This is a genomic window from Paenibacillus sp. J22P143 (assembly GCF_059692035.1).
Window position 1 is genome coordinate 748,820 of sequence record NZ_JCAUAQ010000002.1, and the last position, 57,671, is coordinate 806,490.

Sequence of the window (57,671 nt, forward strand, 5' to 3'; positions counted from 1 at the left end):
CACGGCTGAGATGGAGCTTTGGAAGTAGACGGGCTCCGATAAGCGCACTGTACGTGCCATTGGATCGTAGTGGTCTGTCAACGTGCCTGGTACTGCTTCGACAGGCACCTCATAAAGACCGTTGGCATCTAACATCCTTCTTGCTGCTTCGGCACCTGTCATATGAGAGTACACCGGTACGCTAGACCACTTCTTGAAAGTCCCGCGCACTCGGAATGAAGCCCACATGGAAAGGGCGAACGCAATGATAATTAGAATATCCATCGGATAATGAAACATAGGGCACTCCTCCGTAATTCAATTATGAGAACGGATTTTTACCTAGAAGAACAATAAGTGCTTCAATGCATGCTGCGGTCGGTTGTGTTAGGATGTGATACAGCTTTTTCAGCTGTTTAGGCTTTAATTGCTGAACGAGCGGGCTCAGCTCCTTGGCTTCCTTCATTAACTGTTCAAGATGAAGTTGAAGGGATGTGAGCTTATCTGTCACTGTATCGTCGGAGGACACTTTACTCCATTGTTGTAAATTTATTTTGATTTCCTCTAAGGTATATTTCTCGCTCTTCATTGATTCAATACGCTTTAGTCGATGCAAGGTTTCATCGCTGTAAAGTCGGTAGTTTGTTTCCGATCTTTTCTCTGGTTCAATTAAGCTCAGCTTGGTGTAGTAATCAATGGTACGAGGGCTGACATCAGCAAGCTTAGCGAGCTCTCCGATTTTGTAAAGCTTCTCATTCCCCATGCTAAATTCACCTCTACTCCAATGGTTTGAATTTCTTTCTTCTATATAATCATGATAACTGATTGCAAACCGTACAGTCAAACGTGATACTTCGAAAAGCTGACATCGGAAAATGATGTAAATCGTGTGAATTAAGATCTCTTATGTAGCTAAACACGAATTATGCTTGTTTCATGTTAGGTTATTTTTCGCTTTTTTCATTTTTTTGATGAAATTCCTATTGTCAAACCCAATTAACCTGTATATAATGACATTAAGAGTTTCATTACATGTTACTTAATCTAACATTAAAGGAAGTGGTCGTATGGTTAAGAAGTTGTTGTTAGCTTTCGGTCTTATGTCATTATTGTTCCCTACACTCGCATTTGCAGCGGATGAGGCAACGGTACCACAATTACAGAGTGCAATTGATGCAGTGTGGGTTATGTTAGCAGCAATCTTAGTCATTTTCATGCAAGCTGGTTTTGCACTTCTAGAAGCGGGGTCAACTAGAATGAAAAATGCCGGTCACGTAGCCGGTAAAACGATTTTAACTTTCGGATTATGTGCCATTGCATTCTGGGCTGTAGGTTTTGGTTTCGCCTTCGGTGATGGAAATGCATTCTTCGGAGAAACAGGGTTCTTCGTAACAGGTTTAGAAGATCAAGCTGCTGCGGCATTCGGATCTCTCTCCTTCTCGGATGTTCCAATCGGCATTAAATTCTTGTTCCAATTAGCTTTCGCTGGTGTCTCCCTTGCAATCGCTTGGGGTGGATTCGCAGAAAGAGCGAAACTTCCAGTTTACTTCATCTTCGGAATTTTGTTTACAGTAGTTATTTATCCAATCGTAGCGCACTGGGTTTGGGGCGGCGGCTGGTTGAGCAAATTGGGTATGCAAGATTTCGCAGGTTCGACGGTTGTTCACTTACAAGGTGCGACTGCAGCATTAGTTGCAACGATCTTGCTTAAACCGCGTATTGGCAAATATAATAAAGATAAAACGCCTAACTTGATTCCAGGTCACAACCAAGTATTGTCTGTTCTCGGTGTTATCATCCTTTGGATCGGTTGGTTCGGTTTCAACCCAGGTAGCACGCTTAGCGCAATGAACGATGGTTTCTTCGGTTACATCGCATTGACAACGAATATGGCTGCTGCGGCAGGTGCTGTAGCTGCATTGATTATCTCTTGGATGTACTTTGGTAAAGCGGATATTCCTAGCATGTTGAATGGTGTTCTGGCTGCGCTTGTTGCTATCACTGCAGCATGTGCTTTCGTAGACGCTTGGGCTGCAATCGTTATTGGTGCAGTAGCGGGTATCGTAACATTCTTCACAGCACAATGGTTCGAAAAAGCTGGAATCGACGATCCGATCTATGCTTTTTCCGTTCACGGTATCGCTGGTATCTGGGGTACACTTTCCACTGGTTTATTCGCAACGCCTGAGCTTTCAGCTAAAGTAGGTGTCGGTGGTGCGGGTTTATTCTACGGCGGTGGCTTCCACCAACTAGGTGTTCAAGCGCTAGGTCTTGCTGGAGCTCTTGCATTCGTACTTGTTCTTTCCTTCATTATCCTAGGCATTCTTAAAGCTACAATTGGTCTTCGTGTTACAGAAGAAGAAGAGATCATTGGTCTGGATCTGTCTGAGCATGGTTCATACGGATATCCTGAGCAAATGAAAAAAGCAGCTCAAAACGGCGTGTCCGTTTAACTACACATATACTTTCTACTAGAGCAAAGGGGATGCAACATGAACCATCTCTCAATGGAACGGATCCTGGAACGCATTTATCAATCGGAGCAATTCGAAGAAATGCGAATCACCAGAGATCAGGTGCATGAGATGTTTCGGGAGCATCTCCTTTTTTCCAATACTTCTGAAATAGGGCAGCAAATCAACCAAGTGCATGATGCGTTGATTCAGAGAACCGCCCAGCTAGCTGAGCAGTTACTTGAGGATGAAGGTTATGGGAAGCCGCCTGTCGCCTACGCTTTTATTCTGTTAGGCAGTGGTGGTAGGGGGGAACAAACACTCTGGAGTGATCAGGACAATGCACTTATTTATGAGGATAGCGAAACACAAACGCAAGAGGAAATAGATGCCTATTTTGATAAGCTTACCTCGTATATTCTTCGCGGTTTGGATATATTAGGTTACCCTCCCTGTGAAGGGAATGTCATTTCGAGCAATCCGCAATGGCGAAAGTCGCTGCATGGATACACGGAGATGATGAATGGTTGGTTTAAGGAACCGGATTGGGAAAATGTACGTTATTTGCTCATTTTGGCGGATTTGCGTTGTATTTATGGTTCCGAGGCATTGGTAAAGCAACTGAAAGAAGCATTTCTAACTTATGTCCAGGAGCATCCAGGTATCTTGAAATATTTGCTATCGAATACGTTGCATCACAAAATTTCGTTAGGTGTATTTAGTCATTTAATTACAGAGAGATATGGCGAAGATGCGGGTGGGTTTGATATCAAATATGGTGCTTATATTCCGATTGTAAACGGGATTAGGCTGCTTGCTATTCAAGCAGGGATTCTAGCCACTTCTACATTAGAACGAATTAAGCAGCTAAAGACCAACGCGGTCGTTTCAGAGCAGCTGGCAAATGATTGGGAAATCGCTTTTTCTATCGCACTACAGCTTAGGGGTATGACTCCTTTTCAGTTAGATGAAGAGAAATATACGACAAGAGGTAAACTTACGAGGGCTCAGCTAAACAAGGAAACACGTGTGCAATTAAAGCGATGTCTACGGACGGGTATTGAATTGCAGAAATATGTCAGTAAATCCATTGGATCACACATAGAGAGAGAAAAAGGTTAGATAATCGGAATCGGAAATCACGTTTCATTTGTAGGGAGTGGTGACTGAAGTGAAAGATATGCGTCCAGCAGGTCGTATGTGGCATTTGTATAAGATGGGTGGATTAACGCCGGCCCTAACCTCGATGTTTGATGCACAAAGTGCGCAGCAAATGGCTTTTATTCGGTCGATGTTGAAAGAGCAACGGAAAGATTCTTTGTTTGAAATCCCCCTGCATTCGATGGAAATCGTGGTGTTTGATCTTGAGACGACAGGCTTCTCTCCCTATAACGGTGATGAAATTATTTCGTTCGGCGCTGTCTCTGTTATTGGCGGTGAGGTGCAGACGCAAGATACCTTTTATAAAATGGTGAATCCAAAGCGTAAGATACCAGATGAGATTGTGAAGCTAACCGGAATTACGAATGAAATGGCGTGTGATGCGCCTGATTTGATTGGTGTATTAAGTGATTTCTTGGAATTCGTTCAGCAGAAAATCCTAGTCGCACATGCGATTGGCCATGATAAAAACTTTTTGAACTCGGCCTTGTGGCGTACGTCAAAGGTTAGCTTATCTCATCGTGTTCTAGATATTATGATGATTGTGAAATGGCTCATGCCCAAACGGAAAAACTTAAGCTTGGACTCCCTTCTTCATGCTTATGACATTCCTGTTACCGTGCGTCACCATGCGCTTGAGGATGCTCTCATGACCGCACAGCTTTGGTCCCGATTCATGGAAGAAATAAGAGCTAGAGATGTGGATACACTAGGTGATTTATATGCTTTATTAAGCCATCATTGACCGATGACAAACGAAAGTTTGTGATATGCGGTAGTGGTGGTTTTTTTTAGGCGATAAACCTGGAGATCGGGATTTCCTGCGCGTTGTAAGGATAAGATCCAGTAAGTTGGAATCATATGCCAGTGCGTATGGAGATCCTCAGCTGAAGGGATAGGGGGCGCTGTAGGGTGCGAATGAAATAGGCCTACAATAGGACGACTGAGATCATTTAGATACGGAAGTATGTCAATGGGATTGATGACAAATTGCCGTGTTGGATGTTTGGCGTGATTACGTAGAAGTATAAACGTGTGTACATGAAGTTCATCTGTCTGCAAGGAAGTGGCTTCTCCTAGCAGGATGCCACATGCTTCGTTGGGGAGAGAACGGATGCTGTGCGTTACAATTTCATCATATAACTTTTTAGTTAAATGTATGCTCACCAATGCTCTCACCCTCACCTTGCATCGAATGAGGTTAGTATATCATGTTTGTTCTTTCAATTCTGCCTTCGGCTTAATAAAGAAATATACGAGGGCGAGCATGAGAATGGCTAATGAGGCGACTGTGATGAAGAGTGTCTTATGTGAGATGCTCATAAGCCAACCGAATAGGGGCGGGCCAAAGGCGACGCCAATAAAGCGTAAGCTATTATATAGCGAAGTAATCATACCGCGCTGCTCTCGCTCGACCGACCCGGTTATGAGCGTGTTTAGGCATGGGAGGAGGAGTCCTGTCCCAATCCCGCTGAGTGATAATAAGCCGATGAAGACATACAGGTTCCCATTAAGGAACGTAGCCAATGCGAGAGATACGACCATGATGATGAGACCGATATTCATGAGCCATCGCATGAGCTTGCCATTTTGTTTTATTTTAGCCCCCGTGGTATATGAGGTAATCACGAGGCAGAGCAAAGGGATGGCGAGGATAAGTCCTTTGCGAACGCCTTCGATGTAGTAGGGCTTCTCTTCCAAAATTTGCGAGAGGTAGAAGAGTACTCCGAATAAGATAAATAGCGTGATCGAGCCAGCGACAAAAGCGGGCAGCAGCCAGTGGCCTTTGCTCCTCAGGATGGTTTTGATTTGTTTCAAATATTGTCTAAGGGGTTCGGCTTCATTCTCTTTGGCAGGTTCTTTGATCATAAAAATAACGGCAAGTAGAGCAAGCAAGCAAAAAAGTGGAAAAGCAAAAAAAGGCGCGAACCAAATCATTAAAGCAAGTAGAGAACCTAAAATAGGGCTAACAACCTTACCGATTCCGTTGGAGGCTTCGATGAGGCCGAGAGCTTTGCTGGCTTTGGGACCTTTGTAGATATCTCCTACTAGGGCCATGGCAATAGGGGCTGTACCTGCCGCTCCGAGGCCTTGAATAGCACGGGCAGTGATAAGTGTAGGGTACGAGTTCCAGACGGCGCCAAGCCCTGCAAGAATCCCTGCAGAACCGTATACAATGAGTGAAGGGATAATGACAGTCTTGCGTGTGAAGCGATCAGATAAGTAACCGGATACCGGGATGATGATGCCTGCAGTAAGCGAAAATAGGGTAATGATGAGTGAACTTTGGAAACGGGATATGCTCATTTTCTCTTGCAAATCAGGCAGGATAGGGACAAGCATGGAATTACCAAGAACAAGCACCAAAGGGATGGATGCAAGTGCGAGATATTGCCAAACGCTTCCTTTTTCGCTGGCGTCTGTCTTTTTTTTCTCTGACGTTTCTTCATGTTCATAAAAATTCATTTTATCAACTGGTACTTTACCTTTATGATTAATGGCAGCTTGCTTCATGAGAACATTTCCTTTCATCGCAAAGAGTAGGATTACTTTTCCCTAATTGGATGAAAGCATACTTATCGTTTGTTATGTTGGAATTTTCGTTGAATTGGAGATAATATAGAGGGAGTGGAGGTTGATACTGTGAAGAAGAATCTCATCGCAATCGCTTTCGTCTTATTATTGGCGGGCTTTGCGGTTTATCAAAATGTGCAGAATGAAAACAAACAAACCCTCATGCCAAGCGAGCAAGCGGCAAAGGTTAATTTCTTAGCTCCTTCTTTTACATTGCAAGGCTTAGATGGGAAGGATTATTCCGTCGGCGGGCCGCGTGAAAAGCCGATGTTTGTGAATTTTTGGGCATCCTGGTGCGGTCCTTGTGAAGAAGAAGCACCTGATCTGGTGAATTTGTATAAGAAATATGAGGGGAAATTCGATCTTTATGCGGTGAATGTGACGCCTGGGGATAAAATGGACAATATAAAAAAATTCGTAGACACTTATCAGTATCCTTTCCCGGTGCTGCTCGATAAACAAGGGACGAATGCGGATACCTATAACGTTATTGCTATTCCGACAAGCTTTCTTATTGATAAAAATGGCGTGATTCGGGAAATCATTCATGTGCTTTCTCCGAAGGAGCTCGACAAGAAGATGGCGAGTCTTTTGAAAGAAGAATAAGAAACTACGATTAAAAAAGCTGCAAGAGAGCAATCATGCTCTTGCAGCTTTTTGTATACGTTTAATGATTTACTAATCCTAATCGTTCTTGTTGCTCTTTGTTTGCGGGCTCTACTCGTTTCCGACTAATGAGGGCATAACGTAAGCTGTCTACGAGAGCATACCAGCTTGCTTCGATAATATTACTGGATACACCGAGTGTGTTCCACGTGGTATTAAAGTCTGTGGACTCCATCAAGACACGAACCTTACCGGCTGTTGCATCCTTTTCGTCCAATACACGTACCTTATAGTCAGAAAGATGAACATTCTTAATATCCGGATAGTATTGAATCAGTGCTTTCCGTAAGGCGTTATCAAGCGCGTTGACGGGACCATTGCCTTCGGCCGCGGTATAGATCGTTTCGCCATGTACTTTCACTTTGACGATTGCTTCGGAAACAACTGCGTGATTAGCCGTTTTCTCTACGAGCATTTTGAAGGATTCTAAGGTGAAAATTTCTTCAAGACCTTCGAACGCCTCACGTAATAGAAGTTCAAGCGTGGCATCAGCACCTTCGAATTGATATCCCTGATGCTCCATATCCTTAATCTTCTCAATCACTTCTTTGGTCTTCTGGTGTTCTTTATTGAAATCTAAGTTAAGTTCTTGTGCTTTGACAAGTACGTTGCTTTGACCTGCAAGCTCGGAAACAAGCACGCGTTGTTTGTTTCCTACGAGCTCAGGCTTCGTATGCTCATACGTGCTTGCATCCTTAAGGATAGCTGAGACATGAATGCCGCCTTTGTGAGCAAATGCAGCATTCCCAACATAAGGTTGGTTAACTGGCATATGCATGTTGGCAATTTCGCTAATATATCTCGAAACGGATGTGAGTGATTTCAATTGATCTGTGGAGATCACATCATAGTTAAGCTTCAATTGTAAATTAGGGATAATCGAGCTTAGGTTAGCATTTCCACAGCGTTCACCGTAGCCGTTAATCGTCCCTTGGACTTGTCTAGCACCAGCTTGTACGGCAGCGAGCGAGTTAGCTACGCCTAATTCACAATCGTTATGGGCGTGAATACCTACCGGTGTAGAGACATGCTGCGTAACTGTCGTTACGATCGCTGTGATCTCATTAGGTAAAGATCCGCCATTCGTATCACAAAGCGTAATCCAATCAGCTCCAGCATCTTGCGCCTTTTTGATTGTTTGCAGCGCATAGTCGGGATTATTTTTGTAACCATCGAAGAAATGCTCAGCATCATAAATGACTTCCATCCCGCTGCTTTTCAGAAAGAGAACGGAGTCATAAATCATATTCAAATTTTCTTCAAGTGTCGTTTGAATGGCCGTAGTTACATGAAAGTCCCATGACTTACCGAAAATCGTAGCGACTGGAGCGCCTGATTCTACAAGTCTATTAAGGTTAATGTCGTCCGCGGCAATTGAATCTTTCCGTCTTGTGCTTCCGAAAGCGGTAATTTTGGCATTCGTGAAAGTCATCGTGCGAGCCCGCTCAAAGAATTCAATGTCTTTGCTGTTGCTGCCCGGCCATCCGCCTTCAATATAATGAACCCCGAGCTCATCGAGCTTACGGGCGATTTTGATTTTATCCTCGACGGATAGGGAGATACCTTCTCCTTGAGTTCCGTCTCGCAGGGTGGTATCGAAGATTTTGACTGATGTTGGCATGGGTTCCTCCTTCAAAAGCTAGCAAAGTGACTTCGGTGTAAGTGATGTGGTAGTTTCGCTTGCTTTAAAGCGCTAATGTATAATTTACGATTATAACATAAATGTACTGCTAAAGACATCATATTATAAAATTGCGTTAGCTTGAATGATTATTTTTTTGACATCTGAAGTTGGTTATGTTTCACTCGAGTAGAAGGCTCTGAAATTTGATTCACTAACACTGGGAGGGAAAGCATATGGTGTCCGTAGAGCATCATTATCCCAAGCAAGGCAGAGTCATTTTACATATTGATATGAATGCTTTCTACTGTTCTGTTCATGAAGCGGTAGAGCCTGACTTATATAAGGGAAAGCCTCTTGCTGTTGCAGGGAGTGTGGAGCTGCGTAAGGGGATCGTCGTTACTTCATCATATGCAGCGCGCGCATTAGGAATCAAGACAGGCATGCAAGTTAGGCAAGCTTTAAAAATATGTCCGGAACTCATCTTAATCAGACCTGACTTCGATCTCTATCGTAATTTCTCCAGGAGGTTCATGCAGATAGTCTATGGATATTCACCGATGGTAGAATCTATGTCTATCGATGAATGTTTTGTAGATATCACAGGATCTAAACAGTTTGGAACACCGCTTGAAATTGCAAATAGTATTCAAAAAAGAATTATGCAAGAGTTGCAATTGCCATGCTCCATTGGAGTTGCGCCCAATAAGCTGTTGGCTAAGATGGGTTCAGATATGAAGAAACCGAATGGGATTACGGTTTTGCGGCTGCGTGATGTGCCGTCTGTATTTTGGGACAAGCCTTGTAATTATTTATATGGTATTGGTAAAAAAACAGCGGAGAAGCTTTCTAGGCTTGGTATCCATACGTTAGGACAGTTGGCAGTGGGGGACGACACGCTGTTAAGCAAGCGCTTCGGCGTGATGGGCGCACACTTGAAGCGCGCTGCTAATGGGATTGACCCCTCTGTGGTGAATCCAGAACAAGAGCAGAGTAAGTCGATCGGACATACGACGACATTGCCGCGTGATTATACGGATCGCGTCGAAATCCATCGTGTCCTTCTGAATCTAGCGGATCAGGTAGCAAGAAGGCTGCGTAAGCAAGAGCTTTTGACTGCAACGATTCAAATTACGATCCGCGATCCGGAGATGAGGACGATTACCAGATCGCTTACCTTGCCAACGCCAACTGAGCATATGGATGATATATATCGGACCTCCTGCCAGCTATACGATCATCAATGGGAGGACGGAAATCCGGTTCGACTCTTAGGAATTACGTTGCAGAATTTGATCGCCAAGGAAGAATCCTATGTGCAGCTCGATTTATTTGATTACGAGAAGCAGCCGCGCAGGGAGAACCTGAATAGAGTCATGGATGGATTACGTGATAAATTCGGAGAAGGTGTGATTCTTACTGCGGGGATGATGAGTGATGATCCATCTTCCTTAATTCGAAATCACAAAGTAAGAGGAACGTCCTTGCAGATGGATCATTTGCGAAATAATCCTCTTCATAGGGATGAGGGAGAGTGAGGAAATATGGCTCATTGCTTGGGCTTCGCTGGATATTCGAATAGTGGGAAAACAACATTGGTTGCTAAGCTTATTATTGAAATGAAACATCGCGGTCATCGGATTGCGGTAATGAAACATGATGCGCATGGGCATTATAAAGAAGAGAAAGGAGCCGACTCAACAATGTTCGCTGAGTCTGGCGCTGATGTTGTGGTTACACTTTCACCTGATGCCATACACGTTTATGAGAAGAAGGAATCACCGAGCCTGGAAGAGCTTTTACTAGCGTATGCCCATCTTGACTATATTTTTATTGAGGGCTTCAAGAGGGAAAAGCATCCAAAGATTGCCGTTTATCGTACAATGGAACAAAGAGAGATGATTAAAGGGTTGGTGCCAAGTCCGATTGCGGTAGCTACTGATTTAGTTATTTTAGAAGATGACTTTGCTTATCCACGCTACAATTTGAATGATATCCATGGAATTGCAGACTTTATTGAGCAGTATTTTGGAGATTGTCAATTTTAAGGTTTGAACTTTGTCCGTATTTATATTATATTTTACAATGAGGATAATTTGAGGAGGAGTAGAAAACATGGCTAAGTATACATTTGTTGATAAAGATACTTGCATCGCTTGCGGCGCTTGCGGAGCTACAGCTCCAGATATCTATGATTACGATGATGAAGGTTTGGCAGAAGTGATTTTTGATGGAGATGGAAACAAAGGGGTTACTGAAATTCCTGAAGATCTATTTGATGATCTACAAGATGCTCAAGATGGCTGCCCGACTGACTCCATTAAAGTTGCGGATTCACCTTTTAGCTAATCATAATTAAAGAATCATTTTGTGAAAAAATCACGAAATGTCGAAAGAGCTCGTTTCCTGAAAAGGAACGGGCTCTTTTTTTGATGAAAAACTGTGAATTTTGTAACAATTTATTGCCAATTCTTACATAGCATCTTACAATGAATCTAGTAAAATCGGGGAGGACTATATGGGTAGGAAGAAATGGATTAAGACTTTAGTCGTAGGACTCTTAATAACTTTGTTATCGACATATTTCTACACGGCGCAATCGAACGGTTTATTTTATTTTGTGGAGAGCCCTCTACAAGATAACTTGCGTGGCGCAAAATTGGTTGATGAGCGTCAGCCAGATGATCGAATCAAGATTGTTAAAATCGATGATAAATCACTTTCTGCCATCGGCAAGTTTCCATGGGATCGAAGTACATACGCGCAAGTCATAGAGAAGTTGGAACAATCTGGTGTAGCAGCAATTGGGATTGACGTTGTGCTCGCAGAGCCTTCGAAGAACCCTGCTGACGATAAAGCATTAGCTGATGTGTTAGCGAAGTACTCCAATATTATATTGCCTATACAAATCAATTACCCCTCCAAACAAAAGTCAGCAGGAGAATTAGTTCCTGAGAAAGTTGATTACCCTTCCTTGACCCTAACGACCAAAAGAGAACAGATGGCCCATATCAATGTGTTTGTTGATGAGGATGGCAAAGCCCGCAAGTTGCCAGTCGGTTTGCCAGATGAGAAAGGTACCTACATACCGGCATTCAGTGTTGCTCTTGCGAATTTAGTTTTGGATGATCATGAGAAGGTAAAGCGTGATGCTGAAACTGGCGAGTGGTTGCGTGGTAATGAGAAATTGCCAATCAACGAAAGAAACCAAGTGACAACAGAGTTCTTCACGGAGCCAAGACAAAAGGTAGATGCGGCAACTGGTTATGAAATGCTGTCTTTCGTTGATGTTCTGAATAGCACCAAGCCGTTGCCGCTTGAAGGTAGTATCGTGCTAGTGGGTCCCTTCGAAACGGCCATGCAGGATGAATACCCGACACCGATTTCCTCAGTCAAGATGTTTGGGATTGAAATTCATGCCAATATGATTCAAACCCTGTTAGAGAGTGTTTTTTACAAGGATGCTTCGAGCTCGGCTGGGATCGCTATTATTCTACTTATTTCATTGCTTGCTATTATCTTGTTTGAAAAGTTCAATGGGAAGACTGCTTTATTCATTTTTCTAGGCATGTTCGTAATCTATGGCATGGTATGGTTAGGTTTTTATACCATTGGTTCCTTGTTCCTACCGCTTGTATATCCACAATTTGCACTAGTTACCATCTATGTATGGTCATTAGTTAGCCATTACTTAGAAGAACGAAAAGAACGGAATCGGGTTACTGGTATTTTCGGTAGATTCGTTTCCAAAACCGTTGTGGATGAGCTGCTTCAGTCAGGTGAAGATGTCAAACTTGGCGGAAGCCGTAAAGACATTTCATTGATATTCGTTGATATTCGCGGGTTTACCCCAATGTCGGAACGACTAGAGCCAGAACAAGTTATTCAGGTACTTAATGAGTATCTGGATGTGTGTACAAAAGCAATCTTCAAGTTCAATGGAACATTGGATAAATTCATTGGTGATGGCGTTATGGCGATGTTCGGCGCACCTATTGAATATGATAATCACCCAGAAATGGCCGTACGCGCTGCGATCGAGATGAAATCTCAAGCAGATCTTCTCGAGCAGAAGTTGATTAAGAATTTTGGTATCGGTGTGAAATTTGGACTGGGGATTAATAGTGGACCTGCGGTTGTAGGTAATATTGGATCTGAAGATCTAAGGCTGGATTACACGGCGATTGGCGATACCGTTAACTTGTCAGCGCGACTTGAATCTAATGCCAAACCTGGACAGATTTTGATTAGTGAACAGACGTATGAGCGTGTCAAAGGACTATTTGAGATTGAATCTATTGGTGAGATCAAAGTAAAAGGGAAAGAAAAACCGGTTGCTGTGTATGAAGTCATCGGGCATATAAAATAGAGTTGTTGGGAGGCGTGCAGAGTGGAAATGACAAAGAAATCATTTATTTCAGTATTGTTAAGCTTTAGCTTGGTGTTTAGTTTAGTATCTGTGTTGTTAGTTAAGCCGGTCTATGCGAAAACGGTCCGCGTTGCCCTTATTTCGGCATTATCAGGGGACGTTACAATTAAAAAAGGCGGCGGCTCCAAGACCTACGATGCTTACGAGAAAATGAGTTTAAATCAGGGGGATACCATTTATACGGGGGAAAGCTCCTCAGTAACTCTGAACTTAGCGAGCGGCGATGCGGATGTCACATTAGGCGACAATGCGGAGATCAATGTATCAGATCTCAACTCTTCAGATGGAAATAAGAAATCCAAGCTTAAGGTTTGGGCAGGTTCGATGTGGGTCAAAGTGAAATCGTTGGCCGGCGCGGATGATGAATTTGAGGTTGAAACGCCAACTGCAGTCATGGGCGTACGCGGCACACAGTTCTTCGTCTCGGTTGACCCAGTTACTGGTAAAACCAAAATGGCTGTAGGTTCTGGGAGGGTATCCGCATCTACAGTAACGTCCAATTCGGATGAGACGCAAACCACGACGATTACCTACTTAAACCCGACGCAAGAAATTACGTTAGATAATCGTGATGAAACAACGGACTTGGATTTGAAAGTAGAGTTCCTTGATCTAGAAGAATTTATCAAACAAGCTTCTCCTGAAATTATTAAAGAATTACTACTGAACAAAGATGAGATCGATAAGGAAAACGAAGCGTTTATTGCTAAAAAGAAAAAGGAAATTGAAGAGGGCCTTATTGTTGATGATCAAACTTCCTTAAGTATCAAAAATCTATCTGATTTAGATAAAGTCAAGCAAAATCTAGCGAATTTGATCGGTAATATTGCTAAAGAAGCATTAGCTGAGAATAAATTAGATCAGAAGGAACTAAACAAAATTATTGAGGAAACGAACAAAAAGATCACGCAAGAGGAAAAAAAGCTGGATTTATCTAAAGTCAAACCGCTTGATAAAACGGCAGGTGTTGATCCGGAGTTAGAGAAAAAGAAACAAGAAGAGTTGCGAAAACTTGAAGAAGCGAAGTTAAAAGCAAAGCTTGAAAACGATAAAAAAGTAGAAGATGCTAAGCAAAAGCTGGCTGCTGCCTTGAAAAAGCTAGAAGAAGAAAAGAAAAAGCTTGAGGAAGCACAGAAAGCTGCTGAAGCGAAGGCGAAGGCTGAGGCGGAAGCGAAGTTGAAGGAAACTTTAACTGAGCAAGAGAAGAAGAAATTTGAAGAAGATGCGAAGCCGAAGGCAAACTCGTCTACTGGAAATAAAGACAAGCCTAGTACGGAACCAGGCCCAGGACCAGGACCAGGACCAGGTCCAAGCCCAGATCCAGATCCAGATCCGGTGGTTCTAACGCCTACAGTTACTTTGACTACAGATTTGATTAATATTGAAGATCTACTCACACCACAAACGGTGAATCCACCGGGAGGTGCTGATTCAGCTCCTTATTATCTAAATATCAATTTTAATAACTTTACAGCAGGAATAAAAGATATTTATGCAGTAGAGGTTCATTTACTATATGGTTCTCAAACACATTATATTGCCTATCCTCCATCACTTTTAAAAAATAAAAATATTTTCCACACAACAACAGAAGGTGGATCGAGTGCAGATTATATTAAGGCGTATGAGCTAGGGGATGGAAGTGAAGGTGATAATGAACTCGTTTATGCTGTAACTAATTTTGGTACTGCACCAAACATCGCAGTTGCTGAGACAACAAAGCTAGTTAGCATTCCGATGGTAACCTCTGGAGTGGATCAAATCCGTGTTGGTAAAATTGTGATCGTTAGGAAGAATGGTCAAACCGTCGAGAAAATTATTATCAACCCAGATGATATTGAGGCAGTGGATGTTGAGGGACCTGTGTATACAGAAAATCCAGAATATCCAGAAGTGTAAAGTTAACTAGAAAAAAAGGAGAAACCAATGAAACCCTTACGACAAATATTTGTTTCAAGTATAATTGTTGCTACCTTACTAGGCGGCTCATCGACTTGGGCTGCTGGTTTAGATGCTGAGGCGTTGAAATCCAGCACCGGTCAGATTCTATCTGATGTGTCGACCTTGGCGGGTATCGGCGATTTTGAAGATCGAGACGGGGATGCTTTACAAGCGGCCTTTCGAGCACCTGGAAGTGTACTGCAGCTTGCCGATGGAAGTCTTCTAATTGCGGATACACGGAATCATGTGATTCGTAAAGTGAAGGATGGTCAAGTGACTATATTTGCAGGGCCTGAAATCGCCATATTGAAGAATAGCCAAGGTTTCCCGACAGGTGGACTCCTAGATGGGAAAGCATCAGAATCGTTTTTTAATGAGCCGACGGGGCTTGCCGTGGATGCCCAAGGGGATGTCTATGTAGCAGATGCGGGCAATCATGCGATTCGTAAGATAGACGTGAATGGGAATGTCTCGACGATAGCCGGCAATGGCGTAGCTGGAAACAAAGACGGAAAAGGTGCAGAAGCTAGCTTCAATCACCCAAGTGATATTGCGGTTACAGCAGACGGTACGGTGTATGTCGCAGATTCTCTTAATCATGTAATCCGTAAAGTTGCTGTTAATGGACAAGTAACAACATTGACGGCTCCAGTTACTCGCGCAATTCAAGTTCGGCCGGGTGAAGCTTCATTCGCAGGAGAGTATCACGACGGCAGCCTTTCTACAGCGTTGTTCAATGAGCCATCAGGGCTCGCTTTAGATGGCAAAGGGAATCTTTATGTAAGTGACACGGGAAATCAACGTATCCGTTATATGGACTTTGCAACAGGTCTTGTATCGACGATTGCGGGATCAACCCCATCTGTCAGTACTTCGTCGATTTATGCGAAAAATGAGTTATATGCAGAAGGTGATTTTGCAGATGGCCAAGCGTTGAAGGCGAAGTTTGACTTCCCTAAGGGACTGGCTGTGACCACAGATGGCGGTCTGCTTATCGCGGATAGTTTGAATCACTCTGTTCGCTATTTGTTGAATGGTCAAGTAACGACGCTCACAGGAACGCTTCAAACGGGGGAAGCAGATGGCGTTGAGCAATCCGCTGAGTTCTATAATCCTTCGGATGTAATTGCTACAACGCAAGGGTACCTCGTTGTAGCGGATGCTTCCAATAACAAAATTCGTAAAATAACGCCATATCATTTGCCTGCGAATGTTTCGAATGATGGCGTAGTGAAGGTGGTTAGCGGCAATAAACTAATTTCCTTTGATGCACAGCCTGAAATTCAAGATGGACGCACAATGGTGCCTGTTCGTGCAATCAGTGAAACATTTGGCTATAACGTGACCTATGTCGAGCGGGCTGGTAAATCAGTTGTACAGCTCTCCAAAGGTGATCTGACAGTGGAGTTAACCATTGGTGAAACAGGTATCGTTCGTAAGCAAGCTGGCACCCCAGATCGTAAGTTAAAAACGGATGTAGCACCCTGTGTGAAGCAAGATCGCACCTATGTACCTATTCGCTTCTTTGCTGAACAGATCGGTTTAGATGTACAGTGGGATGCTTCGCATCAAACGGCAATTTTACGTGTGAAATCCTATTTGAAATAGGCTGTAAATAGAAAAGGCTTGGCAAGGAGAACTCCTTGTCCAAGTCTTTTTCTCGTTTGACTTCAGCTTTGCGCCTCAATTGCCGATAAAAACGGAGAGTAGTGCGAAGCGGATTGGGGGCATGAAACCTTGAAGTCGAATAATCGAAACGATCAATTGGAGCGATTCTTCCAACATAATCCGATCGAAGATCCTCAGTATCTCAAGAAATATGTCAAAGAGCATCCTGATCATAAAATGGCATGGTATTTGTTAGGCAGAGAATACACAGCGCAGGGCAAAGTGGGTAAGGCGGCGTATTGCTTTGCACAGGCTGGTGAAATATATGAGGCGTTCGAGCAGCAAAAAATAGGTTTGGATGGGCCTATGCCAACCAGCTTTGCGGCGTCTATTTTAAACAAAGAGGTTGTGCCTGTAGTACGTCAAACCAAATCGCGAGGTAGGCGGAAATGGCTGCCATACCTTGTCATGTTTGTTTTTCTGGCTATTCCCGCGGGAATGGATCTAGCGAAATCCGAAGTGATGGAGAGTGTGGTGGCAGAGCAACCAGTGGTCGAAGAGACAGCAGTAATCACAAGCATTCCAATCGACACTACTGGCGTAAAGCTGTATTTCTCCGATGGAGACTGGGGGAAGAAGTTACAACAGATTTTACAGCCTCCTGTAAGAGGAAAAGGTGAATCCGTTATTATGGATGCTCCTCCAAGTAAGGAGGGGCAATGGAAGGATTGGTATCGCTCGGTTCATCCGCTTCTTAGTGTGGAGCATACTGGAGCAAGTGGAAATGAGGCCGTACTGAAGTACTATCAGGCACAAATTTGCAACTGCCAAGTTGCTGATAGCTCCAAGTTGGTACCAGTCATAGCTGCTTGGGTGCATGAACGTGAAGAAGCAATTATTTTACAAAGTGCGATACAGGCTTATCAAACCAAAACAGGTGGATTACCGAAAAAGGCACAGGAATTGACGAAGCCTTATCCTGATAATCTGTTGCCAGGTCTTACATCGCAGATGAAAGCAGCCTTCCCAGAAGCTGTGAAAAGAATGGCCGAGTCTACAAAGGCGGTGCTTGCTCAGGAACCGAATCAGTCGGGGAGCACGAAAGAGAAGCAGCCATCGCTGCCGAAAGAAGAGAAGGCAATTGCCGCTAGTAACGATCAGCCTAAAGACTCTCCAGAGCCGTTTGTAGAGCCTCTCAGGATTATCATTGATACCGAACAGCACCAACTGGCTGTTGTAAGCGGTGAATTTATTCTAAGGCGTTATCCGGTTGGTTTGGGAGGAGAGAAGACGCCTACAGGTGACTTCGTTATCAGTGAAAAGGTGCGTAACCCGAATGGCAGATCCTATGGTGAGTTTGGCAGCCGCGGGATGACTTTGTCGAATACGCTTTATGCCATACATGGGACGAATAAGTCGGCAAGTATAGGCAAGGATGAGTCGCATGGCTGTGTTCGAATGCTGCAAGCGGATGTGGAGGAGTTATATAATATGGTCCCTCAACAAACGAAGGTGACGATTGGTAGAGGGGGGGTACCACCCTCAGGATCTGGAGAAGGAATTGGAGCAGGGGGCGGTAATCCTCAGCAAGCGATCGTCCTGCCCTTGGAGACGAAGGATGACAATCCTGGGAAGGTATATAGATGGTTGGATTAGAAAAAGGAGGGGCAAGTATGATACTTGTTCCCTCCTTTTCACATGTTTTCTTGCAATCAGGTGGGTATGTAAGTTGCTGACTAGACGGTTGTAGCCCTGTTTAGAAAACTACAAGTTTTCTTCTTGACAAGAAATGAGAAAGCGATTACAATTCGAATCGTGAAGTTTTCAATCACTTTAACGAAATCATTTGTCCAAAATGAGCAGTAAGGTCATTAAGATGATAAAAACTAACACAATTGATCCTGTCCAGTAAATAGCTTTCATGTTCACTTCGTTTTTCTGTTTGCGAGAAGCGGCTACTGGTTTACGTTTGGCCATTAGAATCACCTTTTCCATTAGGATTAATCGAGATGATTCTATCATATCATAAGTAAGCAGATTCAACGAATAAGAAAAATGAGCGATTTGAAAAAGAAGTATTGACGTTCATGTCATTTTATTGTAAGATTTAATCACACGGATTACCTAAATCAATTGAATATGTCAGTTTTAATAACATGTTACCGTAAGGGCATTAGTTATTAGAAGAAATGCAAGTCTTCTTCTATAACTATGCCCTTTTTATTTTGCCAATTTTGAATTATGAAAGGGGTTGGTAGAGCAAACTAATGGCAGGTTTAACTTCGGGTTCTCGTTTCACCAATAAATAACTAGATGAATTAAAAAAGGGAGAAGATGATCACATGAACATGAAAAAATGGTCAACGATGGGCTTAGCGGCATCAATGGTACTCGTAGCAGCAGGTTGTGGAAAAGCAACACCAACTGAAACAACAAAACCAGCTGCATCTGCAACTCCAGCGGCTTCAGCAGCTCCAACTGCAGCAGCAACAGTAAAAAAACTATCTGGTGATTTTGAAATTCAATACTTTGTTGGCGGATATGGCGACAAATGGTGGAAAAAAGTAATCGCTGACTTCCAAGCAGCAAACCCTGATTTGAAAATTAAAGAAAGTGCGGGACCAAAAATCAACGAGCAAATGAAACCCCGTTGGATCGCTGGTAACCCACCTGATTTCGTATACATCGATGGACCTGAGTTGTTCGACCGTCAAATGGTTACAGATGGACAACTGGAAGATCTGACTGACTGGATCAAGGATGCTAAAAACGTAGATGGCGAGAAAATCATTGATTTGCTTGCACAGAAACCACAAGAGTTCGACGGTAAAACGTACAACATTCCTTTCGTAATGAGCTCATGGGGTATTTTCTATGATAAAGCCTTGTTTAAAGAAAAAGGCTGGGCTGAGCCGAAAGACTTCGAAGAGTTCTTGGCTGTAAGTGAAAAAATCAAAGGTGCTGGAATCAATCCTTTCATCCATACTGGTAAATATCCTTACTATATCAACGGTGGCGTATTGCTTCCAGCGATCGTTTCTGCTAACAACAATGACTACAAATTGCTGCAAGATATGTCCACAAACAATCTTGAAGCTTGGAAAAACCCAGCAATCCTCAAAGGTTTGAACAAAATCGTTCAAATGCGCGATAAAGGCTACATAGACAAAGCATCCGTTCAGATCAATCACACGGATTCCCAATCCTTGTTCCTACAACACAAAGACGCGTTCATCCCGAACGGTTTATGGTTACCAAACGAGATGGCGAAAGACGTTCCAGGCGGCTTTGACTTCGGATTCATTCCATCCATCACGCAAGATAAAGGTGGAAAAGTTGTAGCTAACACGTCCACAGCTACTTTTGGTATCGCGAAAAAAGCGAAAAACAAAGATGCTGCAAAAGCATTTATGCAATTCGTATTCTCCAAAACACAAGCTTCCCAATGGGCTGAGCTAAGTGGAGCTCCTTCCAATGTAAAAGGTGACATTTCTTCCTCCAAAGCTCCTAACTTCGTTAAGGATGCTGCGAAATTCTTGTCTTCCGCTGACACAGTAGTTGTACCAACCGTTTCCTTCGCGGCAGACGTTGATAAAGCTATGCAAGATGCGACAGTTGCTTTGACAATCGGAACAATTACACCTGAACAATGGGTGACTCGTGTAACTGATGTTGTTGCAAAACAAAAGAAATAGGAACTGAATGAAGCAGTGCGGAGAACAACAAAGGCAAAGCTGCCTAAGGCGTTCTCCGCCATTTTAATGACAGGACGGTGACGATAGAATGAAGACCAACTCGAAAAAACTGAAACGGAATTTATTCATCGCTTCATTCATCATTCCGACTTTTATATTTTTCTGCGTATTTACGATTTACCCCGTTATACAGGCCTTACAGAAGTCGTTTTATGATTGGTCAGGAATGTCTGAAAACAGCGAGTTTATTGGGTTCGACAATTTCGTTGAACTGTTCAAAGATCCGATTGTCCTTAGAGCAATTGGGAATGACTACTTTCTAGTCGTAGGTAAAGTTATTGGGATTATGATTCTTGCGACTTTCTTCGCCGTAGGATTAACGAGATTTAATTTGAAGGGTTCTGGCTTTTTCCGAGCTATCTTCTTTATCCCGAATGTCATTTCAGTCGTTGTTATCGGTGTGCTTTGGAATTTCATTTACAATCCGCAAATCGGTTTCTTGAATGCATTCCTGTCTCTTTTTACTGAAAAGAAAGTTGATATTACTTGGTTAGGTTTTCCACACCATACGATCTGGATGCTTCTACCCCCAACAATTTGGGCAGGTATCGGCTTCTACATGATCCTCATGATTGCTGCAATCGTGAATATTCCTGCTTCCTATTATGAGGCAGCTAATATAGACGGGGCGGGTCAAGGGTCGCAATTCCGACATATCACCTTGCCGCTCATCTGGGAGCAGATTAAGGTTTCCATTATTAACATCGTTATTACTACGCTCAACGGATCATTCGTTATTGTTCAGTTAATGACCAATGGCGGACAGCCAGATAATACGACGCAAGTTATGGGTTCTTATCTGTATCGGATGGCTTTTCAACAGTATCATTTCGGTTATGGAGCGGCCATTGGTGTCATGATTCTCATAGTGTCACTCATTACGACACTTATCTTGCAACGCATCATGCGCCAAGAAACAATCGAAATGCACTAAAGTCATCATAGACAAAGATACTGAGGGAGGGAAACCATCGTATGGCTATCAAAAGTCCATTAGCTAAAATGTTAGTTTGGATCATTCTGATTATATGGAGTGTTGCAGTGCTCTATCCACTCGTGTGGACATTGCTCGATGCACTCAAAGATAACGAACAATTCTTCTTAAATGCCCCGTGGGCATTGCCTAAATTCCCGTTACTATGGTCGAATTTCTCCTATGTGTGGAGTAAATACAATTTCAGTACATACTTCCTAAACTCGATTGTAGTTACAATAGGAAGTACGCTGCTGGGGATGATTCTTGCCGCGATGACCGCATATATTCTGGCGAGATATGATTTTAAAGGGAATAAAATTCTCTTAACCATCTACATCTCCTCGATGATGATTCCGTTCGCGCTTGCCTTAATCCCATTATTCTTCTTATTGAACGATCTGCATTTAATCAATACGTGGTTGGGGTTAATTCTCGTCTATGCGGCGCTTAACTTGCCTTTCGGGATTTTCTTACTCGTAGGGTTCTATAAATCATTACCTAAAGAAATTGAAGAGGCTGCGATTATTGATGGAACTTCTCACTATGGCACGTTTTTCCGAGTGATGTTACCATTGTCACAGCCAGGTCTTATCACGGTTATGATTACGAACATGCTGAATAACTGGAATGAATACTTCCTAGGGGTAGTTCTAACGAACGAGCCTTCCAAGTACACGCTTCCAATTGGTTTGGCTGTTATGCAAGCTGAGATGCAATATCGTGTAGAATGGGGTCCGTTGTTCGCAGGATTGCTGATCACTACATTACCGACTTTGATCGTATATATGATATATCAACGCCAAATTGCAAGTGGGATTACGGCAGGAGCTGTGAAATAACTGTATATGGCAATGCATAGAAAAAACACCTTTACCTAGAGGAATTTATCCTTTCGGGAGGGTGTTCTTTCTACTATAATGGGGATAGGTAAAAGCAAACAAGAAACGGCCAAACTTGTGGGCTAAAGGTGAATCAGATGAGTATAATGTATGCATTTCAGAAGATGGGGCGATCTTTGATGATCCCTATTGCGGTGCTGCCGGCAGCATCCATTCTTCTTCGAATTGGTAAAATGTCTTTTAATGATCCGTTCCTGGTTCATATGGCTCAGATTTTTGAGCTTGGCGGTAGTGCAATCTTTGATAACTTGCCACTCATATTCGCCATTGGGATAGCGATTGGTCTCACTTCAGGAGATGGTATTGCCGCATTAGCGGCGGCCGTTGGATATTTGGTTTTTGACAATGTACTTAAACATTTTCAAGCCAGTTCAGGTGGATCAGAACCGCTGGATACTGGCGTACTTGGAGGCATGCTGGTTGGGATGCTTTCGGCCACATTCTTCAATCGATATCAACATATTCGTTTGCCAAAGGCACTTGGATTTTTCGGTGGAAAACGATTTGTTCCACTTATTACGTCACTTGTGATGGTTTTCATCGGGGTATTGATCGGGCTAATCTGGCCTCCTGTACAGCGAGGAATTAGCGAAATCGGGTTATGGATTGTCGACAACGGCAATATTGGGGTTTTCATTTACGGCATTATGAATCGACTACTCATACCGACAGGTCTTCATCATGTCATTAATAATATCGCCTGGTTTCAAATTGGTGATTTCGTATCACCTGCAGGCAAAGTTGTTCACGGAGATATCTCACGCTTTTTCGCTGGAGACCCTACTGCAGGGATGTTTATGACTGGTTTCTATCCAGTCATCATGTTCGGACTACCGGCTGCTGCTCTTGCTGTAGTGCGAAGCACATCATCAACCACACGGAAATTTGTAGCCCCTGTGATGTTAACCGCAGCGCTGACAAGTTTTCTAACGGGCATTACAGAACCGATAGAATTTGCGTTTATGTTTGTCGCCCCTGTCCTTTATGTGATTCATGCTGTGTTAACTGGCTTCTCGATGCTCATCATGAATATCCTTCAGGTCAAAATGGGATTTGGTTTTTCAGCTGGATTTATCGATTTCGTACTGAACTGGCATTTGGCGACGAATCCATATTGGATACTTCTCATTGGTGCAGGGTACTTTTGTCTTTATTATATTACTTTTCGCGCGTATCTCCATTTCTTCCCACTGAAAGTATCGACGAAGGACGAAGTTGATCAACAGGACACAGTAGACATGGTGATGAATAACAAAACGAAAGTAGAAGATCGTCCATCAAGTATTCTTAAGTATATTGGCGGAGCTTCTAATATTATATCCATTGATGCTTGTATTACACGACTGCGTTTGCTTGTGAAAGAAGAGATCCTCGTCAAAGATGGAGAACTGAAGGAACTTGGTGCTATGGGTGTTATCCGACTAGGAAAAGGCAATGTTCATGTTGTCTTCGGTACAGAGTCGGAACAGATTCGTGAAAGCATTAAACCTTTGCTGGGTACAAGTGAGAAATAATCAGGACAAACCTAAGAACGCGGAGGTGTCTTATGATTGAACGGACGATCATACATGTTCTATCCCATAACGTCGTGATGGCGCATTTGAGTTCAGGGAAAAATTCCATCGCATTTGGTAAGGGAATTGGTTTCAAGAAAACAGCGGGCATGATGATTGATGAAGTTGAAATTACACAAGAATTTCTCTTACATACCTCGGAAGTATTGAAGAACTACGAACAAATTCTAAATGCCGTAGATGTGAAAATTATCGGGATCACTGAGGAAGTTATTGCCTACGCACAAAGCATGCTAGAAGGTGATTTCTCGGAAACGATCCATGCATCGCTCGTAGATCATATTAACTTTGCTGTTGAGCGGCAGAAACGCGGGATTTTCATTACGAACCCATTTGCCTATGAAATTGGTTACATGTACCCCGAGGAATATAAGGTAGCTAAGAAATCCGTCGAATTCCTGAATGAACATCTGGATGTGAAATTACCTGAGGATGAGGTTGCCTTCTTGACGATGCATTTCAACAGTGCACGTAAGAAAGAGCAAGCATCCGATTCCCTTGCGATGGTAAGAGTGGTGTCTCAAACGATCGAATCGGCGAAGGAGCTTGGGTTTAATTTCGATGATTCTTTCTCAACACTTCGTTTTATCAGCCATCTAAAAGGTGTAATTGAACGGGTGAAGCAAAAGAAAACACTTCAAAACTCACTCCTTTCCAAAATTAAAGAAGAGTACGGCGATACGTATGTGAAAGCAAAGGTTTTATCGTTAATGCTAAGTGATTCCTTACAGTTAGAAGTTCCTGACGATGAGACTGGATACTTGACGATGCATCTGGAGCGCTTGCTGCAACGCACCGAAGTGTAGGAGAAATAAATAAGCTTAGAGCATTCCCTTGCAACCTTCGTGGAGCAGGGATTTTTTGTGTGAATACGAGGTTTAAGACCTCGAGTGGATTGCATATTTCTACATTGTCAGCTAAACTGACTGTTAGAGTACTTAGAGAACGGAGTGCATAGGACATGCTGTATAAAAAGTTAGCCAAGCCCGTTTTATTCCGAATGGATCCGGAAAAAGCGCATCATTTGACGATCGACGGCCTTAGTGTTGTAGGGAATTTACCAGGTGGGAAGCAGTTACTTAAATCCATGTATGGGGTGTCAGATTCACCTCAACTAACGCAGGAATTATGGGGATTACACTTTGGTAATCCAGTGGGTCTTGCTGCAGGGCTAGATAAAAATGCGAAAGCGGTAAAAGGTTTTTCGCAATTGGGTTTTGGTTTCATGGAAGTGGGTACGATTACGCCTAAACCACAGGCAGGTAATGAGTTACCACGTTTGTTCCGTCTTCCGGAGGACAAAGCGCTCATAAACCGTATGGGATTTAACAATGTAGGTACAGCTGAGATGGCACAGAACTTAGAAAAAACAGGTAAACGTACGATTCCAGTAGCCGTAAACATAGGGAAAAATAAATCAACGCCAAACGAACAGGCTGAGGAAGATTATCGGGCTTGTATTGGTGCGTTATATACATATGGTGATTTCTTTGTTGTAAACATAAGCTCACCAAATACACCTGATTTGCGTAATTTACAACATGGTGATGATTTGAAACGCTTGTTGTCTACTGTACGTGATGAGATGCAAGTGCAGCATAAACAGCATGGCGGTGCCGCGAAGCCAGTGCTTGTCAAAATTGCGCCAGATCTATCTGATGAGGAGCTAGTTCTTACTGTGCAGATCATTAAGGATAGCGGTATATCGGGGATCATCGCAACGAATACCACACTAAGCAGAGAAGGCTTACGTAATGCCAATCGCGAACAAGCGGGTGGTCTGAGTGGTGTGCCGTTAACGGGGCGCTCAACGGATGTCATTCGACGTGTGTACCAATTAACAGAAGGCAAGCTGCCGATTATTGGGGCGGGAGGAATTTTCACTGCGCAGGATGCGTATGAGAAAATCCGTGCTGGAGCAAGCCTAGTTGAGGTATATACAGCATTAATTTACGAGGGGCCAGGTCTGTTAGGCCGCATAAATAAAGGTCTTCACGAATTATTAAAGAGAGATGGCTTCACACATATTTCCCAGGCAATAGGCGTGGATTCGCACTAACTTCATTCAGAATGGAGGATACATGGATGGATGGACGAGACTGGAAGAAGTTTCTACTGCCCTATGAGCAAGCGGTAGAAGAGTTGAAAGTAAAGTTCAAGACATTACGTGGCGAGCTCAAAAGTCGTGAAGAGTACGCACCGATTGAATTTGTAACGGGACGTGTCAAGAAAATTTCAAGCGTTCTGGAGAAAGCGAAGCGTTTGAGCGTTCCAATGGATCAATTAGAGTCAGGCATTGAAGATATAGCAGGCATTCGCATTATGTGCCAATTTGTAGAGGATACGGAGAGTCTGGCTGAGCTCATCCGCAGCAGACAAGATATGAGTGTTGTCTATGAAAAAGATTATATTACAAATAAAAAGCCGAGCGGATATCGAAGCTTTCATATTATTATTGAATACCCAGTACAGACCGCACTCGGTATGAAGAAAATCTTAGCAGAAGTGCAGATTCGGACGCTGGCTATGAATTTCTGGGCGACGATTGAGCATTCTTTGAATTATAAATATAAAGAGAAATTACCTGTTGAGGTTCGGGCACGATTAAGTAAAGCGGCAGAAGCGGCTTATCTTTTGGATCAGGAAATGTCGAGTATTCGCGGCGAAATTATGGCCTCCCAACGGATGTTTGAAGATAACTCTAACCTGATCAACCGTGTTCTGAGCAACATACAAGAGTTATATTTCTATCATCGCGTACGAGAAGCTGCTCAATTTCAATTAAGATTCAATGAAATTTGGGAAACAGAAGAAGGGCTTAGTGATTTATCTGCCGACATTGAGGCTGCTATTGCGAGAGCTAAAAAAGGAGATAATAGCTAATCTATGAACGAATATGACCGATTGTATGTCGCTTTTCTGTACTATTTTAACGATCAGCGGGATTATTTCGAATGTCATGAAGTGATGGAGGAGCTTTGGCTGGAGGAAGGCCGAAATCCGTTATATCAAGGTCTGCTGCAAATTGCAGTAGGCCTTTATCATCATTCGAATGGAAATGCGAGCGGTTCAATTAAACTGTTTAGTGCGGGGTTGGAGAAGCTGGCTCCACATCCGAATCATGTACTAGGTATAGATTTAGGGGTATTACGGAAGGACAGCGAAGCATATCTCGGAAAGCTGATGAGATTGAAGGAGGAACCGTTTCATCCTTACGATTTGGATATTGTGATTCTAGATCAAGAGCTTGAGGATCTTCTGGAAGAGCTGAGGTTGGATCCACCGCAGAGTGTAGAGCATGATTGATAGGATAAAGGACTTCTCACCAGATGGTGAAGAAGTCCTTTTGTAGGTTAAACTATGACTATTTATTGGTCATATTCTTTTGGAAAAAAGCTTTGAATACTTCGGGCGTATTGCCGCCAGTTGAACCTGCTTCTGGAATGCCGCCTTCAATACGGTCAGCTTCTACACCATTTTTATAGTAAACAATGGTTGGTGTAGAGTTGATTTTGTAGTTATTCCAACCGTCTTTGAACTCTTCCAAATTAAATTGCTTCACGTCGAGTCCAAGTTCTTTTTGAATAGGAACTAGAACTGGTGTTGTTACTTTGCAATGTGGACAAGTGGAAGCGTAATAATATTGGAAGAACGTCTCTTTGTTCTTCAATCTTTCATCCAAAGCTTTTGGTAAAATCCAGTTCTGATAGTTCGGGTCACTTAACTGCTTTACAGTCTCAGGATTTAGTTTGGATGCGGCAACACCATATGGATTACCTGCATTCGCTTTATCCGAAGATTTGGTAGATTGCTGATTAACGAAGTATAACCCACCGAATAAAATGACTACAATGCCTAAATAAATAAGCAACTTCTTCATGAATGCACCTCTTTATAATGTCTACTTTCTACTATCTTCTATGAAAAGTATAGCATATCCTGTCCAAATTCGGAAAAATATTGGCTGTTTCGTGACAAGTCAGCTATAATACCGTTAACCGTAACAAGGAAATAACAAACTGTCTGATTATAGTGGATTTTATATAGAAAGCGAAGATGTCGAAATGGCGAAGCAGTTACCTCCTCTTTTTAGAGAGAAAATGATTGATTTACTTGGTGAAGAAGAATTTGAGATCTTTCTTGCATCCTATGATGAACCGCGAGTGTTTGGATTAAGGGTAAATACAGGGAAGGTGAAGCGAGATGATTTTTTGGAGAAAAGTCCATTTCATCTGACGGCTGTTCCGTGGGCATCTGATGGTTTTTATTATGAAGAAGGTGAACGTCCAGGTAAGCACCCCTATTATCATGCAGGGCTTTATTATATCCAAGAGCCAAGTGCGATGGCACCTGTGGAGCTGCTTGAGGTTAAACCTGGGGAACGGGTTCTTGATTTATGCGCAGCACCTGGCGGGAAATCGACGCAAATAGCCGCGAAGCTGAAAGGTGAAGGCGTGCTAGTCGTAAACGATATCCATTCAGATCGGGTTAAAGCTTTGGTTAAAAATCTGGAGTTGCTCGGTGTGCGAAATGCCGTTGTTTTGAACGAGAAGCCAGAACGCATGTTGAGCGTATTCGAGGGTTATTTTGATAAAATATTAATTGATGCGCCTTGCTCGGGTGAAGGGATGTTCCGCAAAGAAGAAGATATGATGGGGCAGTGGGAGCGTCACTCTGTGCAGGAATTCGCTGTGATGCAGCGAGAATTGTTGGGACAAGCCGCGGTTATGTTAGCACCGGGAGGCAGAATCGTGTACTCGACGTGTACGTTCTCGCCGGAGGAAAACGAGGCACAGATTGCTGAGTTTCTGGACAAACATCCAGCGTTTGAAGTCGTGCCTATTGAGGGATTCAGTCCTGGGCGACCGGATTGGTTGCGCGAGCCGTGGTGTGAGGCGGATGCCTACAGTTCAAGGGCTAAGGCTTCTGTGGCGGGGACTGCGAGGTTGTGGCCGCATCGGTTGCGTGGTGAGGGGCATTTTTTGGCGGTTTTGGGGTTGGGAGTTGGTGGGGCGGGTGCGAGTGTGAGTGCAAGTTCGGGTGCAAGTGCTGGGGCTGCTGACTTTGTGTCGGCAGCGGGGAAGCGTAGCGGCCGTCAGGCGCTACGCGGGAAGAGCCGTGCTGAGGCACCGCCTAGCACGGGGGTGAGCTTGGAGCCGCTAGAGGCGTTCTCCGGTGAGCTGCTTCGCAGCGAGCCTTTCGCCCTGAGGCGGCTTGTCTGTTACGGCGAGCACGCGTATGCGTCGCCGGCGGGCTTGCCCGAGCTGCACGGACTGAAAGTCGTGCGGCCAGGCTGGTACATCGGCGCGCTGCACCGCGGCCGATTTGAACCGTCCCATGCGCTAGCCATGGGACTGCGTTTGCGCGAAGCCAAGCGAGCGCTGAGCTTGGCTTCGAGCGACGAGCGAGCCCTTCGGTACCTGAAGGGCGAGACGCTCGAAGTCGCGGAGAGCGAGATTCTCCGCGATCTGGAAGAGACCAAAGCAGCCAAAGGCTACTGCCTGGTCTGCATTGACGACCATCCCGTCGGCTGGGGCAAGTGGCTCGACGGGATGCTGAAGAACGAATATCCGCCCGGCTGGAGGTGGACCTAAACGGTCATGAAACAAACACAACGACTCGATAAAATACTCGCCCATGTGGGCGTTGGCACTCGCTCTGAACTTAAGCGCCTTGCCAAAGAAGGCGCCATTTACGTCAACGGTGTGAAAGTCAAAGATAGCGGAATGCAAGCTAACCCAGATACCGACAACATTACGGTTAACGGGGAAGTCGTCACTTACCGTGAGTTTGTTTATCTCATGATGAACAAACCGCAGGGTGTTGTATCGGCGACCGAAGATAATCGGGACCGTACGGTTGTTGATCTTTTGGACGAAGCGTATGATCCGTTCGAAGTGTTCCCTGTAGGCCGATTGGATAAGGACACAGAGGGCTTCCTTTTGCTAACCAATGACGGCAAACTGGCCCACAACCTGCTCTCACCGCGCAAACACGTTCCGAAAACCTACTTTGCCAAAGTAGAGTGGGCGGTTACAGAAGCGGATCGCGAAGCCTTTAGTCAAGGTGTAACCTTGGATGATGGCTACGAGACATTGCCTGGTATATTGAAGATTTTAAAAACAGGAAATGAAGCCGAGGGAATCCCTTCCGAAATTGAACTAACGATTATGGAAGGTAAATTCCATCAGGTGAAACGAATGTTTCAAGCCGTAGGCAAGCAAGTTGTCTTTCTGAAACGAATTTCAATGGGACCGCTGGCGCTTGATCCTGAACTGGCTTTGGGTCAAGTTAGAGAATTGAGCGTGGATGAGCTCTCTGCTTTACGAAATGCCAACGAGAATTAAAATTAACTATACAAATACACTAGAATATGGTATTTTCTTGTTAAGATATTTTTTGTGCGGAAGAACCGCCCAGGTATTGCTCTGTGTGAGCAATGGTTGGGTGGTTTTTGCTGTTTATAGTGAAAAAAGGTAGACATTTACAAATATGAAATGAGATACTACCAATAATTGGATTGGGAGTTTGGAGGTAAACAGGCTTTCTAAAAATAAACTTGATAGAAAAGAGGCATAAATTATGAAAAAAAAGTTACTTGTTTTAGTTTACACATTAACATTTGCTACCTCGACAGGCTGCAATGCTGTTGAAACGTCGGCGGCAGGTAGTTCTAATAATGTTGTTTCTGTTCAGTTTAAGGATATTGCGGAACATTGGGCCAAAAGCTCTGTCGAAACTGCAATTAAAAAAGGTTATGTTGATGGGTATGAAGACCTGACGTTTAAACCGGAGATCAGTGTAAGTCGTGCAGAGTTTATTAAAATGGCTGTAACTGCCCTAAACTTGCCAGTTACAGGCGAAACTACTGGTTCAAAATGGTATATCCCTTTTGCTACAGCCGCTGCAACTCTTGGTATCTACAAAGGGGCTGATTTTAGCTTGGACGATATGACTCAGCCGATGACAAGAATGGAAATGGCTAGGGTTGCTTTACGTTCAGCCAACAAAGATTATCAAGATCCAGAGGCCATTACGAATGATCCATCTATTATGTACAATGCGACTAAATTAGGATTGATTCAAGGTCTTTCTGGTGGGAGACTAGGGGAAGAAGAGGTAACCACTAGAGCGCAATCAGTTACGATTATTGAGCGAATTTTAAGTGTTAAAAGCGGAGAAAAATTAGAAGTAGATCAGGTAGCTGTTAGTAATGCAGATTTGGTTTTAAAGAAAACGAATATTTTCACCTTGATGCCTGAGTTTTTTGGGGGCGAACAATTTGGTGGAGCTAATTGGAGTGTTCCCAATATGACCCTTGAAACTCCTGATGGCCTTTGGAAAGGTAGTATTGATCAAATTGTTGGAATTGATTTGGCTAATCCAAATGATCCCAATCAGTATTTATTAGGTGATCTTAGTAAAATCCGCTGGTTTGATCTTATGTCCCTAGAGGATTCACCTTATGTAAAAGATGGTTACATGGATAGCTATGTTATTTATTTTAAAGGTCACATTGATTACAACAAGAATACTGAGATATACAGTGATCAAGCAAAAATGCCTTACTATTCTCTTTCTGGATTCAAAGGGACTGGGCAAGAAATGCTATCACATAAGCTAACAAATGTTGCTAATTTATTTGTAAATAAATTGGGTGATATACCAGCCTATATCATCTCTAAAAAAGATGTGAAAAAGGGTGCTTATGTTTCCTTAACAATTAATGCACCAGCACGTCCTCCCCATAATGTATATCCACAAACTATTGTAACAGTTCAAACGCTGTCCCAATAATTTGACAGTTAACTAACGTGGAGGTTCTTATGTGGAATACTAAACGAAAAATAGGCGTGTTATTAATAATACTATTAATACTGCAAATATTACCAATTCAATATTTGGATTTTAGTTGGATGACTGTTCGAGCTAGCGGAGAAACAACCATTAACTTAACTTATCCTGGATCGGTAGCTGGGTACCAAGTTGTCTATAACAGTTCTCCAAGCGCGACTACTGACACTATATCGGTAACAGCAAATAGTGGAAAAAAATATCGAATATTACAGTGTTTCGTGATGGAGCACCTATTGAGACTATTTCCGCAGCTGTTGGTTTATCAAGTTGGAGTGGAAAGTTAACTTATTCAGGAATTTCCAGATCAGTAATTTCTGCTGATAATGATTCCTTACAAGGGTACTATGCTTGGTTTAGGTATATTCCCGGTGGCTCACAGGGGGTCAATTGGTACGCAGATCTTCCGAGCGGTAGAATTGATTGTGGATCTGCACCAACAGAGTCAATCAATGGTTATGATATGCCTAAATACCCGGGATGCTCAGATCCAGTTAATTTGTCCTTATCAGCAGCAAGAAATAAGAGCTATACCGCGGTTGATTCACCTGGATTAGTTATACCATCAACGGTTGTTAATGAAGCGAAGATAGTTCCTACAGCTTCTGTAAACATTGGGGTAAGTATTCCTGGACCTGCTGGCGTTAGTGATGGTGTAAGCGATGCTACAACTCTTACAGGAACGATTGATGCTCATGCGGATAGTTATACGGTAAATTACACACAAAATTTCAATCATGCTAGCCCTTATTATAAAGAGATTGGAAATCCAGCAAATGGTGCAAAGTTAATGGTGTATTACGCAGCATTTAAAGTGGACTTAGAATCTGAAACCTATAAGTATCCTGATCACATCGAGATTACATACTCAGGTGGACCAACACCAAGCCCTACCCCGACTCCTGCTCCTGTCTCAATCACTGGAGATTTTCAAATAACACCCCCAACAATAAACTATCGGGACAGCTTTAAATTTCAGCCCTTACCTTTTACAATACCTAACGGATGTACGTACATTGATCACTACTACAAAATTGAGCGTGGAGGCAGTTTTGTCTATACGCCCAAAGTATACAGTCAAACGCAAGAAACTTCTTATTCACATAGCACCTATCCATCTATCATCGCAGTAGGCTCTCATAACATCTCATTAATGATAGAAGCATCCTGCGGTTCTTCCGGATTTATTGCAACAAAGTCTTTAACCGTTAATGGTCCTGCAATAAACAGCCCGCCAGATTTTAAGATAGGTTGGGTAAAACCATCGAACAGAAAGCTGCCACTCCAAACTGTAGTTGTCGGTGATACCTTGGACTTAGTGTATATTGACGACCCATCAGTACCAACACCGAGTGATCCCGATGGTGATCTTATTTATTGGGATGATTTTAATTTCAGTAACTCAGACGCATGGACCCAAACAGTTCCAAGCAAAAATGGTGTGAGCCATTACACTGATGGATACCATAATATACTTATGGACACGCCGGGATTGCACAGGGTAGAGGCTTCCATGCATGACCAATGGGGTGCCTCAACGACGCGCTCAGCTACAATTGAAGTAGTGCCTCCCAATCCTGTCCCCGTTTGCACAGCCCCCACCGATCTCAAAGAAAACAGAACAATTTCAGCAGGTGCCATAAACGCAACATCTAGCTATAGTCCTCTAGGACGTACGATCGATCATTCTAAAGATGTATGGTCGAACCTAAAGACAAGCTATGTCAATGCTAGTGGTTCAGACATTGTGATAACCGTAACACTCGTAAGCGTTACTGATTCAGCAGGTTTAAGTTCGCTTGCAGGCTCCGATTGCCACATTACCGTTCACCCCGATAAGCCCCCTATTGCGAAGCTTGGCGTTCCTGCATTCAGTGTACGTGGTGCTTCGACGCACATTCAAAATCAATCCTATTCGTTAGATGGCGACACGATTTCTTCAGCTTCATACAAATATAAGTATGATGCACAAAACGATGGGTTCTCCAATGATTCTTGGCAAGTTCTTAGCGGTAATGTATCAGGGGCAGATATTAGCCCAACAAAGGTAGGCAAGTATCTATTTTTTGTAAATAGCTGTGAAGATTTTGGTCGTTGCGGAGACAACAGTGCTCAAACTACAACTGAAATAACACTCGATGTGGTGAACAAGGATGGGCCTGTAGTTAATTTCAATATCGCAGGAGAAAACAACCAACCATCTGTAATACCTGCAATAAAGTATACTGCCGGCGAAATCCTGACGAACTGGAATCTTTTTCAGACCAATACGAACTTAGCTATCGGTAAGGGCGTCGGATGGACGGCAGGTACTTCCAATCAGTTAGTCGCAGGTTTAGGTAGAAATACTCAGACCCTTGATTATTATAACTTTAACTACGAACAATACAGTTCAACGCAGTACCGGCAATTTATACCTCCAGCACAAGATTTTGGTTTAGGCCCGAATGGACAATCACCCTATCGATCTTTTGCTAGTTTTGGTTCAATTAACACACAACCCTTGTTGGTGCCAAATCAAACAGACAGCACAATTTGGGAGCCAGTATCATGGCAACAAGGTCCTCCCGTGTTCAAGACAACCGCTGATCATATTTATTTCGCCACAGGGAACTCACCAAATTATACCCTCTACAGCATGAACAAAAATAAAATTGGTCGTTACTACGGCGGAGCTTATTGTCCTCCAGGCTGTTTCTTTCCAAGTTATGAGCACAAGTATTTAGATGGTTCACCGTATGATTTTATATTAAATACAACCCGCCTTTCTGCTGGAAATCTTGGACCATTACCGACTTACCAAACTGCTTTATTTGAAAGTTATTATTATTACACAAAAAAGGATTTCACTCATGCGTATAATGTTAGAACCAGTACATATTCACAACCTAAAATGCTAGGGTTTCAGGTTACTGGAAATACGATATATGTAAAAATAAGATACTCTAGTGATTATAGTTACTACGCTAGTGGAGATATACATAACACGGGCTCTTATTTGGTTGAAATACGAACATTCGATGCCACTACGGGTCAATTTTTAAGCAGTACAGCATTAAATAATTACGCGCCTTTTGACTATACCGTGGGTGGTCAGTCATATATTGATTCTTCTGAGATGACTGCACAGAGCGTATTTCCACCTCAAAGTATTGGTGATGACTTAGTGGTTGTTGTAGGCCAAACCTATAATCTCACAGTTCTTCAAATTAATCGTCAAGGGCAAATTGTAAAGTCAGTGCTTCTAGATAGTACACCATGGACTGATCCAGCAATAAGCCCAGTATCAACATGTAAGGACAATTTACAAAAAAGTTTTAGAGGGGCAGATGGTGAATTTTATTTTATTTCGCAACAACGATGTACTTATACTACTAGTGGAACCACATATAACGTTGCTTCTGGAGCTGCTATCATAAAACTTAATTCAGATCTCTCATTTGCTTGGAAAACTAAGCTTAAAGGAAGTCAGACAACATATGTTGGTTCTTACACTTATGCAGTTGGAGATCATGCTGATGCAATAAATTTAATGGTGGACAACCCTAAAAGGAATCAAATCCTCGTTCGAAGTTATTCTATGGTTTTCATGGGACATCAGGCCTTTTACGAGGCTATTGACAAGACGACTGGATTGGCATCCGATAGTGACAACATCAATTGGACCAATGTTACACAGCCAACAATTAATTGGGATGGTAGTTACAGAACTGGCGTGCAAACTATTGAAGGTTACAGCACCGTTGGTAACACAGTTAAAAATGCAGCAGGAACAACAATTGGGACCATCAATGGATTAGGTGGAACACTTACAATTAGTGGTCTTTACGCTGCATCTACGAATACCATTTTCGCCACAGAATACGTTGGTGACGGAATGCTTATGGCATTAGTATCATCTCAATTTGGAGGTTACGATCAACACAATTTCGTGCCATGGTTAGCCATTGGAACGCCAAGTACTACTCCAACAGTAGGTTTTCCAACGAAATTGGGACAATTCGTATCCAATTTCTCTGCGTCAGACATTGAATTGCAATTTACGCTTAATATGGCTAAAGCCAATGCAAATTCAAATAAAGCAGGTTTTTCATTCCGGATGCAGGATCCCAAAAACCGATATGCAGCTGAAACAAATGGATCCGTTGTCTATTTGACTAAGTACGTCAATGGCGTACCAACAGTCCTGGCAAGTGCTAACTCCCCTTTTCTAGATAACACAGATTACACATTTACCGTTTTGATGCTTGGTAATAAAATCGATCTTATACTCAATGGAGTGCCGTATCTCAGTGTGCAAGATAGTACCTGGTTAAGTGGTACAATAGGCCCTTTTACCGAGAAATCTAATGCTACTTTCTCCAATATGACGAAGAAACCAATTATACCGCCTCAAACAGCGTGGTACACAGGTTTTGCTATTTGGGAAAACGGATCTGCTTCAGCTACAGTCAAATACGATAATATCTCGTACACAGATTCTGAGAATGACCCTGCGAGCGGCACGTATCAATGGTCGTATAAGCACACGGCTAAATTCCTTAATAACCAGGGCATGTCGATACTTGATGGACAAGCGTACAGCGGCTCACAAACATCTTTTGATAAGGTTGGTGTCTATGATATCACGTTATCTGCCAAGGATGATCCGAATCCAGCATTCCTTTATCCAAGTGTCTTATTCGACATGTATCGAAAATTGTCCAATACGTTCCATTCTTCCATTGTGGTTCATAGAAGACCCCTTATTCCTACTTTTTCAAGTACGATCAAGGTGATGGTACTGTTATCTTTGCTGATGATGCCTATGATCCCGATCGGTATAATCCATCGACGCATGCTTGTACGGCGCCTGATGTGACTGGTATTGATTATTGCGCCACTCATGGCGTGTTATCCAGACAATATTCTTATGTGGATCCCAATGGAAACTTCTCGCAAGGAAAACCCTCGCGGCCTTCGTTAGCAGGAACCTATACCGTATATTTACAAGTCGTTGATGAGTACGGGGCTCTTAGTCATCCTGTTTCAACCACATTTACAACAGCAACGATTGTTGCTCCAGCACTTCCGCCAGTAGCCACGTTAACTTTTCCAAATGGGACTCAAGTTGCCCCTTCATTGGTTGGAACACATCCAACGATTACTTGGAATCAATCTGATCCTAATGGCTACAACCTAACCGGGTTTGAAGTAAGGATTTTAGATGTCAACGGTGCGCCAGTAACGGCAAGCGGAACTATCAGTCAAAATAAATCTAATGGCTCACAGAGTTGGAATGTGCCCATGACGCTAATGCTTGGTGCTAAATACCAAGTTCAGGTGCGCGTAGAAGATGTCTATAACTGGTCAACATGGTCGAATATCGGTTGGATGCAAGTGAATAGTCCACCTGTAGCTGCGATAACGGTTCCTAATGGAACGCAAGAGGCGCCAACTCATTGGAATACGCTGAGACCTACCTTGCAATGGAGTCAGACGGACCCTGATCCAGGTACAACTTTTCAATATTTTCAAATTCAAATTACCAATGAAGCCAATAATGTCATGATTTTAGACTCAGGTCAGTATTGGCAAGGAAACGCTTCGAATATTGGAAGTTGGACGGTCAATCAAGATCTGCCAACCGGGCAAAAGCTGCGTGTCCGAGTAAGGGTTTTTGACGGAAACATGTGGTCAGATTATTCACCTCAAACGTGGATGTATATCAATCGAGCGCCGATTGTTGATTTTGATTGGAGTCCTAAACCTGTATGGGAAGGAGATGAGGTGCAGAGCACCAATACTTCGATCGATCCTGATGGCGATTCGCTTTCTTATGAATGGACCATCGAAGGGCCAGAAGGGGTTACCAAGTCTTATACATCCCTAAATTTCACTCAAATGTTCGTTGATCCAGGTACATATAAAGTGACGCTAACCGCATCGGATGGGTCACTCTCTACAACGGCAGTCAAAATGATTGCAGCCTTTCCACTAACTATACATTCGGAAGTGACATATACGGATCAGTGGTTGATTTTACATAATCAGCAAGGTCACCAAACACAAACAAATCCCAAACAATTTTATTCAGGGGAGATATTTGTTGTGAAAAGTCAGAGTGCATTAGCTTCGGTTGAGGAAGTGACTGCTTGGTTAGATACGATTAGCGTAGACGGTCATTCCCTTTTTGTATCCCAGAAGCTTGTACCTGATACGGTGGATAGTACCCTTTTTAGCGGCGAGTTATTCGATAGCAAGTTCCAGTCATTTAACGAAGGGATACCGCGAGGTGTACATACGATTCATTTTCAAATTCGATATCGCAATGGCGTTGTGAAAAAAGAAGATATCCCCATCGAAATCATTGGGAATGTTCAACAATCTGTCGGTGTTCATCGGGTTCAATAAAGAGGGACGGTTATCTTCGGATAACTGTCTTTTTCTTGTAAAACCGGTGAACTACACTTACGCCTATGGTACAATTAGTCGATAAAAAGCGAACGAGGGAGAGAGAATACCTTGAACTATCGATTAATCGCACTGGATGTTGACGGAACACTTCTCAATGATGATCACGAATTATCGGATCAAACGATTGAAACAATTCAAGAGGTTCATGATCAAGGTTGTCATATTGTGCTGTGTACCGGGAGAGCACCCGCGAGTACGTTACCTATTCTGGAGCAGTTAGGCTTGGAAGGGACGATGATCACACACAATGGAGCCGTGACTGTTCATGCAGATGAGCGAGGACAGTCGTTGGTGAACGAGTTTTCTTTCGAGATTAGGGAGATTGAAGCGATGTTGGAGTACGCTCGCCGCGAAGGGATTCACTTCGATGTTTGTACGGCTTTCAATATGTATATCGAACGTGTCGGCGAGTATGAGAAGATGATGTACAAAAAGTTTCTCATCAATCCTAAACTTGTGACTTCAGTCTCAGAGCTTGGCGTGCCGATCGTCAAATTCACACTTTTTGCTCAACCAGAGGTGTTGGATCGTGTTCAGTTGGAATGGGAAGAGCAGAAGCTCTACGGAAATTTACGGATGATTCGCAGTGGTGATTTATTCATTGATGTGATGAGTCCGCAGGCCAATAAGGGGAATGCCTTAAAGGCATTGGCTGCATCTTTAGAGGTTGAATCCCAAGAGATTATGGCGATAGGTAACTACTATAATGATCTGGAAATGATGGCTTTTGCCGGGTTAGGGATCGCAGTTGAAAATTCACCGAATGATGTGAAAGAGGCCGCAGACGCTGTGACTTCTTCCAATAATAGTGAAGGTGTACATGAGGCTATTCGTAAGTACTGTTTATAGTAAATATTCAGATAAAACACCTCGGTTTTTCTGCAACAAGCGGAGGCGAGTATTAAGCAATCGCTGACGAGCTTACCGAATTACCGCGGCAGTGTTAGTGCCGATTATCACATCGGAGAGTGGAAAGCGGCAGCTGCGTTGGGCGAATTAGCCATGCGCTCTGGGAAGCTGGCCAGAGCTAAACAAATCTTCTCGCAGTTTAAGGGAAAGCAAGGCACAACCGAAACCATCACGGCAAAGCTCAACGCGATTGAAATGGAACGGCAATGGCTAAACCAACCCGAGAAGTAATACAAAAATAAAGACGATCTCCATGCCTCAATGGGCCGGAGATCGTCTTTTTGCTATCACATCACATATTAGATAACGAATGCGCTAGTTATGATAACAAGAAGGATAAAAAGAACTAAAACCGCAGCTGCTGAGTTACCTACAACTCCTGACATAGACATTCCCTCCTTTCGTGGTGAGTGTTATAAGATAAGATATGTAAGCGGGGGCACAAGTGTATAGACGTTTATCCTGATTAATCATATTTTGGTCGATAATGGGCATGATACAGAAGAATGACATAAGATCTGTAGAGGAGGCGAGTAAGTCGTGGCCGATATTATGCTAAGACCCGACCTGAAAACAGCAGGCGGCGAAGTCTGCGATATTATGTACAATGGGGAGTTTGTCGGTACGTTAACGCTAGTCTACAGGGAATCGGATCGTCTCAAAGGCGCGATTCATCTGGAGCAGCAATCCATTACGATTGTGAATAAGCAAGCGGTCTATGATTTTGCTCAGTCCTATATTCAAGATGTGATTGATGCACTTGGAATCGCCGAGTGCGAGGTTACCGTCAGTTATAGTGATTATGATTTTGTGATTGTGACGGAGCATGCGGTTCAGCCGTCCACATTTCAGGAGGATTTTATAGGAAGCGTAGACCTCCTTCATGATGATGAGCTGGACTATTCATGGTTAAGGGAAGATATCAGCTTGGATGATCGCGATTCGGAACTGCTTTCAGAGCAGTTGGAAATGCTGGAGGAACGCAAGCAAAAACAGGGGTATGAGCTCGTTATAGTTAACGAAAATAGGAGCCGTGTGGAGTACCATGTGTATGATAAAGATGCTGATTTGATCGCTGAAGCTATCTTACACATGTATGGATCAGAGGTAATAGGAGACATTACTTGGAAATTTGATCCTTTTGATGACGAGATGGACATTGTTACTGAACTCATGGTGGCAGACTTCAACGAAGAACAAACGGACTCGTTCGTGTTCCATATGATCTATCATGGCGAGACGGTCGATACGGTGGAATTAACGCATATCGATATGTTGGATTTGGTTGAAGACATTCAAACTGATGACGATGATATGTGGATACCGACGAGTGATGACTATTCCATTGTTTTGGTCAGAGATGATTTGGATACGTTATCTTACGAGATTTATCAACAATCCTACGGCAGCTTGCCGCTCGGAACCGCGACGGTGGATATCAGCTCGCGGCAGCTGACAGGGTTTATTGATTTCCGTGAGCCTGGGGATTCCGATGATCGGGAATTAATTGCGACATTGCTGCTGGATGAGCTAGATAAGGAGAAGGAATACGAAACCTTCAATTTGTCCATGCTCTATCGGAATAAGTTGATCGACGAAATCATGTTCGAAACCGAACAATTTCACTAATTAAAGCGCAGAAAAAAAGGCATGATCTCTCATCCTAACATGAGAGTCATGCCTTTCATGCATTTATTAGAAAGAGTTGGAAACGGTGATTTGATCTAAAGAAAAGCGACCAGATCCACGTGCTGGCGTAGCTGCTACACCAACAGCAATCAACATAACAGGTACATAACGTGCTGGAACATTGAACGCTTCTACGAATTTACCAGCATCGTAGCCACCCATAGGGCATGTGTCATAGCCTAGTGTTTTCGCTGCAAGCATCAAGTTCATTGCGGCCAAGGAAGCGTTACGAATCGCTTCATCACGAGCAACTTGCGGATATTGGTACGCGCCTTCGATTTGTGCAACAAGCGTATCCATCACAGCTTGTGGAAGGAAGCCGCCAGCCACCGCGGGACCGAAAACGGCTTGCGCATTTTTGTTCGCTTCAAGATCGCCTAGCACGGCGATAACAACGGAGCTTTCAACGACTTGCTTTTGACCGTAAGCGATTGGAAGCAGTTTTTCTTTTTGTGCTTGGTCGTCGATAACTAGAAGCTTCCAATGTTGAAGATTCCATGCAGATGGTGCCAAAGTAGCAGAAGTTAAGATTTGCTCAAGATCAGCTTGTGGCATCGTATGCCCAGCTTGGTACTGCTTCACGGAATGGCGTTCCTCAATTACTTTCAATACTTCATTTTGTACTTGTGTGCTCATTACGGATCCCTCCAAGGATTATAATTAGTTCTTTCTATTGTTGTTCATCCATCGAAAAGCATGTGTGTAAGTCATTGGTAATCGATCGATGAACTGTAAATTATTTTGTAACAATTTACTGTAATCATAAATGTTATAGTTATGAATGTCAAGAGAGTCTTTCCCGTTGTCGTAAAATGTTGGATAATGGAAAAAGAAAGGGGTTGTTCCTCTTGAAATTAACGCAAAAAGAGTTGAATCACCTTGTTTTTTTAAGCGAGGTCGTATTAACAGGTAAAAAGAAGAGTCTCATGGACGAAACCCTGCAATGCTTACTTTATATTGTGAAATCCCTTGAAGAAGTGGAACTTCCTGATTCTGTTGTTGGGCAGATTGAGCGATTAACTGCTTTAATTGAAGCTGACTTGCGTGACGAGAATGACCGCATGCAAGAGATCCGCGGCCATCTAGACTGGATGCAAAAGAAGGAGCGAAATTCTTCCATGCCGTCTTAGTAAGGTGACAAACTGTCTATTTATGATATAATGTAGAGTACTGTTTTTTTTGAATAGATGAGGTGATAATAATGAGCTATGAAATCCCAAGAAATGTGCAAGAGTTGGGGCGAGACATCCAAGAGAACCAATTGAAATATCACCATAAATCCGTTTTGATTTCCAAAGAATTTACGTTTGACAGTGCGCATCATCTGCATTGTTATGAGGGAAAATGTAAAAGTCTACATGGCCATACGTATAAACTGCAAGTGATTATGCGGGGGAAAGTGGATAGCCGAGGGATCGCGATTGATTTTGGAGATATCAAACGAATTACGAAAGAACGTGTGATTGATCGCTTGGATCACCGTTATTTGAACGACGTGTTGCCGCCGATGAATACGACGGCTGAGAATATGGTGGTTTGGATTTATGAAGAAATTCACCAAGCCCTGCTTGATGAGAAGCTGTATCCTGCGATTACTTTGGACGAGATTCGCCTATGGGAAACGCCGACTAGCTATGCAGCCATCACGCGCTCGATGATGGAGGATGATCTGTAATGAGAGATATCCGCATTCCCATGGTCGAGATCTTCGAGACGGTTGAAGGGGAGGGAACCCGTGCCGGGTTCCCGACGATCTTCGTCCGTCTTTTTGGTTGCAACCTGCGCTGTACGTGGTGTGACACCACATACAGCTACCCGCCGGCGGAAGCCGAGAACGTCATGACCCTTGCTGAAATTATCAGCAAGGTCCAGACGTTCCGCTCCCGGCATATTTGCCTGACAGGCGGCGAGCCGCTCCTGTATGGCGACAAATCGCTCGCGCTGATCGAGGCGCTCGCCGAGCTGACGCAGGTCGATGACCTGCATATCGAGACGAACGGTGCGATTGATCTCGCACCGTTCGTAGCCAAAGTCACATCACCGAAGGTGCGCTATGTGATGGATTTCAAGCTGCCGGATTCGGGAGAAATGGATCAGATGATCTACAGCAATTTCGAGCTGCTGCGCGAGCAAGATGAGCTGAAGTTCGTGATCGGAAGCGATCTCGACTTCCGTACCGCGGTCAGCATACTGCAGAAGTATCCGACCAAGGCGCTGCCGATGTTCAGCCCTGTGTGGGAGACGATGCCGCCGCGCAAGCTGGTTGACCTGATGCTGGCCGAGGGGCTATCGAAAGTGAAGTTGAATATGCAATTGCATAAGATTATTTGGGACCCAGCTATGCGAGGCGTCTAGCCTTCAGGCATTGTACGCATGTGTGTACAATGCCATTTTCTAATTCTAATAAAGAGGTGCTTGAAAATGAGTGAAAATAAAAAAAGAGCCGTCATTATTCTCAGCGGCGGTTTAGATAGTACGACTTGTATGGGATTAGCCCAAGAGGCAGGCTACGACTTGTTTCCGATTTCTTTTGACTATGGACAGCGTCATAAGATTGAAATCGAGAATGCCAAGCAAGTTGCTGAGCATTATGGGGTAACCGCGCGTCACAAAATCATCAAACTAAATTTCTTGCGTGATTTCGGTGGAAGTGCGTTGACAGACGACACGATTGATGTACCAAATGTTGTAAACGAAACCACAACTGACCAGTCGGAAATCCCTGTCACCTATGTGCCAGGACGCAATCTATTATTTCTCTCCATTGCAACGTCTTATGCAGAAGTTACAGGTTCTCAAGCTATTTACATCGGAGTGAATGCGCTGGATTACAGCGGCTATCCAGATTGCCGTCCGGAATTTATTCATAAGGTAGAGGAAGTTATTGCTCTAGCTACGAAGGTTGGTGTGGAAGGTAAAGGAATTACGATTGAGACACCTCTCATCTCATGGTCCAAAGCGAAGATCGTCGAGGAAGGTTTGAAAATTGGCGTTCCTTACGAGTTGACGACTTCTTGCTACAATGGAAAAGCAGAAGCTTGCGGCGAATGCGATAGCTGTCGCCTGCGTTTGAAAGGCTTCGAAGAAGCAGGCTCCAAGGATCCGATAGCATATTTAGCGTAATTGTTTGCTTTTTTGGAAGGGCGGTGCAAGCATGACCCGAATACTGGTTGTTGATGATGATGCTGATATCAGGGAGCTGATTCGCGTTTATTTGGCAAGGGAAGGCCTGCCGGTTGTGCAAGCTAGCCATGGGCAAGAGGCGCTGCGTCTTATGGAGGCTACGCCTGCTGACTTAGTTGTGCTAGATATCATGATGCCGCTCATGGACGGCTGGGAGCTGTGCCGCGAATTACGTACGCATTACCCAGATCTCCCTTTGCTGATGGTGACTGCAAAGAGCGAGTCTGTCCATAAAGTGAAGGGCTTCCAGCTCGGTACGGATGATTATTTGGTGAAGCCTTTTGATCCTGTGGAGTTGGTAATGAGAGTCAAAGCGCTGCTCAAACGTTATCGGATAAATTCCTCGCAAATTATCGTAATCGGCGGAATGACCATTGATCGAACGACATACGAGGTTCGTCTGCAAGATCAACGCATCACATTGCCATTGAAAGAATTTGAGTTGTTATACAAGTTCGCTAGCCATGTTGGGCAAATATTCACCCGTACACAACTGATTGAACAAATATGGGGCATGGATTATGAAGGGGATGAGCGGACCGTGGACGTCCATATCAAACGTTTGCGCGAACGCTTCGAACCTTACACAGAGGGTTTTCAAATAACAACCATACGTGGATTAGGCTACAGGCTTGAGGTGAAGGTATGATCAAGACGCTTTATCTGCGTGTGGTTGTTACTTTTCTAGCTGTTGTTGTGGTCAGCGTGCTGGTTGCTTTTCCATTGGCCATGACCTTTTTCACGAATATTATCTCCACGCAATTCCAATCTGAGATGCTTGCGGTCGGGCGTCAAATTGCCAAGTTGAGCGATGATGTTCAACCCAAGAATTTAGATGCCTTTGTCAGAGACAGCAATCGGCTGAATGAGAATTATTTGTTTACATTGTTTGATTCTCACGGTGAAACATTAGCGCCGATCCCGGTGGATAAAAAGGGGAAAGCTCGCATCCAACCCTCAGAAATTGCGGATGTTTTGAAGGGGAATGTCTATAAAAGCCTGGATTCAAGCGCGCCCTTTAATGGGATTACTTCGATAAAAGTAGGGATTCCGATTACCGTCGGAGATCAGAACTACGCCTTGTTTATACATACGAATTTTACAGAAGCTGCACGCAAACAAATTCAATCCATCATCATATTTGTGCTTATCCTTGTCCTAATCGTGGGCAGTATTCTCATTCTTTTCGCATCGCGGTATCTCGTGAACCCGTTGAAAAAGCTGACCTTAGCGACAGAGAAGCTAGCTCGCGGTAATTTCAATGTCAGTGTTAGCGTGAATAACAAGGACGAGTTAGGGAAATTAGCTAAGAGCTTTAATCATATGGCAGGAGAGCTCAAACAGCTGGAGCAGATGCGACAGGATTTCGTCTCGAATGTGTCACATGAGATTCAATCTCCGCTAACTTCGATTCGGGGCTTCTCCAAAGCGTTAAGAGAGTCTGATGTGGATGAAAGTGATCGCAGCAAGTACTTGGAAATTATTGAACGTGAAAGTGAACGTCTCTCTCGCCTAAGTGACAATTTGCTGAAGCTAGCATCCTTAGAGTCAGAGCATCACCCTTTTCATCCCACGACCTACGATTTGGACGAGCAATTGCGTCGTATCGTCGTTTTCTATGAACCACAATGGTCGGTGAAAGAGCTGGATATGGACCTTGCCTTACCTCGCGTGAAAATCATGGCTGATAGCGATCAGTTAAATCAAGTGTGGATGAATGTGATTGGCAATGCGATTAAATTCACACCAGATCAGGGACATATTCACATCAAAATTGTCGTATTGCGAGATCGGGTTCAAGTCTGGATCCAAGATTCGGGAATCGGGATACCCGTAGAGGAGCAAGGACGGATCTTTGAGCGCTTCTATAAAGTGGATCAGGCAAGACAGCGAGGTAGTGGAAGCGGACTTGGTCTTGCGATTACAAGGAAAATCATTGACATGCATCATGGAACCATTGAGGTGCATAGTGAACTAGGAAAGGGAACCCAATTTCTAATTGTGTTGCCAACCATGCAAGCACTATCTAAAAAGAGTGATTAGGAATCTTGGTGATGTTCACCAAGATTTTTTGCATTGTTCATATTGGGTTCATATTCGACCTGTATCTTTATCTCACAAACACAAGGTAAGGGGAGAAAAGAATGAATCTACTCACAAGATTTTCGATGAAAAATGTTTCAGCCATTTTTATCATTATGATTATGCTATTTGTTGGAGGTTTGTATTCAGCGACCCAGCTAAAGGAAGAGAATATGCCGAATGTATCCTTCCCGGTTGTAGCCATTACAACATCCTATACAGGTGCACCAAAGGATGTCATGGATGAGATTACGGTACCTATTGAGAAAAAGCTAGCGAATTTAGAGGATTTGGATTCTATGCAGTCCACTTCTAGCGATAATTTCTCCATGGTTATTGTTTTCTTCAAGCAAAATGTAGATATTGACAAAAAGAAGCAGGCTGTACAGGATGCCATTTCTACCGTTGCTCTGCCACCGACAGCTAGTCCACCGAAGGCATCCACTTTCGGCGCGGCCTCCTTTCCTTCGAATTATTTAGTCGCCTATGCCAATGAGGGTGTAAGTCAAACGGAGCTGGACAAATCGTTCAAAGATACGATTAAACCCGGGCTCGAAGGCATCAAAGGGATCGACCATATGGATGTGATCGGCGCTAGAGCGACCTCGCTCGATATCGAGCTAGATGCTTCCGCGCTTGCTGCGAATGGATTATCACCAGGGCAAGTCAGCCTAGCCATTAATGGTGCCGCGACAAAATCGCCAATCGGGGCGATTGAAGTTGATGGCACTAGCAAAATGACGCGTGTAACCGGCAACTTATCCAGTTTAAATGATCTGCATAAAATAGAGATTGCTACACCTAAGGGAGCCGTTGTTACACTAGATCAGGTTTCCAAAGTAAAAACGATCACCGAATCTAATTTCAATGGGCGATTGGATGGCAAGCCAGCGATTGGGATGATTTTATATAAAGCTGGCAGTGCGAATGCGGTTGAATTCTCCGAAGAAATTGAATCACACATTTCGGAATGGAAGACGTCTTTACCGAACATTACGTTTATGAACACGTACGACAGTGCGGATCAAATTAAGGAATCGATCTCAGGACTTGTTCGTGAAGGGATCATTGGAGCTGTGCTCGCATCCCTAATGATATTGATCTTCTTGCGTAACGTAAGGATGACACTCATCGTGCTCGTATCGATTCCGCTTTCCATTTTGATCACCTTATTATTAATGTCGCAGTTAGGTCTTACACTGAATACGATGACGCTTGGCGGTATCTTTATTGCTGTAGGACGTGTTGTCGATGACTCGATTGTTGTTATTGAAAATATATATGCATCCTTAGAAAAAGCGCAGGAACGGAAAGAATCCGTTATTGCACTTGCAACGAAACAGGTATCGATGGCGATCACCTCCTCTACCTTGGCAACAGTTGGGGTATTTGCTCCACTAGCTTTGGTCACAGGCATTGTAGGGGAGTTCTTCAGACCTTTCGCTTTAACAATTGCTTGTGCACTGTTATCTTCATTAATTGTTGCGTTAACTGTTATTCCGATGCTTTCCAAATTACTTGTACTACGCAGAAAGGCAGGCAAAGTACATCATGATGAGAATAAAGCGAGTAAGCTAACGACTTTCTATGAAAAAGTACTCACATGGAGCTTGAAAAATCGCGTTAAAACGCTCCTAATTGCTCTAGTGTTACTGGTTGGAACGATGGCAGGAACGATTCCATTCCTATCCGTTTCGTTCTTACCTAACTCATCTGCATCGTCAACGATGTATTTCCAATTGAAATTGCCGAATTCAACTTCATTTGAAACAACAGACGCTAAAACGAAAGACATCGAGACCGTATTGTTAGATAAAAAGGATGCACAAGGTGAGCCGGTATTCAAGTTCGTAGAAGCACTTGTTGGCTACGCGGGGAATGATGATGACCGGGTGCCATACGCTTCCCAGATTTTCGTACAAGTGAACGAAGGCGAAGATCCCGAACAAGTGAAGGCAGACACGAAAGCTTATATTTTATCGCAATTACCGAGTGGTTCTGAGGCTGAACCGAAGTCGATGGAAGGTGACTTTGGCGCTACAAGCACAGATTTCGCTTATACCCTTCAAGGGGATGATCAAGCTCAGCTAGAGAAAGCAGCAGGGATGGTTATTGAGAAGCTGAAAACCTTCCCAGAGCTTGCTGAAATTGAAGACAATCTAAGTGATGCGAAAGCTGAAATTGAAATTGTGGTTGATCAGAAAAAAGCAAGAGAATATGGCTTAAATGCTGCCACAGTTAGAGATACGGCACGTGCATGGATCTCAAAGCAAAACTTAGGCGACATGCGATTCGACAACGTGGTCTACACGACTACGGTTTCTATGAATCAAGCGGACAAAAACTCGATAGAGAAGCTTGGTAATATTCCTATGATGGGGATGACAGGCACGCCGCTGACGCTCAAAGACGTTGCCAAAATTAATGAGAAGCAGGGCGCTGTCTCCCTTGTCAGAGAAGCTCAAGCGCAGCTTGTCAAAGTTTCGGCCAAAATCAATTCGGCTGACAAAACAGCTGTAAGCTCAAAGCTGTCAAAAGCACTTGAGGAGCTAACATTACCTGATGGGGTTACACCAAAAATCAGTGGGGTTTCTGAAGATGTTACGGAGAGCTTTACACAGTTGTTTGTCGCGATGGCTGCTGCCGTATTCGTGGTTTACTTGATTATGGTTCTGGCGTTCGGTAATGCCAGTGCACCGTTTGCCATCTTGTTCTCATTACCTCTTGCTGTCATCGGAGGACTTCTAGGACTTGTTATTACAAGGGAACCGTTAACGGTAACTTCGATGATCGGGTTCCTAATGTTGATCGGTATCGTTGTCACGAACGCGATTGTCTTGATCGACCGGGCACAGCAGCTTCGCGAGGAAGGTTACACGGTCCGCCATGCTTTAATTGAAGCGGGCAAAATCAGACTACGTCCGATTATTATGACGGCAGGCGCGACGATTATGGCGTTAGTTCCTCTGGCACTCGGTATTTCAGGCGAGGGTGGTTTAATCGGGAGAGGCCTTGGGGTTGTTGTAATCGGCGGGTTGATTACTTCAACGATCTTGACACTTGTCGTCGTTCCGATCGTATACGAGCTGATTGATAGCGCCAAAAACCGATTCGGCCGCATGTTTAAACGTAGTAAAAGAAATGATGGTCAACAAGTGAATATCTAAATAAGTTCAATGAAAAAGGCAGTCCTTACGTAGAAATGATTTACGTGAGGGCTGCCTTTTAACTATTGAGTAGTCTATTGTTGGACTCTAGCTTTCACAGATTTCGCATAATCTGAGGGTGACATGCCAAGTGTTTTCTTAAAATCTCTAGAAAAATAATGAATACTGGTATAGCCTAACAAGTTCGCTATCTCTGTGATATTGTGCGTACCTTCTCGCATATACGTTTTGGCTTGCTCGATTTTGAGCGATTTGAAGGCTTCCATGACGCCCATCCCCTTCTGGGATTGGAACAGCTCCTTCATGCGGCTTTTACCAAGATGAAAGGTTTGGCAGAGGTCGTCTAGGGTAAAGGAATCAGCAAGATGATCTCTCAAATAATCGATAATCTGTCCAACCAAGCCATGCTCAGCTTTTTCTTTTTGCAAAGAGGATTGCTTCAATTTCTGAGTTTCCTGAACGCTTACCCCAGCTTCTTGTTTACGGATGAGAGTGATAAGAAGTATTTCTAAATAAGCTTTAATGAGCTGTTCACTGGCGAAAGGCGCTCCACCATGTCTTTCTAGCAAATGAACGGATGGCGAGTCGAACGGAGGAAGAAAGGCATGAAAGCCCTCTTGCGTAATGTTCGAAAGGATATTACGTTCGCGATCGCCCAACGATACGACTTTGTTAGCTAGCTGGGACATGGCCTCAGATTGGCATGCAAAGGCGATGACGATAAGATTCGGCGGCTTATGCGCATGTCTGACATGCACGGTATGGAACTCCTCAGGTTTGTGAAATATCATATTCCCTTGCCCGAGGGTATGGATGACATCGTCGGCGCGAACCTCCACCTCACCCTTGTCCACATAGAGAATTTCCCAGAAGTCATGCTGCTCGCCGTCGAAAACAAAGCCTTTGGCATATTCAAAATAGTGAAAGGAAATAAGCGCTTCGATCGAAAGCGATTCCTGTAAATAGATCCTTGGGAATTCCATGGTGTCCGTCCTCTCTAGGGGGATATTCTTCCCGATTACAGCTTATTTTACCACCACATTCAGTATAGCTAAAGTGCAAATAATTCGGCTTAAAAGATAAATCCTATTGGACGATCCTCTTTTATAATAAAGGAAAGAAGCGGAGGAGATAACAATGAAAAAAGGGATCAACATTTGGTCATTTCCAGGCTCAATGAGCGTGAAGGATTGCATTACGACAGCGAAAAAAGCCGGCTTTGACGGCATCGAGTTAGCTCTGAATGAAACGGGCGAGCTTAGTCTTGAAAGTACAGAAAGTGAAGTTCGTGCCTACCGTCAGCATGCCGACGAAATAGGTATTGAAATCAGCAGTTTAGCGACAGGCTTATTCTGGTCTTATTCTTTGACAAGCAGTCAGCCTCAAATACGTCAGAAGGCCAAAGATATCGTTAAGAAGCAGCTAGAGCATGCCGCGGTACTTGGTGTGGATACGATTCTAGTCGTGCCAGGTGCGGTAGGTGTTGATTTCATCCCTGATTCTGAAGTCGTACCCTATGACCAAGCTTATGACTACTCCCTAGAAGCGATTCAGGAGCTATCTAAAGTAGCAGAGTCCTTGAAAGTTTCGATTGGGATCGAGAATGTATGGAACAAATTTTTACTATCGCCGCTTGAGATGCGGGATTTCATTGATAAAGTTAATTCCCCTTACGTTGGTGCTTATTTTGATGTAGGGAATGTCATATTCTCTGGGTACCCGGAGCATTGGATTTCTATTTTAAGTCATCGTATCAAAAAAGTACATTTCAAGGATTATCGCCGCGCAGCTGGCGGCTTGCATGGCTTCGTTGACCTCCTTGCAGGTGATGTGAACTATCCAGCAGTTATGAATGCCCTTCAAACGATTGGGTATGAAGATTATGTAATCGCTGAAATGATTCCTGGCTATACGCATCACGGCGAGCAAATTGTATATAACACGTCTGGCGCTATGGATGCTATTCTGGGGAGGAAATAAGATGTTAAGAATCGGACTAGTTGGATTAGGGTTCATGGGAAGAACGCATTTGGAGAATTACGTACGACTGGAAGCAGAAGGCATTGCGATTAAAGTCGTGGCGTTATGTGATATCGATCCGGTGAAGCTAGAAGGCAACGCGGTTGCCGGTAATATTGATACGGGTGATTCCGCTATTGATTTTAGTAGTTATGCGAAGTATACAAGTGTGACGGAAATGATCGAGAAGGAACAGCTGGACTACGTGGATCTAGCGCTCCCGACATATCTGCACCGCGATATTACGATTGAATGTTTAAATAAGGGCTTGCATGTGCTATGTGAGAAGCCAATGGCTTCCAATTCACAAGAGTGTGCAGAGATGATTGCGGCCGCTGAAGCGAATGGCAAGCAGTTGATGATCGGACAGTGTCTGCGCTTCTGGCCGGCATATGTGTATTTGAAAGATGTTGTGGAGAATGGGACGTATGGCAAAGTGACTAGCGGGTATTTCTACCGCGGCGGTGCTACACCGACTTGGGGACCGTGGCTGATCGATAAAGAGAAGAGCGGTGGCGCCTTATTGGATATGCATGTTCATGATATCGATATGGTCAATTGGCTGTTCGGAAAACCAGAATCCGTTTCCTGTTTGGCACGAAATGTGGTTCCTGGCAGCGGCTATGATGTCGTGTCCACGAACTATTTGTACGGTGATGGCAAAGTCATCAATGCGCAAGCCGATTGGACATTGGAAGGCGATTATGGCTTCGAAATGCTGTTCCGAGTGAACTTTGAGAAGGCTAACCTTATTTTCAACGCTAGCGGCTTGAAAGTGAACTTGAATGATGGTCCTGGGTTCAGTCCGGAGATCTCACCAGAGATGGGCTACTACCTGGAGCTGAAATACTTCGTGGAGACGCTTCTCGCAGGGCAGTCGGTCACAACAGCAACGCCTGCAAGTACAATGGGAACGATTGATATTGCAGTGGCGGAGATGGCGTCTGCTGACAATAAAGGTGCTTGGGTGCAGGTGAAGTAGTAAGCTTGAATATTGACCTTGGGAATCGAAAAACGATTTCCAAGGTTTTTTGCATATATAAATGTGTCTAAGCGAGAAGAGTTAATTATTTTCATTTGACTGCAATCGCTTTGTATTCTATGCTAAATGCATTTGCAATAACTAGAGGTGTTTACGAATGAAAGACATAGATTCAACAGCATCGTGGCAAAAGCTTCGTCTATTCGCAATCACTTGGCCGATTTTTATAGACTCTGTTTTACGTATGATGTTAGGAACTGCGGATGTATTCATGCTAAGCCGAATTTCGGATGAAGTAACCGGAGCCGTGGGCTTGGCGAATGAAATTATCGTATTCTGTATTTTGATGTTTGGTTTTGTGGGGATCGGAACGAGTGTGGCCGTTGCGCAACATCTTGGAGCAGGCAAGGTGAAGGAAGCCAGTCGAATTTCCGCATTAGCGATCACCATAAATTTGATTTTCGGTATTATCGTAAGTATCGCTTTAGTCGTTTTTGGCGAGCCGTTGATGCATTTGATGAACTTGGAGCCAGCGCAAATCGCGATCGCTAAAAAGTACTTGAATTTAATCTCCGCATTTATCTGGATCGAAGCGTTGTCGTATGCGATTTCTTCGGTACTGCGCTCCAATGGTCAGACACGAGACGTTATGTATGTTACGTTGGGGGTCAATGTGATCCACATCGTGGGTAACAGTCTTTTGATTTTCGGTAACCTAGGATTCCCTGAGTGGGGGGTAACTGGCGCAGCAGTATCAACAATTGTTAGTCGTCTCCTTGGACTTATTGTTCTTGTAATCATCTTGTATCGCCGCTTACAGGTTCCTATCCTGCTCAAGCACTATGTGAGCTTTAATGCTCGCATTGTTAAACAAATACTTAGCATTGGATTACCTTCCGCGGGTGAGCACGTTTCTTGGCAGTCGCAATACTTGATGATCTTCAGCTTTATTAATATTATCGGGGCTACGGCATTAAGTGCGCATGTTTACGTCATGAACGTGACTAATTATTTCATGGCGCTGGGCATGGCGATTGGCATGGGGACGGAAATTATTATTGGGCACATGGTAGGTGCCGGAGCCTTTCAAGCGGCTTATCATAAATTGATCCGAAGTCTGAAGATTACTTTTGTTATGACCTTCGTCATCGTTGGGATCACGTCGATTTTCCGTAAAGAACTGCTTGGTCTCTTCACAGATAATCCCGATATCATAGCTATGGGATCGACGATTCTACTTCTTTCTATCATTCTGGAGCCGGGGCGAACCTTTAACTTAGTTGTCATTAATTCCTTGCGTGCTGCAGGTGATGCTAGATTCCCGGTCATGATGGGGGTTGTCTCCATGTGGGGGATTGCAGTGCCATTATCCTATTGGCTAGGGATTCATCTAGAAATGGGCCTATTAGGTGTATGGATTGCTTTTACAGTCGATGAATGGACGAGAGGCGTGCTGATGTATCTGCGTTGGCGAAGCCGCGTATGGCAAAGCAAAGCACTGGTTAGACCAAGCAGCGAAGCACTAGCCAAATCAGTTTAATCTTACCTATAAAAGCGAAGAAGCCTAAGACTCTTTGAGGGAGTCTTGGGCTTCTTTTGCGTATGAAAAGGGTGACAAGAAGGGGTTGTGGCTGGCGGCTGGTAATTATACTATATTCAGCTTCTTGTAAAAGAATTGGATGTTTATAGGAATCATAGAAAAAGTGCTAGTGTCCCCCTGTATAAATGAGAATCGCATCTCTCAGAAATTCAGCAGAACCGGGTTGCTTCACATCATAGTAAGCTCTGAACCGCTCATCATCGACGTACATTTGGGCAAGTCCTGCATGGGCTTCTTTGCTATATTCGCTCCAATAGAAGCAAAGCCATTGTCTGTGTAAGTCAGCTGCTTTTTGCGCCAATTCACTGGCAGGATCACCATGCTTAAAAGCCTCCGCTAACGTAACGGTTACTTCTTCAGCCAAACGTGTAACTTCCTCATGCTGTTCTTCCGTCATATTGGCTACCTTCTGATTGCTTTTATTCACTTGATCATCGCCGTATTTCTGACGAATTTCTTTCCCGTATTGCTTCTCGTTATCATCTATTAGCTTTTGTTTAAAGCCTTCAAATTTCTGTTTATTGGACATGGTAAGTCTCCCTTCTTTAGAAGCAATGGTTTGTTCTACATTTGCAATGAGCATATCTAATTGTTTTCGCTTGTCGAGAAGCTGTTCTCGATGGTCCCTCAGCGCACTGGTTCCGTCAAAGGTAGGCGACGACATGATGTCTTTGATTTGCTCCAGAGAGATTCCAAGCTCCCGATAAAATAAAATCTGCTGCAGTTTATCTACCTCCGCTTGCCCATAAATGCGATATCCGGATGAGTTGATTCTTGCCGGCATAAGAAGCTCAATCTCATCATAATAGCGCAAAGTACGAGTGCTGATGCCAGCTAACTTCCCCAAATGCTGTACCGTGTATTCCATCTGCTCACCTCCTGACATCTTAACTGTAAGGCTTTACGTAGCGTTAATGTCAATACCTTTTTTTCGCGTTATTAGGCCATGTGAAGTGAATGAGATAGGTTATAAGTGCAACCAGCACGATGAAAAGCAAGCTAACAAAGAAACCTGGACGCGTAGTAGGGTGAAAAGCGGCTCCGGAAATGGCACAAAGAATGAGTAGCATACCTGCCCAACGTTTGAACATTCGCGGAGGTGTGTGGGCAAGCAAACGTCCTGAAGAAAGTAAGATCAGTAACCAGATGAAAAGCAAGGTAAGACCCGCTGCGGTGGATATAACCGTATACAGCCCCTCGGGTAAAAGCAGAGAGAGTACAATAGCAGCAGCCATGCCTCCGGTTGTTAAAGCCAGAGCAGGATAAGGTATCTGCCTCTTTCCGCTTGTAGTACGGGTGAAAATCTGTGGAGCGTCATGATCCTTCGCGAGTGCGACGAGCATAGCGGTAACCGCGAATAAGGAAGCAACCATGGTGGAGAAGGCGGCAATTATGAGGATGCCATTGAACACATGTGGAACATAGGGAAGCGGGTAGCTTTCCAAGCAAACCTGGAAGGGACTCTTTTTATCATGAAGGGCGTGTAAGGGTAGCAGGGTTAGGACTAGGAAAAGCGAGACCATATAGAGGATCGTTAAAAGGAGGATCATGATGGAGCCTGATTTGTGAGCTTCGTTCGATTTTTTAAGGCGCATGGCGAAAAGCCCCATCATTTCCGTACCGCCGAAGGCGTAGAAGGCATAGATGAAGGATGACCAAGAGCCTTTGAGCCCCGATGGCAAAAAGGTGTTGGTAGAGAGCGGAAATGAAAGCGGATGAAGGCCGCCTGAGATCCAGCCTAGTACCGCGGCACCAGCAAGGAGGAGAAACATCAAGAGAGCAGATACCTTGATGAGTGCAAAAATATGCTCCGAACGCTCAAAGGCTTTCGCCCCGAGCAAGATGACACCTACGCCAAGACAGGCATAGATCAAAGCGAACAGCCACATCGGAATCGTGGGAAACCAGAATCGCGTAAACAAGGAGAGAGCGGCTAACTGACTCCCCATGATCATCAATTGCGAGCCCCAGTAAATCCAACCGCAGCTGAAGCCGGCCCAGCGGCCATAGGCTATTTTGGCATAAGTACGAAATGAACCCTGTTGAGGATTCTCACTCGTCATTTGAAGTAAAACATCAAGAACGTAATAAGTGCCTAATGCAGCGAAAATGAACAAAAAGAGCATCGAAGCGCCACCCATGGTCAGGCCGATACCTGCTCCAAGAAAGTAGCCTGTTCCTAACGTACAGGCGACGCCGAGCAGCGATAGCTGCCACCAAGTCATCGTACTGTTCTTTGTTGGGGTTGCTTTTGTGGACATGCCGCCTCCTAAGCTGTTTAAGAGAGATAGATAACAGCCCATAGTATAGCTTGTCTATTGGTAAAATATACAGTTAGGATAGGTCCATCAGAGCGAATAGAAGTCCTTCTCTTTCGATAACTTCAAAGGGTTGAAGCCTCGCGTTAGGGACATTATGGCACCGACCCGTGTGTAATTCGAAGGTCCAGCCATGCAGCGGACACTCTAACTCGCCATTTTCAAGTTCAACCGCATAGCCGGCGTGGGGGCAACGACTGGAGAGCAGCGTGTAGACGCCATCTACTTCCGTAAGGAAGAAGCGTTTGCCATTCACTTTGACTTCGGACGGGTTTGCAGTAAACTGATCCTTAGAACCAATATGGATTTCATTCATGGGAATGCTCCTTTACATAAGGGATTTCTTGTGAATACATAACCTTATTATAATTCAAACGACAGTAAAGATCTCTAAGCATATGGCAAAAACAAAGGAGCACGATTTACATGAGCACATTATCTCCATTAGCAGTAGCTTTTCGCCAAACCTCCTATCCGGTTGGAGGGCACGGTCGCAGGAATATTCAAATTCTAAAAGAAGCATTGGATGAGTTGGATGGCCAACTTGAAAGTGATATTTATGGAACAGGTGAAGGCATGGAAGGCTTTCAATCAGAAATGGCCGCTTATCTAGGGAAGGAGAAGGCAGTATTTTTCCCGAGCGGGACGATGGCGCAGCAAATTGCTCTTCGTATTTGGTGTGATGAGAAGGGGATCCGTAAGGTCGCGTATCATCCGTTAAGCCATTTGGAAATCCATGAAGAGGATGGCCTGAAGGAGCTGCACCAGATTGAATCGGTTTTACTGGGCGAGAAGGATCGATTGATTCACTTGGATGAAATTCTTACGCTGGAAGAAGAGATTGCATGTCTCTTGATTGAATTGCCACAGCGAGAAATCGGTGGTGTGCTGCCTCCGTATGAGGAGCTAGTGAAGATTTCGGCGCATTGTCGTGCCAAAGGAATCAAGCTGCATTTGGATGGCGCCAGATTGTATGAAGTGCTGCCGTATTATCAGAAGTCCGCGGCGGAGCTGTGTGCGCTTTTCGATAGTGTGTACATCTCTTTTTACAAAGGGATCGGCGGGCTAGCAGGTGCTATTCTGGCTGGTGACGAGACGTTTACGGCGAAATCAAAGGTTTGGAAAAGGCGGCATGGCGGCGATTTGATCAGCCTCTATCCGTATTACCTCAGTGCGAGCTACTATTTCAAGCAGCGCGAGCCTAAGATGAGGCAATATTATGAGCAAGCGCTGGAGCTTGCTGCACTGTACAATAGCTGTCATCTCGTGACTACCTTGCCGCGGGTACCCGTGACGAATATGTTCCACGTTCATATCGCGATGTCGAAAGAAAAGTTGGAGCCGATTCTATCAGCGTTATACGCCGAGACGGGCGTAGGGTTGATCCATTATTTGCGAGAGTCGAACGATGGAATCTGTTCGTTTGAGGTGAGCATAGGCGATGCCTACGCGATAATTCCGAAGGATGATCTGAAGCGCACGTTTGAGCGATTAGATGCGGATTTGAAAGTGGCCTAACAGCGACTAGAAATGAATGGCATATTGGCTAATTAGCTGCAAAAATGTCCTCTTTCAGAGCTTTCTGAAGGGGGATTTCCTGTGTTTGGAAAAATTATAATTCCGAGTGATAACTATGATAGAATGAGCACATAAACGGTGAAGGAGCTGAAACTAATGAACATAATTTTCCATGGGCAAAGCTGCGTCGAAATTCGATTAAAGGAACACACCTTGATTATTGATCCTTTCTTAACAGGGAATCCGCAAGCAACTGTC

51 protein-coding genes (2 of these 51 running past the window's edge) are annotated in these 57,671 nt (G+C 43.8%); 39 read left to right on the forward strand and 12 right to left on the reverse strand.

The features are described from left to right. Both AC58PQ_RS07025 and AC58PQ_RS07030 read right to left on the reverse strand, forming a co-directional pair. A protein-coding gene (locus tag AC58PQ_RS07025) for a zinc metallopeptidase (RefSeq protein WP_497241231.1) crosses the window boundary here: on the reverse strand, positions 1–279 show its start. 411 nt of this gene lie to the left of the window's left edge; 279 of the gene's 690 nt are visible here — the first part of the coding sequence; the start codon lies at positions 277–279; its stop codon lies beyond the left edge, outside the window. 22 nt (positions 280–301) lie between these two features. Continuing rightward, the gene (locus tag AC58PQ_RS07030; RefSeq protein ID WP_497241232.1) at positions 302–742 is read right to left on the reverse strand and encodes a MerR family transcriptional regulator; all 441 of its coding nucleotides are present in this window, start codon (positions 740–742) and stop codon (positions 302–304) included. Positions 743–1,046: 304 nt separating this feature from the next. On the opposite strand from AC58PQ_RS07030, the gene AC58PQ_RS07035 reads away from it, so the two are divergent. From AC58PQ_RS07035 to AC58PQ_RS07045, 3 genes are read left to right on the forward strand one after another with little or no spacing between them, the layout of a single operon-like run. After that, complete coding sequence (locus tag AC58PQ_RS07035) at positions 1,047–2,432, forward strand: ammonium transporter (protein ID WP_497241233.1); 1,386 nt, start codon at positions 1,047–1,049, stop codon at positions 2,430–2,432. A 39-nt stretch (positions 2,433–2,471) separates the two neighbouring features. After that, positions 2,472–3,554 (forward strand): DUF294 nucleotidyltransferase-like domain-containing protein, encoded by a 1,083-nt coding sequence (locus AC58PQ_RS07040; RefSeq protein ID WP_497241234.1) that lies wholly within the window; start codon positions 2,472–2,474, stop codon positions 3,552–3,554. Between the two features lie 49 nt (positions 3,555–3,603). Continuing rightward, positions 3,604–4,338: an exonuclease domain-containing protein gene (locus AC58PQ_RS07045; protein ID WP_497241235.1), complete on the forward strand. Its 735-nt coding sequence runs from the start codon at positions 3,604–3,606 to the stop codon at positions 4,336–4,338. On the opposite strand, the gene AC58PQ_RS07050 is transcribed toward AC58PQ_RS07045, so the two are convergent. Continuing rightward, positions 4,332–4,778 carry a M67 family metallopeptidase gene (locus AC58PQ_RS07050; protein ID WP_497241236.1) on the reverse strand — a complete coding sequence of 149 codons (447 nt, stop codon included), beginning with the start codon at positions 4,776–4,778 and terminating at the stop codon, positions 4,332–4,334. The two genes, AC58PQ_RS07045 and AC58PQ_RS07050, sit on opposite strands and share 7 nt — an antisense overlap. Positions 4,779–4,802: 24 nt before the next feature. Beyond that, positions 4,803–6,059, reverse strand: coding sequence for an MFS transporter (locus AC58PQ_RS07055; RefSeq protein ID WP_497241305.1), 1,257 nt, complete (start codon positions 6,057–6,059; stop codon positions 4,803–4,805). A gap of 177 nt (positions 6,060–6,236) precedes the next feature. Between AC58PQ_RS07055 and AC58PQ_RS07060 the strand changes: the two genes are divergently transcribed. Further along, positions 6,237–6,773: a TlpA family protein disulfide reductase gene (locus AC58PQ_RS07060; protein WP_497241237.1), complete on the forward strand. Its 537-nt coding sequence runs from the start codon at positions 6,237–6,239 to the stop codon at positions 6,771–6,773. Between the two features lie 61 nt (positions 6,774–6,834). Here the strand turns inward: AC58PQ_RS07060 and cimA are convergent, their stop codons facing one another. Then, entirely contained in the window at positions 6,835–8,454 is a 1,620-nt protein-coding gene (gene cimA, locus AC58PQ_RS07065; protein WP_497241238.1) for a citramalate synthase, read from the reverse strand. 236 nt (positions 8,455–8,690) lie between these two features. Between cimA and AC58PQ_RS07070 the strand changes: the two genes are divergently transcribed. From AC58PQ_RS07070 to AC58PQ_RS07100, 7 genes are all read left to right on the forward strand, one after another. Next, positions 8,691–9,992, forward strand: a complete 1,302-nt coding sequence (locus AC58PQ_RS07070; protein ID WP_497241239.1) for a DNA polymerase IV — start codon at positions 8,691–8,693, stop codon at positions 9,990–9,992. Between the two features lie 6 nt (positions 9,993–9,998). Further along, entirely contained in the window at positions 9,999–10,502 is a 504-nt protein-coding gene (gene mobB / locus AC58PQ_RS07075; protein WP_497241240.1) for a molybdopterin-guanine dinucleotide biosynthesis protein B, read from the forward strand. 67 nt (positions 10,503–10,569) lie between these two features. After that, entirely contained in the window at positions 10,570–10,803 is a 234-nt protein-coding gene (locus AC58PQ_RS07080; protein ID WP_028556576.1) for a ferredoxin, read from the forward strand. Positions 10,804–10,972: 169 nt separating this feature from the next. Beyond that, a complete protein-coding gene (locus tag AC58PQ_RS07085) occupies positions 10,973–12,823 on the forward strand; it encodes a CHASE2 domain-containing protein (protein WP_497241241.1) in 1,851 nt (616 codons plus the stop codon). A 27-nt stretch (positions 12,824–12,850) separates the two neighbouring features. Beyond that, entirely contained in the window at positions 12,851–14,782 is a 1,932-nt protein-coding gene (locus AC58PQ_RS07090; RefSeq protein WP_497241306.1) for a FecR family protein, read from the forward strand. Positions 14,783–14,809: 27 nt separating this feature from the next. Beyond that, positions 14,810–16,432, forward strand: a complete 1,623-nt coding sequence (locus tag AC58PQ_RS07095) for an NHL domain-containing protein (RefSeq protein WP_497241242.1) — start codon at positions 14,810–14,812, stop codon at positions 16,430–16,432. Positions 16,433–16,561: 129 nt separating this feature from the next. Further along, entirely contained in the window at positions 16,562–18,088 is a 1,527-nt protein-coding gene (locus AC58PQ_RS07100) for a L,D-transpeptidase (protein ID WP_497241243.1), read from the forward strand. 186 nt (positions 18,089–18,274) lie between these two features. On the opposite strand, the gene AC58PQ_RS07105 is transcribed toward AC58PQ_RS07100, so the two are convergent. Then, positions 18,275–18,409, reverse strand: coding sequence for a hypothetical protein (locus AC58PQ_RS07105; RefSeq protein WP_497241244.1), 135 nt, complete (start codon positions 18,407–18,409; stop codon positions 18,275–18,277). A 365-nt stretch (positions 18,410–18,774) separates the two neighbouring features. Here AC58PQ_RS07105 and AC58PQ_RS07110 point away from each other — a divergent pair, with 365 nt between their 5' ends. From AC58PQ_RS07110 to AC58PQ_RS07145, 8 genes are all read left to right on the forward strand, one after another. Further along, positions 18,775–20,127, forward strand: coding sequence for an ABC transporter substrate-binding protein (locus AC58PQ_RS07110; RefSeq protein ID WP_497241245.1), 1,353 nt, complete (start codon positions 18,775–18,777; stop codon positions 20,125–20,127). Between the two features lie 88 nt (positions 20,128–20,215). Further along, positions 20,216–21,121 (forward strand): carbohydrate ABC transporter permease, encoded by a 906-nt coding sequence (locus AC58PQ_RS07115; RefSeq protein ID WP_497241246.1) that lies wholly within the window; start codon positions 20,216–20,218, stop codon positions 21,119–21,121. A gap of 41 nt (positions 21,122–21,162) precedes the next feature. After that, positions 21,163–22,002, forward strand: coding sequence for a carbohydrate ABC transporter permease (locus tag AC58PQ_RS07120; RefSeq protein ID WP_497241247.1), 840 nt, complete (start codon positions 21,163–21,165; stop codon positions 22,000–22,002). 146 nt (positions 22,003–22,148) lie between these two features. Further along, complete coding sequence (locus tag AC58PQ_RS07125; protein WP_497241307.1) at positions 22,149–23,576, forward strand: PTS transporter subunit EIIC; 1,428 nt, start codon at positions 22,149–22,151, stop codon at positions 23,574–23,576. 32 nt (positions 23,577–23,608) lie between these two features. After that, positions 23,609–24,442 (forward strand): PRD domain-containing protein, encoded by an 834-nt coding sequence (locus tag AC58PQ_RS07130; protein WP_497241248.1) that lies wholly within the window; start codon positions 23,609–23,611, stop codon positions 24,440–24,442. Positions 24,443–24,597: 155 nt separating this feature from the next. Next, positions 24,598–25,695 (forward strand): quinone-dependent dihydroorotate dehydrogenase, encoded by a 1,098-nt coding sequence (locus AC58PQ_RS07135; protein ID WP_497241249.1) that lies wholly within the window; start codon positions 24,598–24,600, stop codon positions 25,693–25,695. Positions 25,696–25,721: 26 nt separating this feature from the next. Next, positions 25,722–26,519, forward strand: coding sequence for a GTP diphosphokinase (gene yjbM / locus AC58PQ_RS07140; protein ID WP_497241250.1), 798 nt, complete (start codon positions 25,722–25,724; stop codon positions 26,517–26,519). A gap of 3 nt (positions 26,520–26,522) precedes the next feature. Continuing rightward, the gene (locus AC58PQ_RS07145) at positions 26,523–26,942 is read left to right on the forward strand and encodes a DUF309 domain-containing protein (RefSeq protein ID WP_497241251.1); all 420 of its coding nucleotides are present in this window, start codon (positions 26,523–26,525) and stop codon (positions 26,940–26,942) included. A 58-nt stretch (positions 26,943–27,000) separates the two neighbouring features. Here the strand turns inward: AC58PQ_RS07145 and AC58PQ_RS07150 are convergent, their stop codons facing one another. Continuing rightward, entirely contained in the window at positions 27,001–27,516 is a 516-nt protein-coding gene (locus AC58PQ_RS07150; protein WP_497241252.1) for a thioredoxin family protein, read from the reverse strand. Between the two features lie 184 nt (positions 27,517–27,700). On the opposite strand from AC58PQ_RS07150, the gene AC58PQ_RS07155 reads away from it, so the two are divergent. From AC58PQ_RS07155 to AC58PQ_RS07190, 8 genes are all read left to right on the forward strand, one after another. Beyond that, complete coding sequence (locus AC58PQ_RS07155) at positions 27,701–29,230, forward strand: RsmB/NOP family class I SAM-dependent RNA methyltransferase (protein ID WP_497241253.1); 1,530 nt, start codon at positions 27,701–27,703, stop codon at positions 29,228–29,230. A 6-nt stretch (positions 29,231–29,236) separates the two neighbouring features. After that, on the forward strand, positions 29,237–29,983 hold the full coding sequence (locus AC58PQ_RS07160) for a pseudouridine synthase (protein WP_497241254.1): 747 nt from the start codon (positions 29,237–29,239) through the stop codon (positions 29,981–29,983). 235 nt (positions 29,984–30,218) lie between these two features. After that, positions 30,219–31,433 (forward strand): S-layer homology domain-containing protein, encoded by a 1,215-nt coding sequence (locus AC58PQ_RS07165; protein WP_497241255.1) that lies wholly within the window; start codon positions 30,219–30,221, stop codon positions 31,431–31,433. 271 nt (positions 31,434–31,704) lie between these two features. Then, the gene (locus AC58PQ_RS07170; protein ID WP_497241256.1) at positions 31,705–36,351 is read left to right on the forward strand and encodes a hypothetical protein; all 4,647 of its coding nucleotides are present in this window, start codon (positions 31,705–31,707) and stop codon (positions 36,349–36,351) included. Beyond that, positions 36,348–37,883 (forward strand): PKD domain-containing protein, encoded by a 1,536-nt coding sequence (locus tag AC58PQ_RS07175; RefSeq protein WP_497241257.1) that lies wholly within the window; start codon positions 36,348–36,350, stop codon positions 37,881–37,883. Before AC58PQ_RS07170 ends, AC58PQ_RS07175 begins: the two co-directional genes overlap by 4 nt. A 111-nt stretch (positions 37,884–37,994) precedes the next feature. After that, positions 37,995–38,795, forward strand: a complete 801-nt coding sequence (locus tag AC58PQ_RS07180; protein ID WP_497241258.1) for a Cof-type HAD-IIB family hydrolase — start codon at positions 37,995–37,997, stop codon at positions 38,793–38,795. A gap of 138 nt (positions 38,796–38,933) precedes the next feature. Continuing rightward, positions 38,934–39,086 (forward strand): hypothetical protein, encoded by a 153-nt coding sequence (locus AC58PQ_RS07185; protein ID WP_497241259.1) that lies wholly within the window; start codon positions 38,934–38,936, stop codon positions 39,084–39,086. A gap of 309 nt (positions 39,087–39,395) precedes the next feature. Next, the gene (locus tag AC58PQ_RS07190; protein WP_497241260.1) at positions 39,396–40,484 is read left to right on the forward strand and encodes a hypothetical protein; all 1,089 of its coding nucleotides are present in this window, start codon (positions 39,396–39,398) and stop codon (positions 40,482–40,484) included. Positions 40,485–40,550: 66 nt separating this feature from the next. On the opposite strand, the gene AC58PQ_RS07195 is transcribed toward AC58PQ_RS07190, so the two are convergent. Next, complete coding sequence (locus tag AC58PQ_RS07195) at positions 40,551–41,180, reverse strand: nitroreductase family protein (RefSeq protein ID WP_497241261.1); 630 nt, start codon at positions 41,178–41,180, stop codon at positions 40,551–40,553. Between the two features lie 212 nt (positions 41,181–41,392). On the opposite strand from AC58PQ_RS07195, the gene AC58PQ_RS07200 reads away from it, so the two are divergent. The 7 genes from AC58PQ_RS07200 to AC58PQ_RS07230 all read left to right on the forward strand — a co-directional run bounded on the left by AC58PQ_RS07200 (position 41,393) and on the right by AC58PQ_RS07230 (position 48,976). After that, positions 41,393–41,674, forward strand: coding sequence for a hypothetical protein (locus AC58PQ_RS07200; protein WP_497241262.1), 282 nt, complete (start codon positions 41,393–41,395; stop codon positions 41,672–41,674). Between the two features lie 71 nt (positions 41,675–41,745). After that, on the forward strand, positions 41,746–42,219 hold the full coding sequence (queD, locus tag AC58PQ_RS07205; RefSeq protein WP_497241263.1) for a 6-carboxytetrahydropterin synthase QueD: 474 nt from the start codon (positions 41,746–41,748) through the stop codon (positions 42,217–42,219). After that, complete coding sequence (locus AC58PQ_RS07210) at positions 42,219–42,899, forward strand: 7-carboxy-7-deazaguanine synthase QueE (protein ID WP_497241264.1); 681 nt, start codon at positions 42,219–42,221, stop codon at positions 42,897–42,899. The genes queD and AC58PQ_RS07210 overlap by 1 nt, the downstream gene beginning before the upstream one ends. 66 nt (positions 42,900–42,965) lie before the next feature. Beyond that, a complete protein-coding gene (gene queC, locus AC58PQ_RS07215) occupies positions 42,966–43,667 on the forward strand; it encodes a 7-cyano-7-deazaguanine synthase QueC (protein ID WP_497241265.1) in 702 nt (233 codons plus the stop codon). Positions 43,668–43,698: 31 nt separating this feature from the next. Next, a complete protein-coding gene (locus AC58PQ_RS07220; RefSeq protein ID WP_497241266.1) occupies positions 43,699–44,376 on the forward strand; it encodes a response regulator transcription factor in 678 nt (225 codons plus the stop codon). Then, complete coding sequence (locus AC58PQ_RS07225; protein WP_497241267.1) at positions 44,373–45,770, forward strand: sensor histidine kinase; 1,398 nt, start codon at positions 44,373–44,375, stop codon at positions 45,768–45,770. The genes AC58PQ_RS07220 and AC58PQ_RS07225 overlap by 4 nt, the downstream gene beginning before the upstream one ends. 101 nt (positions 45,771–45,871) lie before the next feature. Next, positions 45,872–48,976, forward strand: a complete 3,105-nt coding sequence (locus AC58PQ_RS07230; RefSeq protein ID WP_497241268.1) for an efflux RND transporter permease subunit — start codon at positions 45,872–45,874, stop codon at positions 48,974–48,976. Between the two features lie 74 nt (positions 48,977–49,050). On the opposite strand, the gene AC58PQ_RS07235 is transcribed toward AC58PQ_RS07230, so the two are convergent. Further along, positions 49,051–49,959 carry an AraC family transcriptional regulator gene (locus AC58PQ_RS07235; protein WP_497241269.1) on the reverse strand — a complete coding sequence of 303 codons (909 nt, stop codon included), beginning with the start codon at positions 49,957–49,959 and terminating at the stop codon, positions 49,051–49,053. A gap of 154 nt (positions 49,960–50,113) precedes the next feature. Here AC58PQ_RS07235 and AC58PQ_RS07240 point away from each other — a divergent pair, with 154 nt between their 5' ends. The 3 genes from AC58PQ_RS07240 (at position 50,114) to AC58PQ_RS07250 (ending at position 53,517) form a co-directional block, all read left to right on the forward strand. Then, a complete protein-coding gene (locus tag AC58PQ_RS07240) occupies positions 50,114–50,956 on the forward strand; it encodes a sugar phosphate isomerase/epimerase family protein (protein ID WP_497241270.1) in 843 nt (280 codons plus the stop codon). A 1-nt stretch (position 50,957) separates the two neighbouring features. Next, entirely contained in the window at positions 50,958–51,977 is a 1,020-nt protein-coding gene (locus AC58PQ_RS07245) for a Gfo/Idh/MocA family protein (RefSeq protein WP_497241271.1), read from the forward strand. A gap of 157 nt (positions 51,978–52,134) precedes the next feature. Further along, positions 52,135–53,517 carry an MATE family efflux transporter gene (locus tag AC58PQ_RS07250; protein WP_497241272.1) on the forward strand — a complete coding sequence of 461 codons (1,383 nt, stop codon included), beginning with the start codon at positions 52,135–52,137 and terminating at the stop codon, positions 53,515–53,517. 166 nt (positions 53,518–53,683) lie between these two features. Here the strand turns inward: AC58PQ_RS07250 and AC58PQ_RS07255 are convergent, their stop codons facing one another. The 3 genes from AC58PQ_RS07255 to AC58PQ_RS07265 all read right to left on the reverse strand — a co-directional run bounded on the left by AC58PQ_RS07255 (position 53,684) and on the right by AC58PQ_RS07265 (position 56,211). After that, positions 53,684–54,445, reverse strand: a complete 762-nt coding sequence (locus tag AC58PQ_RS07255) for a MerR family transcriptional regulator (protein ID WP_497241273.1) — start codon at positions 54,443–54,445, stop codon at positions 53,684–53,686. Between the two features lie 49 nt (positions 54,446–54,494). Beyond that, positions 54,495–55,838, reverse strand: a complete 1,344-nt coding sequence (locus tag AC58PQ_RS07260) for an amino acid permease (protein WP_497241274.1) — start codon at positions 55,836–55,838, stop codon at positions 54,495–54,497. A 73-nt stretch (positions 55,839–55,911) separates the two neighbouring features. Further along, positions 55,912–56,211: a Rieske (2Fe-2S) protein gene (locus AC58PQ_RS07265; RefSeq protein ID WP_497241275.1), complete on the reverse strand. Its 300-nt coding sequence runs from the start codon at positions 56,209–56,211 to the stop codon at positions 55,912–55,914. A gap of 110 nt (positions 56,212–56,321) precedes the next feature. Here AC58PQ_RS07265 and AC58PQ_RS07270 point away from each other — a divergent pair, with 110 nt between their 5' ends. Then, the gene (locus tag AC58PQ_RS07270) at positions 56,322–57,413 is read left to right on the forward strand and encodes a threonine aldolase family protein (protein WP_497241276.1); all 1,092 of its coding nucleotides are present in this window, start codon (positions 56,322–56,324) and stop codon (positions 57,411–57,413) included. A gap of 156 nt (positions 57,414–57,569) precedes the next feature. Beyond that, a protein-coding gene (locus AC58PQ_RS07275) for a metal-dependent hydrolase (RefSeq protein WP_497241277.1) crosses the window boundary here: on the forward strand, positions 57,570–57,671 show its 5' portion. Its footprint extends 588 nt past the window's final position; the window shows 102 of its 690 coding nt (coding positions 1–102); its start codon is at positions 57,570–57,572; its stop codon lies off the right edge, out of view.

Coding starts and splice junctions, on each gene's coding strand:
- AC58PQ_RS07030 (WP_497241232.1), bottom strand. CDS start 742: ATGGGGAATGAGAAGCTTTACAAAATCGGAGAGCTCGCTAAGCTTGCT.
- AC58PQ_RS07035 (WP_497241233.1), top strand. CDS start 1,047: ATGGTTAAGAAGTTGTTGTTAGCTTTCGGTCTTATGTCATTATTGTTC.
- AC58PQ_RS07040 (WP_497241234.1), top strand. CDS start 2,472: ATGAACCATCTCTCAATGGAACGGATCCTGGAACGCATTTATCAATCG.
- AC58PQ_RS07055 (WP_497241305.1), bottom strand. CDS start 6,059: ATGAATTTTTATGAACATGAAGAAACGTCAGAGAAAAAAAAGACAGAC.
- cimA (WP_497241238.1), bottom strand. CDS start 8,454: ATGCCAACATCAGTCAAAATCTTCGATACCACCCTGCGAGACGGAACT.
- AC58PQ_RS07070 (WP_497241239.1), top strand. CDS start 8,691: ATGGTGTCCGTAGAGCATCATTATCCCAAGCAAGGCAGAGTCATTTTA.
- mobB (WP_497241240.1), top strand. CDS start 9,999: ATGGCTCATTGCTTGGGCTTCGCTGGATATTCGAATAGTGGGAAAACA.
- AC58PQ_RS07080 (WP_028556576.1), top strand. CDS start 10,570: ATGGCTAAGTATACATTTGTTGATAAAGATACTTGCATCGCTTGCGGC.
- AC58PQ_RS07085 (WP_497241241.1), top strand. CDS start 10,973: ATGGGTAGGAAGAAATGGATTAAGACTTTAGTCGTAGGACTCTTAATA.
- AC58PQ_RS07090 (WP_497241306.1), top strand. CDS start 12,851: ATGACAAAGAAATCATTTATTTCAGTATTGTTAAGCTTTAGCTTGGTG.
- AC58PQ_RS07095 (WP_497241242.1), top strand. CDS start 14,810: ATGAAACCCTTACGACAAATATTTGTTTCAAGTATAATTGTTGCTACC.
- AC58PQ_RS07105 (WP_497241244.1), bottom strand. CDS start 18,409: ATGGCCAAACGTAAACCAGTAGCCGCTTCTCGCAAACAGAAAAACGAA.
- AC58PQ_RS07110 (WP_497241245.1), top strand. CDS start 18,775: ATGAACATGAAAAAATGGTCAACGATGGGCTTAGCGGCATCAATGGTA.
- AC58PQ_RS07115 (WP_497241246.1), top strand. CDS start 20,216: ATGAAGACCAACTCGAAAAAACTGAAACGGAATTTATTCATCGCTTCA.
- AC58PQ_RS07120 (WP_497241247.1), top strand. CDS start 21,163: ATGGCTATCAAAAGTCCATTAGCTAAAATGTTAGTTTGGATCATTCTG.
- AC58PQ_RS07125 (WP_497241307.1), top strand. CDS start 22,149: ATGTATGCATTTCAGAAGATGGGGCGATCTTTGATGATCCCTATTGCG.
- AC58PQ_RS07130 (WP_497241248.1), top strand. CDS start 23,609: ATGATTGAACGGACGATCATACATGTTCTATCCCATAACGTCGTGATG.
- AC58PQ_RS07135 (WP_497241249.1), top strand. CDS start 24,598: ATGCTGTATAAAAAGTTAGCCAAGCCCGTTTTATTCCGAATGGATCCG.
- yjbM (WP_497241250.1), top strand. CDS start 25,722: ATGGATGGACGAGACTGGAAGAAGTTTCTACTGCCCTATGAGCAAGCG.
- AC58PQ_RS07145 (WP_497241251.1), top strand. CDS start 26,523: ATGAACGAATATGACCGATTGTATGTCGCTTTTCTGTACTATTTTAAC.
- AC58PQ_RS07150 (WP_497241252.1), bottom strand. CDS start 27,516: ATGAAGAAGTTGCTTATTTATTTAGGCATTGTAGTCATTTTATTCGGT.
- AC58PQ_RS07155 (WP_497241253.1), top strand. CDS start 27,701: ATGGCGAAGCAGTTACCTCCTCTTTTTAGAGAGAAAATGATTGATTTA.
- AC58PQ_RS07160 (WP_497241254.1), top strand. CDS start 29,237: ATGAAACAAACACAACGACTCGATAAAATACTCGCCCATGTGGGCGTT.
- AC58PQ_RS07165 (WP_497241255.1), top strand. CDS start 30,219: ATGAAAAAAAAGTTACTTGTTTTAGTTTACACATTAACATTTGCTACC.
- AC58PQ_RS07195 (WP_497241261.1), bottom strand. CDS start 41,180: ATGAGCACACAAGTACAAAATGAAGTATTGAAAGTAATTGAGGAACGC.
- queD (WP_497241263.1), top strand. CDS start 41,746: ATGAGCTATGAAATCCCAAGAAATGTGCAAGAGTTGGGGCGAGACATC.
- AC58PQ_RS07210 (WP_497241264.1), top strand. CDS start 42,219: ATGAGAGATATCCGCATTCCCATGGTCGAGATCTTCGAGACGGTTGAA.
- queC (WP_497241265.1), top strand. CDS start 42,966: ATGAGTGAAAATAAAAAAAGAGCCGTCATTATTCTCAGCGGCGGTTTA.
- AC58PQ_RS07220 (WP_497241266.1), top strand. CDS start 43,699: ATGACCCGAATACTGGTTGTTGATGATGATGCTGATATCAGGGAGCTG.
- AC58PQ_RS07225 (WP_497241267.1), top strand. CDS start 44,373: ATGATCAAGACGCTTTATCTGCGTGTGGTTGTTACTTTTCTAGCTGTT.
- AC58PQ_RS07230 (WP_497241268.1), top strand. CDS start 45,872: ATGAATCTACTCACAAGATTTTCGATGAAAAATGTTTCAGCCATTTTT.
- AC58PQ_RS07235 (WP_497241269.1), bottom strand. CDS start 49,959: ATGGAATTCCCAAGGATCTATTTACAGGAATCGCTTTCGATCGAAGCG.
- AC58PQ_RS07240 (WP_497241270.1), top strand. CDS start 50,114: ATGAAAAAAGGGATCAACATTTGGTCATTTCCAGGCTCAATGAGCGTG.
- AC58PQ_RS07245 (WP_497241271.1), top strand. CDS start 50,958: ATGTTAAGAATCGGACTAGTTGGATTAGGGTTCATGGGAAGAACGCAT.
- AC58PQ_RS07250 (WP_497241272.1), top strand. CDS start 52,135: ATGAAAGACATAGATTCAACAGCATCGTGGCAAAAGCTTCGTCTATTC.
- AC58PQ_RS07255 (WP_497241273.1), bottom strand. CDS start 54,445: ATGGAATACACGGTACAGCATTTGGGGAAGTTAGCTGGCATCAGCACT.
- AC58PQ_RS07260 (WP_497241274.1), bottom strand. CDS start 55,838: ATGTCCACAAAAGCAACCCCAACAAAGAACAGTACGATGACTTGGTGG.
- AC58PQ_RS07265 (WP_497241275.1), bottom strand. CDS start 56,211: ATGAATGAAATCCATATTGGTTCTAAGGATCAGTTTACTGCAAACCCG.
- AC58PQ_RS07270 (WP_497241276.1), top strand. CDS start 56,322: ATGAGCACATTATCTCCATTAGCAGTAGCTTTTCGCCAAACCTCCTAT.